The sequence below is a fragment of the Shewanella maritima genome (assembly GCF_043643735.1).
Taxonomy (GTDB): domain Bacteria; phylum Pseudomonadota; class Gammaproteobacteria; order Enterobacterales; family Shewanellaceae; genus Shewanella; species Shewanella maritima_A.
This window is the reverse complement of the sequence record NZ_JBHZSM010000002.1, coordinates 57,672-115,342: the sequence shown is the minus strand read 5'-3', so window position 1 is coordinate 115,342 and position 57,671 is coordinate 57,672. Positions and strand designations below refer to the sequence as shown.

General features: G+C 43.1%; 53 protein-coding genes (2 of these 53 cut by a window edge). 40 read left to right on the top strand and 13 right to left on the bottom strand.

What is annotated here, in order from left to right:
• Together glnG and ACHUGF_RS02675 are read left to right on the top strand one after the other, a co-directional pair.
• On the top strand, positions 1 to 838 hold the 3' portion of the coding sequence (gene glnG, locus ACHUGF_RS02680; RefSeq protein ID WP_394129238.1) for a nitrogen regulation protein NR(I). Its footprint begins 578 nt before the window's first position; 838 of the gene's 1,416 nt are visible here — the last part of the coding sequence; its start codon lies beyond the left edge, outside the window; the stop codon is at positions 836 to 838.
• A gap of 2 nt (positions 839 to 840) precedes the next feature.
• Positions 841 to 1,386 (top strand): gluconokinase, encoded by a 546-nt coding sequence (locus tag ACHUGF_RS02675; protein ID WP_394129237.1) that lies wholly within the window; start codon positions 841 to 843, stop codon positions 1,384 to 1,386.
• Positions 1,387 to 1,484: 98 nt separating this feature from the next.
• Here the strand turns inward: ACHUGF_RS02675 and ACHUGF_RS02670 are convergent, their stop codons facing one another.
• The 3 genes from ACHUGF_RS02670 to plsB all read right to left on the bottom strand — a co-directional run bounded on the left by ACHUGF_RS02670 (position 1,485) and on the right by plsB (position 6,130).
• On the bottom strand, positions 1,485 to 2,264 hold the full coding sequence (locus ACHUGF_RS02670) for a VOC family protein (RefSeq protein ID WP_394129236.1): 780 nt from the start codon (positions 2,262 to 2,264) through the stop codon (positions 1,485 to 1,487).
• A 165-nt stretch (positions 2,265 to 2,429) separates the two neighbouring features.
• On the bottom strand, positions 2,430 to 3,686 hold the full coding sequence (gene mtr / locus ACHUGF_RS02665; protein WP_394129235.1) for a tryptophan permease: 1,257 nt from the start codon (positions 3,684 to 3,686) through the stop codon (positions 2,430 to 2,432).
• Positions 3,687 to 3,691: 5 nt separating this feature from the next.
• On the bottom strand, positions 3,692 to 6,130 hold the full coding sequence (plsB, locus tag ACHUGF_RS02660) for a glycerol-3-phosphate 1-O-acyltransferase PlsB (protein ID WP_394129234.1): 2,439 nt from the start codon (positions 6,128 to 6,130) through the stop codon (positions 3,692 to 3,694).
• A gap of 430 nt (positions 6,131 to 6,560) precedes the next feature.
• Between plsB and lexA the strand changes: the two genes are divergently transcribed.
• From lexA to ACHUGF_RS02630, 6 genes are all read left to right on the top strand, one after another.
• A complete protein-coding gene (gene lexA, locus ACHUGF_RS02655; protein ID WP_394129233.1) occupies positions 6,561 to 7,178 on the top strand; it encodes a transcriptional repressor LexA in 618 nt (205 codons plus the stop codon).
• Positions 7,175 to 7,687, top strand: a complete 513-nt coding sequence (locus ACHUGF_RS02650) for a cell division inhibitor SulA (protein ID WP_394129232.1) — start codon at positions 7,175 to 7,177, stop codon at positions 7,685 to 7,687. Before lexA ends, ACHUGF_RS02650 begins: the two co-directional genes overlap by 4 nt.
• A 393-nt stretch (positions 7,688 to 8,080) precedes the next feature.
• Positions 8,081 to 9,634, top strand: coding sequence for a cytochrome c oxidase subunit II (gene coxB, locus ACHUGF_RS02645; RefSeq protein ID WP_394129231.1), 1,554 nt, complete (start codon positions 8,081 to 8,083; stop codon positions 9,632 to 9,634).
• 12 nt (positions 9,635 to 9,646) lie between these two features.
• Positions 9,647 to 11,245 carry a cytochrome c oxidase subunit I gene (ctaD, locus tag ACHUGF_RS02640; RefSeq protein WP_394129230.1) on the top strand — a complete coding sequence of 533 codons (1,599 nt, stop codon included), beginning with the start codon at positions 9,647 to 9,649 and terminating at the stop codon, positions 11,243 to 11,245.
• Positions 11,246 to 11,809 carry a cytochrome c oxidase assembly protein gene (locus ACHUGF_RS02635; protein ID WP_394129229.1) on the top strand — a complete coding sequence of 188 codons (564 nt, stop codon included), beginning with the start codon at positions 11,246 to 11,248 and terminating at the stop codon, positions 11,807 to 11,809.
• Entirely contained in the window at positions 11,806 to 12,681 is an 876-nt protein-coding gene (locus ACHUGF_RS02630; RefSeq protein ID WP_394129228.1) for a cytochrome c oxidase subunit 3, read from the top strand. Before ACHUGF_RS02635 ends, ACHUGF_RS02630 begins: the two co-directional genes overlap by 4 nt.
• Positions 12,682 to 12,698: 17 nt before the next feature.
• Here ACHUGF_RS02630 and ACHUGF_RS02625 read toward each other — a convergent pair whose 3' ends face one another.
• Positions 12,699 to 12,917, bottom strand: coding sequence for a DUF2909 family protein (locus ACHUGF_RS02625; protein WP_394129227.1), 219 nt, complete (start codon positions 12,915 to 12,917; stop codon positions 12,699 to 12,701).
• Here ACHUGF_RS02625 and ACHUGF_RS02620 point away from each other — a divergent pair.
• The 12 genes from ACHUGF_RS02620 to ACHUGF_RS02565 all read left to right on the top strand — a co-directional run bounded on the left by ACHUGF_RS02620 (position 12,901) and on the right by ACHUGF_RS02565 (position 24,859).
• Positions 12,901 to 13,716: an SURF1 family protein gene (locus ACHUGF_RS02620; protein ID WP_394129226.1), complete on the top strand. Its 816-nt coding sequence runs from the start codon at positions 12,901 to 12,903 to the stop codon at positions 13,714 to 13,716. The two genes, ACHUGF_RS02625 and ACHUGF_RS02620, sit on opposite strands and share 17 nt — an antisense overlap.
• On the top strand, positions 13,713 to 14,264 hold the full coding sequence (locus tag ACHUGF_RS02615) for a hypothetical protein (RefSeq protein ID WP_394129225.1): 552 nt from the start codon (positions 13,713 to 13,715) through the stop codon (positions 14,262 to 14,264). Before ACHUGF_RS02620 ends, ACHUGF_RS02615 begins: the two co-directional genes overlap by 4 nt.
• Positions 14,264 to 15,244, top strand: a complete 981-nt coding sequence (locus ACHUGF_RS02610) for a COX15/CtaA family protein (protein WP_394129224.1) — start codon at positions 14,264 to 14,266, stop codon at positions 15,242 to 15,244. The genes ACHUGF_RS02615 and ACHUGF_RS02610 overlap by 1 nt, the downstream gene beginning before the upstream one ends.
• A gap of 21 nt (positions 15,245 to 15,265) precedes the next feature.
• Positions 15,266 to 16,171, top strand: coding sequence for a heme o synthase (gene cyoE / locus ACHUGF_RS02605; protein WP_394129223.1), 906 nt, complete (start codon positions 15,266 to 15,268; stop codon positions 16,169 to 16,171).
• A 16-nt stretch (positions 16,172 to 16,187) separates the two neighbouring features.
• Complete coding sequence (locus ACHUGF_RS02600) at positions 16,188 to 16,811, top strand: SCO family protein (RefSeq protein ID WP_394129222.1); 624 nt, start codon at positions 16,188 to 16,190, stop codon at positions 16,809 to 16,811.
• Between the two features lie 174 nt (positions 16,812 to 16,985).
• The gene (locus tag ACHUGF_RS02595; protein WP_394129221.1) at positions 16,986 to 17,258 is read left to right on the top strand and encodes an STAS domain-containing protein; all 273 of its coding nucleotides are present in this window, start codon (positions 16,986 to 16,988) and stop codon (positions 17,256 to 17,258) included.
• Positions 17,259 to 17,275: 17 nt separating this feature from the next.
• The gene (locus tag ACHUGF_RS02590; RefSeq protein WP_394129220.1) at positions 17,276 to 17,638 is read left to right on the top strand and encodes a response regulator; all 363 of its coding nucleotides are present in this window, start codon (positions 17,276 to 17,278) and stop codon (positions 17,636 to 17,638) included.
• Between the two features lie 17 nt (positions 17,639 to 17,655).
• The gene (locus tag ACHUGF_RS02585; protein ID WP_394129219.1) at positions 17,656 to 20,037 is read left to right on the top strand and encodes a chemotaxis protein CheA; all 2,382 of its coding nucleotides are present in this window, start codon (positions 17,656 to 17,658) and stop codon (positions 20,035 to 20,037) included.
• A gap of 13 nt (positions 20,038 to 20,050) precedes the next feature.
• The gene (locus ACHUGF_RS02580) at positions 20,051 to 20,602 is read left to right on the top strand and encodes a chemotaxis protein CheW (RefSeq protein WP_394129218.1); all 552 of its coding nucleotides are present in this window, start codon (positions 20,051 to 20,053) and stop codon (positions 20,600 to 20,602) included.
• 30 nt (positions 20,603 to 20,632) lie between these two features.
• On the top strand, positions 20,633 to 22,828 hold the full coding sequence (locus ACHUGF_RS02575; RefSeq protein ID WP_394129217.1) for a methyl-accepting chemotaxis protein: 2,196 nt from the start codon (positions 20,633 to 20,635) through the stop codon (positions 22,826 to 22,828).
• A complete protein-coding gene (locus ACHUGF_RS02570) occupies positions 22,818 to 23,675 on the top strand; it encodes a CheR family methyltransferase (protein WP_394129216.1) in 858 nt (285 codons plus the stop codon). The genes ACHUGF_RS02575 and ACHUGF_RS02570 overlap by 11 nt, the downstream gene beginning before the upstream one ends.
• 137 nt (positions 23,676 to 23,812) lie before the next feature.
• Positions 23,813 to 24,859, top strand: coding sequence for a protein-glutamate methylesterase/protein-glutamine glutaminase (locus tag ACHUGF_RS02565; protein ID WP_394129215.1), 1,047 nt, complete (start codon positions 23,813 to 23,815; stop codon positions 24,857 to 24,859).
• Between the two features lie 37 nt (positions 24,860 to 24,896).
• Here the strand turns inward: ACHUGF_RS02565 and ACHUGF_RS02560 are convergent, their stop codons facing one another.
• Complete coding sequence (locus ACHUGF_RS02560; RefSeq protein WP_394129535.1) at positions 24,897 to 25,955, bottom strand: polysaccharide deacetylase family protein; 1,059 nt, start codon at positions 25,953 to 25,955, stop codon at positions 24,897 to 24,899.
• 13 nt (positions 25,956 to 25,968) lie between these two features.
• On the opposite strand from ACHUGF_RS02560, the gene dinF reads away from it, so the two are divergent.
• The 3 genes from dinF to ACHUGF_RS02545 all read left to right on the top strand — a co-directional run bounded on the left by dinF (position 25,969) and on the right by ACHUGF_RS02545 (position 30,769).
• Positions 25,969 to 27,309, top strand: coding sequence for an MATE family efflux transporter DinF (dinF, locus tag ACHUGF_RS02555; RefSeq protein ID WP_394129214.1), 1,341 nt, complete (start codon positions 25,969 to 25,971; stop codon positions 27,307 to 27,309).
• Between the two features lie 118 nt (positions 27,310 to 27,427).
• Positions 27,428 to 29,362: an alpha/beta hydrolase family protein gene (locus tag ACHUGF_RS02550; protein WP_394129213.1), complete on the top strand. Its 1,935-nt coding sequence runs from the start codon at positions 27,428 to 27,430 to the stop codon at positions 29,360 to 29,362.
• A 291-nt stretch (positions 29,363 to 29,653) separates the two neighbouring features.
• Complete coding sequence (locus ACHUGF_RS02545; protein WP_394129212.1) at positions 29,654 to 30,769, top strand: PepSY-associated TM helix domain-containing protein; 1,116 nt, start codon at positions 29,654 to 29,656, stop codon at positions 30,767 to 30,769.
• Between the two features lie 65 nt (positions 30,770 to 30,834).
• Here ACHUGF_RS02545 and ACHUGF_RS02540 read toward each other — a convergent pair whose 3' ends face one another.
• On the bottom strand, positions 30,835 to 31,401 hold the full coding sequence (locus tag ACHUGF_RS02540) for a prepilin-type N-terminal cleavage/methylation domain-containing protein (protein WP_394129211.1): 567 nt from the start codon (positions 31,399 to 31,401) through the stop codon (positions 30,835 to 30,837).
• 134 nt (positions 31,402 to 31,535) lie between these two features.
• Positions 31,536 to 32,111 (bottom strand): Fe-S biogenesis protein NfuA, encoded by a 576-nt coding sequence (nfuA, locus tag ACHUGF_RS02535; RefSeq protein ID WP_394129210.1) that lies wholly within the window; start codon positions 32,109 to 32,111, stop codon positions 31,536 to 31,538.
• A gap of 198 nt (positions 32,112 to 32,309) precedes the next feature.
• Here nfuA and ACHUGF_RS02530 point away from each other — a divergent pair, with 198 nt between their 5' ends.
• Complete coding sequence (locus ACHUGF_RS02530) at positions 32,310 to 34,883, top strand: M14 family metallopeptidase (protein WP_394129209.1); 2,574 nt, start codon at positions 32,310 to 32,312, stop codon at positions 34,881 to 34,883.
• Between the two features lie 17 nt (positions 34,884 to 34,900).
• On the opposite strand, the gene ACHUGF_RS02525 is transcribed toward ACHUGF_RS02530, so the two are convergent.
• Positions 34,901 to 35,722 (bottom strand): ComF family protein, encoded by an 822-nt coding sequence (locus ACHUGF_RS02525; protein ID WP_394129208.1) that lies wholly within the window; start codon positions 35,720 to 35,722, stop codon positions 34,901 to 34,903.
• A gap of 29 nt (positions 35,723 to 35,751) precedes the next feature.
• Here ACHUGF_RS02525 and bioH point away from each other — a divergent pair, with 29 nt between their 5' ends.
• Both bioH and ACHUGF_RS02515 read left to right on the top strand, forming a co-directional pair.
• Positions 35,752 to 36,537: a pimeloyl-ACP methyl ester esterase BioH gene (gene bioH, locus ACHUGF_RS02520; protein WP_394129207.1), complete on the top strand. Its 786-nt coding sequence runs from the start codon at positions 35,752 to 35,754 to the stop codon at positions 36,535 to 36,537.
• A 58-nt stretch (positions 36,538 to 36,595) separates the two neighbouring features.
• A complete protein-coding gene (locus tag ACHUGF_RS02515; protein ID WP_394129206.1) occupies positions 36,596 to 37,105 on the top strand; it encodes a hypothetical protein in 510 nt (169 codons plus the stop codon).
• Positions 37,106 to 37,276: 171 nt separating this feature from the next.
• Here ACHUGF_RS02515 and ACHUGF_RS02510 read toward each other — a convergent pair whose 3' ends face one another.
• Positions 37,277 to 38,479, bottom strand: a complete 1,203-nt coding sequence (locus ACHUGF_RS02510) for an HD-GYP domain-containing protein (protein WP_394129205.1) — start codon at positions 38,477 to 38,479, stop codon at positions 37,277 to 37,279.
• Positions 38,480 to 38,853: 374 nt separating this feature from the next.
• Between ACHUGF_RS02510 and ACHUGF_RS02505 the strand changes: the two genes are divergently transcribed.
• The 3 genes from ACHUGF_RS02505 (at position 38,854) to ACHUGF_RS02495 (ending at position 41,766) form a co-directional block, all read left to right on the top strand.
• On the top strand, positions 38,854 to 40,212 hold the full coding sequence (locus tag ACHUGF_RS02505; protein ID WP_394129204.1) for an isochorismate synthase: 1,359 nt from the start codon (positions 38,854 to 38,856) through the stop codon (positions 40,210 to 40,212).
• Between the two features lie 291 nt (positions 40,213 to 40,503).
• Entirely contained in the window at positions 40,504 to 41,166 is a 663-nt protein-coding gene (locus ACHUGF_RS02500; protein WP_394129203.1) for a 7-cyano-7-deazaguanine/7-aminomethyl-7-deazaguanine transporter, read from the top strand.
• Positions 41,167 to 41,307: 141 nt separating this feature from the next.
• Positions 41,308 to 41,766 carry a GNAT family N-acetyltransferase gene (locus ACHUGF_RS02495; protein ID WP_394129202.1) on the top strand — a complete coding sequence of 153 codons (459 nt, stop codon included), beginning with the start codon at positions 41,308 to 41,310 and terminating at the stop codon, positions 41,764 to 41,766.
• Between the two features lie 544 nt (positions 41,767 to 42,310).
• Here the strand turns inward: ACHUGF_RS02495 and ACHUGF_RS02490 are convergent.
• Both ACHUGF_RS02490 and ACHUGF_RS02485 read right to left on the bottom strand, forming a co-directional pair.
• On the bottom strand, positions 42,311 to 44,461 hold the full coding sequence (locus ACHUGF_RS02490) for a sensor histidine kinase (protein ID WP_394129201.1): 2,151 nt from the start codon (positions 44,459 to 44,461) through the stop codon (positions 42,311 to 42,313).
• A 2-nt stretch (positions 44,462 to 44,463) separates the two neighbouring features.
• Positions 44,464 to 45,837, bottom strand: a complete 1,374-nt coding sequence (locus ACHUGF_RS02485; RefSeq protein ID WP_394129200.1) for a sigma-54-dependent transcriptional regulator — start codon at positions 45,835 to 45,837, stop codon at positions 44,464 to 44,466.
• 302 nt (positions 45,838 to 46,139) lie between these two features.
• On the opposite strand from ACHUGF_RS02485, the gene ACHUGF_RS02480 reads away from it, so the two are divergent.
• The 8 genes from ACHUGF_RS02480 (at position 46,140) to mutM (ending at position 53,301) form a co-directional block, all read left to right on the top strand.
• Positions 46,140 to 46,964 (top strand): ABC transporter substrate-binding protein, encoded by an 825-nt coding sequence (locus tag ACHUGF_RS02480; protein WP_394129199.1) that lies wholly within the window; start codon positions 46,140 to 46,142, stop codon positions 46,962 to 46,964.
• Positions 46,961 to 47,668, top strand: a complete 708-nt coding sequence (locus ACHUGF_RS02475; protein WP_394129198.1) for an ABC transporter permease — start codon at positions 46,961 to 46,963, stop codon at positions 47,666 to 47,668. Before ACHUGF_RS02480 ends, ACHUGF_RS02475 begins: the two co-directional genes overlap by 4 nt.
• Positions 47,669 to 48,409 (top strand): ATP-binding cassette domain-containing protein, encoded by a 741-nt coding sequence (locus ACHUGF_RS02470; RefSeq protein WP_394129197.1) that lies wholly within the window; start codon positions 47,669 to 47,671, stop codon positions 48,407 to 48,409.
• Positions 48,393 to 48,983 carry a molybdenum cofactor guanylyltransferase MobA gene (mobA, locus tag ACHUGF_RS02465; RefSeq protein ID WP_394129196.1) on the top strand — a complete coding sequence of 197 codons (591 nt, stop codon included), beginning with the start codon at positions 48,393 to 48,395 and terminating at the stop codon, positions 48,981 to 48,983. The genes ACHUGF_RS02470 and mobA overlap by 17 nt, the downstream gene beginning before the upstream one ends.
• 16 nt (positions 48,984 to 48,999) lie before the next feature.
• On the top strand, positions 49,000 to 50,811 hold the full coding sequence (locus ACHUGF_RS02460; RefSeq protein WP_394129195.1) for a bifunctional molybdopterin-guanine dinucleotide biosynthesis adaptor protein MobB/molybdopterin molybdotransferase MoeA: 1,812 nt from the start codon (positions 49,000 to 49,002) through the stop codon (positions 50,809 to 50,811).
• Between the two features lie 8 nt (positions 50,812 to 50,819).
• Complete coding sequence (gene moaA, locus ACHUGF_RS02455; RefSeq protein ID WP_394129194.1) at positions 50,820 to 51,806, top strand: GTP 3',8-cyclase MoaA; 987 nt, start codon at positions 50,820 to 50,822, stop codon at positions 51,804 to 51,806.
• A 158-nt stretch (positions 51,807 to 51,964) separates the two neighbouring features.
• Positions 51,965 to 52,444, top strand: a complete 480-nt coding sequence (locus ACHUGF_RS02450) for a hypothetical protein (RefSeq protein WP_394129193.1) — start codon at positions 51,965 to 51,967, stop codon at positions 52,442 to 52,444.
• Between the two features lie 38 nt (positions 52,445 to 52,482).
• Positions 52,483 to 53,301: a bifunctional DNA-formamidopyrimidine glycosylase/DNA-(apurinic or apyrimidinic site) lyase gene (gene mutM / locus ACHUGF_RS02445; RefSeq protein WP_394129192.1), complete on the top strand. Its 819-nt coding sequence runs from the start codon at positions 52,483 to 52,485 to the stop codon at positions 53,299 to 53,301.
• Positions 53,302 to 53,400: 99 nt separating this feature from the next.
• On the opposite strand, the gene coaD is transcribed toward mutM, so the two are convergent.
• Positions 53,401 to 53,871, bottom strand: coding sequence for a pantetheine-phosphate adenylyltransferase (coaD, locus tag ACHUGF_RS02440; RefSeq protein ID WP_394129191.1), 471 nt, complete (start codon positions 53,869 to 53,871; stop codon positions 53,401 to 53,403).
• A 31-nt stretch (positions 53,872 to 53,902) separates the two neighbouring features.
• The gene (gene hldE, locus ACHUGF_RS02435) at positions 53,903 to 55,333 is read right to left on the bottom strand and encodes a bifunctional D-glycero-beta-D-manno-heptose-7-phosphate kinase/D-glycero-beta-D-manno-heptose 1-phosphate adenylyltransferase HldE (protein WP_394129190.1); all 1,431 of its coding nucleotides are present in this window, start codon (positions 55,331 to 55,333) and stop codon (positions 53,903 to 53,905) included.
• A 310-nt stretch (positions 55,334 to 55,643) separates the two neighbouring features.
• Here hldE and rfaD point away from each other — a divergent pair, with 310 nt between their 5' ends.
• The 3 genes from rfaD to ACHUGF_RS02420 all read left to right on the top strand — a co-directional run.
• Positions 55,644 to 56,597 (top strand): ADP-glyceromanno-heptose 6-epimerase, encoded by a 954-nt coding sequence (gene rfaD / locus ACHUGF_RS02430; protein ID WP_394129189.1) that lies wholly within the window; start codon positions 55,644 to 55,646, stop codon positions 56,595 to 56,597.
• Between the two features lie 181 nt (positions 56,598 to 56,778).
• Positions 56,779 to 57,198 (top strand): FAD synthase family protein, encoded by a 420-nt coding sequence (locus ACHUGF_RS02425; RefSeq protein WP_394129188.1) that lies wholly within the window; start codon positions 56,779 to 56,781, stop codon positions 57,196 to 57,198.
• Positions 57,199 to 57,210: 12 nt separating this feature from the next.
• Positions 57,211 to 57,671, top strand: partial view of an iron-containing alcohol dehydrogenase gene (locus tag ACHUGF_RS02420; protein WP_394129187.1) — the 5' portion only. The gene runs 598 nt beyond the window's last position; 461 of the gene's 1,059 nt are visible here — the first part of the coding sequence; it begins with the start codon at positions 57,211 to 57,213; its stop codon lies off the right edge, out of view.

Below are 57,671 nucleotides of genomic sequence, written 5' to 3'. Positions count from 1 at the left end.
TTTTATCGCCTTAAATATGGCAGCAATTCCAAAGGATTTGATCGAGTCAGAGTTATTTGGTCACGAAAAAGGCGCTTTTACGGGCGCTGCGAACGTTCGACAAGGTCGTTTTGAACAAGCTAATGGAGGCACATTATTTCTTGATGAAATTGGTGATATGCCACTAGATGTACAAACACGTTTACTGCGCGTATTGGCTGACGGACAATTTTATCGTGTCGGTGGTCATCAGGCTGTGCAAGTTGATGTGCGAATTATTGCAGCGACTCATCAAAACCTCGAAACCTTAGTAAAGCAAGGCGACTTTCGTGAAGACTTATTTCACCGTTTGAATGTAATTCGGGTGCATTTACCCCCCCTTTCACAACGCCGTGAAGATATCCCTCAATTAGCTAGTCACTTCCTCAACTCTGCCGCCCAAGAAATAGGGGTTGAACCGAAGACGCTGACAAAAGAAACCGCGAAGAAACTGTCACAATTAACTTGGCCTGGTAATGTAAGGCAACTAGAAAATACCTGCCGCTGGTTAACTGTGATGGCTTCTGGGCAAGAAATCTTACCGCAAGATTTACCACCAGAATTAACTCAGGCTCCTAGTGCATCACAAACGGGTCAACCAGAGTTGAAAGATTGGCAAAGTGCGTTAGGTGCGTTGGTTGATGAGAAACTAACTGCAGGTGAAAGCGATTTACTGACTGAAATCCAACCGGAATTTGAGCGTATCTTGCTTGAAACTGCATTAAAGCATACCCAAGGCCACAAACAGGAAGCGGCTAAGCGTTTAGGCTGGGGACGAAATACACTAACCAGAAAACTGAAAGAATTGGCGATGGACTAAGCATGCAATCAACAACATCAATAGCCCCAGCGAGCCCTAATGACACAAGCAGCATTATTGTCATGGGAGTTAGTGCTAGTGGTAAATCAACTTTCGCTTGGCAACTGGCCAAGCAACTACAGGCAAAGTTTATTGATGGCGATGATTTACATCCAAGGGCCAATATCGACAAAATGGCCAGTGGCCAACCACTCAATGATGATGATCGTGCTCCTTGGCTAACTCGAATCAATGATGCGGTTTATAGCTTACATAGCAAACAAGAGCGCGGTGTTATCGCCTGCTCAGCCTTAAAAAAGCAATATCGAGATGCGATTAGAGTAAACAACGCTAATGTGACAGTGATATATCTACATGCCTCTAAAGAGGTTTTGCTTGCCAGATTAACCCAACGTCAAGGGCACTTTATGAAAGCAAAAATGATTGAAAGCCAGCTAGCTACGCTAGAAGCGCCACATGATGAACCAAATACACTTATCATCGATGCTGAGCAACCAGTTGACATCATGGTTGCTCAAATATGCCAGCAATTGACACCACAAAATTAAACTACTTTACCGTTAAACACATAGGCTTGGTTTTAGTCACCATGTTTGATATCACATTGCTCGGTTCGCCAATGAAATGCTGAAAGGTTAGCGCTAAACTAAGCTCTTTTTAAAAGCGTAATTAAAGAAAACACCGCACCTTGCGGATCATTCACCACGGCAAAACGCCCTACTTCTGGAATATCCGTCGGAGGCACACATATTTTTCCTCCTAAGTGCTCAACTTGCTTCGACATTTGATCACAATCATCCACATCAAAGTAGCTCATCCAATGGGTTGGGATATCCCCCCACTGCTCATCCATCGCTAACATACCACCGATAGGCTGACCATCAGCATGCCACTCTATATACTCAAAATCTTGCATGGGTGTCACTTTAGTGGTTAATCCGAGTGCCTTGCCATAAAATTCAGCTAACGACTGCGTATCACGGCAAGCAAGTTCCACCCAACAAAGTGTATTGGCAATCAATTTCTGTTTAATCCCGCTGTGTTGACCCGCTTGCCACACCGCAAAATTAGCGCCTTCAGGATCCATAAACGCGGCCATTCGCCCGGCATCACCTACATCATGAGGCCCTATCACCAATTGTCCGCCTGCAGCTTTAACCCGCTGCACCGTGATATCAACATCATCCACGGCAAAATAAATTCCCCAGTGACTAGGTGCATCTTTCGCCATTTCAGCCGACATTTGATACATGGCAGCAACTTCATCACCATTGATTTGAAGCGTAGTGTAATGGCCATCTGGCGTTTCCATATCGACAGCATCCCAACCAAATAGTTGTTGGTAAAAGACTTTGCCAGCTTGCCAGTCATGGGTTGCTAACTCTACCCAGCAAGGCTGTCCTTGATTGTACTTTTCAACTTTCATTGTGTTCTCCTAGCGAACTATTGCACACTCTTATTCACAACAATACACGCTTAGCTAATGTGAATATAAGTTAAGCTACTCATGAATTAAAAAGCAAAAAATCCATCTAGTAAAAACAAAAAAAGCCTTCAGATGAAGGCTTTTTGATGACGTTGAAATTATAGCTTAACGATAGATAGGTAATATCTCTGCCATCGCCAGCAGGTGACATGCCGCGGTTAATACACCGAAACCAATCACAATAAATATCAGACCATTACCACCTGGCACTTTGTAGCCATCTGAGTTGGGGTATTTTGCTCTCACTTTATAAGCTAGCAATCCAGGTACAATCACAGCCCAAATGGTTGCCGCTAAAGCCGCAAAGCCAATCGCCATTAAAAAGCCATTAGGAAATAATAGCCCTAGCACTGTCGGTGGAACAAAGGTCACTAATGCGGTTTTTAAGCGCCCTTGACGCGAGTCATCAAAACCGAATAAATCGGCTAGATAATCAAATAACCCAAGTGTCACCCCCAAAAAAGATGACGCAACAGCCAAGTTAGCAAATAGGGTCAACATATTGTTTAGCCATTTACTCTCAATTACGTCAGACAATGCACTCACTAATACGCCCATATTTCCGCCTTGAGCGATAATATCGGTAAACATGCTACGAGGGATATTACCCATGGTCGCCACTAACCAACAGACGTAGATAACTAGCGCAACCGAGGTACCGACAAATATCGCTTTGGTGATGGTTTTAGCGTCTTTACCATAGTACTTCACCAAACTAGGCACGTTGCCCTGATAACCAAAACTGGTTAAACCAAATGGAATTGCAGCCAGCATAAACGGCAAGTAGCTCGGCATGCCATCTGGCTCAGTTAATGTCGAAACATCAATTTCAATTAAGAGGTTGCCAATCGCGAGGAAAAAAGTAATCACCATGCCACCGAGCATGATGGTAGTGATTCTATCTACAGCCTTGGTACTGATCAGTACCACCGTTGATAATACAACTGCAAACACTAACCCCGCGACGCTTTGAGGTAAGCTAATACCTAAATTCGCTAAGCTGTGATTTACAATCGAGCTACCGCCACTTATGTACGCATAAGTTAAGATATACAGTACAAAAGCAATCGAGACACCATTCACGACTCGCCAAAACTGGCCTAAGGTATCTTTGGTGATCGTGTCGAAGCTCGCACCCGGTTTAAAGTGTAAGTTCGCCTCTAACAGAAACAAACCTGAAACCAACATACAAAACCAAACCGCGGCTAACATTGCTACAGAGTAGCCAAACCACATTCCAGCCCCCACAACTGGCAGAGAAAACATCCCTGCTCCAACTGTGGTGCCAGCAATGATCATTGCGCCACCTAATAATGATTTAGTTTGTGAGCGATGCTTCGCTCCATCCATATGGTTTGCCATGGTGTTTAACCGTGCTCCGCAGCCACGCTGTCTACTATTGTTGTTCTCACTGATGAGCGCTGTAAACGATTCACATGCTCTCTAATTCTGATTACATCTTGCTGCTTCTGTTCACTGGCACACAGGTAATTGAGATCTTTTAACTTCACACTTAAGGTGTTGTACAGTTTTTTATCGTAAAACTCTGGTGCTGTAATACCATGCAATTTACCCAACCTTTGCGCCAGTAAATGACTATCACGTTCAAGCTCAGAACGTTCGATTTCAGGCTTAATCGCAAGCAGGTTAAAGATGATGGCGTACCGCTGCATAGTTTCGCTAACAGTTTCTGCGAGTAACATTAACTGTGTGACATATGCCTCATTAACCGTTAGAACATCCGTTCCATCTATTAAACCTTCTGACTGCATTAACGACAAAATGTTATCGATGTAAGCAGGAAGATCTTCAATACCCATAAACAGTTCAGCTTTCATAAGTGGGTATAAGTCGTGAACAATATCGTGAATTTGTTGACGTTCACAGCCTTTAATACGGACTAAACAGCTTGCGATTAATGACGGCAATACCATTAAATGAATAATGTTGTTGCGATAGTAGCTCATGGTTATCGCCACTTTTTCATCAATGGAAATAATTTCGCCAATCGCATCCTTGTTTGACACCATTTTGTTCAATGACAAACATTGATCAACGATAGAAGCACCCGTGCCTTCAACGACCGAAGTAAAGTCGGTATAAGGTACTGCGTTAAGTAGTTTCAAATATAAATCTAATTGCTTCTCAAGCTGAGTACGTTCAAGTGCATTTTGCTCAGATGCAAGGAGTACCAAACTACCTAATGTCACAGATGACACCGCTGCAGCACCGTTAATATTGGTCATCACTGTCGTGGCAAGTTTATTCACAGCAGGCGTTAACCAAGTTGGCTTTTGCTCAGGATCTTGGCTCAACTCTTCACGCCAATCTGCAGATTGTTCAGTTAGAAAGTGTTGCAGATTAATTGGCTCACCAAAATTGACATAACCTTGACCGAAGTTACCTAACTTTCTAATTGCACCAAAGACCTGCCAAACAGACTCTTTTTTCTTTTCCTTACCACGCAATTCTTTATGGTATGTGGCGACTTCCATTACATGGTCATAGCCCAAATAAACAGGGACTAAGGTGACGGGGCGATTAATGCCTCTAAGCACACTGTTCACTGTCATGGCTAACATGCCTGTTTTAGGTGGCAGTAGTCGACCAGTACGTGAGCGACCTCCTTCAGTGAAATATTCTACTGAGTAGCCTTTAGCAAAGAGTTGATCTAAGTACTCACGGAAAACGGCGGTATACAATTTGTTTCCATTAAAGCTACGGCGAATGAAGAACGCACCGCCACGGCGGAAAAGTGGACCAGCAGGCCAGAAATTAAGGTTAATCCCTGCAGCGATATGCGGCGGTACCATACCTTGATAATACAGGATGTACGAAAGTAACAAGTAATCCATATGGCTGCGATGGCAAGGCACATATACGATTTCATGACCATCATGATGTAATTGTCTAATTTGCTCTGCACCACGAATTTTGATGCCGCTGTATAGTTTGTTCCACAACCAAGTTAAGAAGCGCTCAGCGATTCTTACTAAGCTATCAGAATAATCTGCAGCGACTTCATCGATATATTCAACTGCTTTTTCTTTGGCTTTGTCACGGCTAATATTCTTGTTTGCAGCTTCTTCGTCGATGGCCTTTTGAATGGACTCAGATTTTAGAAGAGAAGCAATAAGGGTTTGACGATTAGGTAACTGAGGCCCTGTCATCACTTTGCGTTGGCGATTAAAGTGCACTCGGGCGACACGCGCTAATTTCTGTGCAATTTTTTTATCTGAGCCGTGTTGATCCGCCATATATCTCAACGAAACGGCATTTGAAAACTGTACAAAGTTGTGACGACCTAAAAACAAAATCATCAACCATTTTCGCAACCACGTTGGATTTTGACGCTCTAAGACTGCCGCCTTCATAGTGTCTTCTTCTTTACCTGGGACACGTCCCCAATAAAGGCTAACAGGCACAAGTTGCACATCTAAGCCATCTTGCTGACGGTGTACAGTGAGGATATTTGTAAAATAATCTAAGTATTTATCGCCACTCAAGCGCTCACCAAATAAGGGCTTTCTACCTTCAAGGCAAACGACTCTCGGTACTTTAACGCCTGAGAGCTCTAGGGACTCATAAGGACTAGGCAAGCCATAGTCACTAGTGATTTCACTTAGCGCAGCGGTATCGCTAATGGACTCTGTCTTCATCACATAGATGACAGGCTTGTTAGGGTCTAAGTTCAAGTCATCGATAGGATTATGTGGCACGACTACTGTGTGTACCATCCACTGTTGTATCCAACGAAAAGCTCTTAGCAAGATTGAATCTGGTTTTGACGAATCTGACGTTGACATAAGGCGAATTCAAAATTAGTTGTCATTTATAGTGCCGCATAGGATACCAGAATATGGTCGGCATACACTATTAGTTAAATGAAACCACATAATCACCGTTTGGCTTGCTTATCCAGAATACATGTAACGTTCACACTTTTACTGACTTATTGCAGTAGTAACTGACAATGAAAGAAGAAAACCACTGTATGGGTTATACAGTAGTTATTTATTAAGCCTCAAAAATAGAAAATCTAACAAATAATCGAACTAATATTGATAAGTCCCAAACCTGCCTTTAACTCATATACAGCAAGGCTTTAATGCATATCCGCATCAAGAACATTTTGCTGAAAAAACATAAAATATACAGATTATCAATGGTTAATACTTGCGCAACCCAAAACACTGTATATAATAACAGTCACTGTATAAAAAAACAGGATTCAACATGAGACCATTAACACCACGCCAAGCTGAGATTTTAGAATTAATCAAAAGCAATATTGCTGAAACAGGCATGCCGCCGACACGTGCTGAGATTGCCAAACGTTTAGGCTTTAAAAGTGCTAATGCCGCTGAAGAGCACTTAAAAGCACTGGCGCGTAAAGGGTGTATTGAGATCATGCCTGGTACTTCTCGCGGTATTCGCTTACCGCAAGAAGAAACTCAACCAGATTTAGGCTTGCCATTGATTGGTCAAGTTGCCGCTGGTGAACCAATCCTCGCTCAGGAACATGTTGAACAACATTATCAAGTCGACCCAAGCATGTTTAAACCTGCTGCTGATTTTTTACTGCGTGTTCGTGGCGACAGTATGAAAGATATAGGCATATTAGAGGGTGACTTGCTTGCCGTGCATAAGATGCAACAAGCGCGAAATGGACAAGTTGTCGTAGCCCGTGTTGAAGATGAAGTCACTGTTAAGCGTTTTGAAAAAACAGGCAATACAGTCTTGCTTCACGCTGAGAATGAAGAGTATTCACCCATTAAAGTCGACCTCACATGTGAGAGTTTATCAATTGAAGGCTTAGCTGTAGGTGTGATCAGAAATGGAGATTGGCAATGAACAAATTACTAGGGACTGCCCCAAAACACCCGGGCTTATGGCGTGATGAACACTTCAATTCTGCAGAGGTTGCTGCGCCAACGAGCATCAATACTGTTCGCTCAACTTCTCATGGACAAGATGAACTATCTGCACTAGCACCGCAATTAGCCACGCTGAGTAAGCAAGGACGTTGGATTGTTTTAATCAACCCACCTCATATTCATTATAAACAAATGCTGGCCAATGCTGGGGTTCAAATGGATAAAGTATTGCTAGTGCACAGTAAAGATGAAGTAGAAACCTTATGGGCCACTGAAAAAGCCCTTACTAATGGTACTTCTAGTGCAGTTGTCACTTGGATAAACGACTTAGATCAACGAGATAATCGTCGTTTACAACTCGTGGCCAAAAGTGCTCGTGCACTCGGTCTTGTGATTCAGGCACAAGCAGAGACCTCGACCAATCCCACCAGTTTTGCTGTTTCAAATATGGTTTCACCAGCAACAAATTTCACTTCTTTTCATTAGTGTAAATTTAAATAAATACCAAGCCCTGCCACAGTTGCAGGGCTTTTTCTTATCTTTTTTCAAGAAATTAACCACAAAAGTGATCTTGATCAATGTTTGAACACCAAGTAGTGTTGTTAACAAGGGTGAAACATTTAGCCCTCGAAATAAAAGCACTTAGCCAAAATATATTGGCATACAGTGTGAATTTTATTGATAAGTTCAGTCGTAGGTATCCATCGCGGTTTTTTAAATAAGTTGTCGTGCAGTAAATATTAATCATTTACCAACCGCTCTCGATACTTTGAAGTCATCAAGCTTTTTTTTGGGAACCGAAGAGTTTGCATAGAGCAGAGACTTACTGTGTGACTCTTCTTTGTAGTTGCTATTCGCAATTGGCAGAGGAGAAGTCTTGTGAAGCAATGGTTGTATTGTTTACTGGCGGTACTTGTTGTACCTCCTTTCGGGGCAAGCGCAATGCCCCTCAACATGACAAAGGGTGTAACAGATATTAGTGGCCGTGTGTATGACTTACACATGATCATTTTATATATTTGCTGTGCTATTGGTCTGGTGGTTTTTGGAATCATGATTTACTCCATGATTTACCACCGCAAATCTAGAGGCGTCAAACCAGCTAGTTTTCACGAAAGTACGAAAGTGGAAATAGCATGGACTGTGGTGCCATTCATAATCCTTATTGGCATGGCTATCCCTGCAACCAAAACATTGATTGCAATGGAAGATCCATCGAATGCTGACCTGACAATTAAGGTCACAGGCTCTCAGTGGAAGTGGCATTACAGCTATTTCAATGAAGGAGTTGAATTCTTTAGCGTTCTTTCAACGCCAATGGATCAAATTACCGGTGACGGCACCAAAACAGAAACTTATCTACTGGAAGTTGATAAGCCGTTAGTGATTCCGACTAATCGTAAAGTTAGATTCTTGATGACATCAGATGATGTTATCCACTCATGGTGGGTACCAGACTTTGCTGTGAAGAAAGATGCTAACCCAGGGTTTATTAATGAAGCTTGGACGAAAGTTGACAAACCTGGTACTTACCGCGGTCAGTGTGCTGAACTTTGTGGTAAAGACCATGGCTTCATGCCCGTGGTTGTGGAAGTGCTACCTGAAGCAGAGTATGACGCATGGTTGCTCGCACAAAAGCAAGCAGCCAAAGATGCGCAAGCTGCTGCACAAGCTTCACTTTCTGAAACGCTAAGCATGGAAGAGCTAATGACACGTGGCGAACAAGTCTATATGTCAACCTGTGCAGCATGTCACCAACCAAATGGTGCAGGCTTACCCGGTGTTTTCCCATCCCTTATTGGTAGCCCATTAATTAAAGGCGATATCAATGATCATATTGATATTGTAGTTAATGGTATGCCAGGTACAGCTATGCAGTCATTTTCAAAACAGTTATCTGCTAAAGATATCGCAGCAGTGGTGACATACGAGCGAAATGCATGGGGTAATGACTCTGGCGATACCGTTCAAGCAATTGATGTCAATAATCTCTCAGCTGGTGAGGGTGCTTCAGCTGCAGCCGAAACGGCTGAGCAAGTGGCAACAGACATCGCTGATGAAGTGAAGCAGATAGCTGAACAAGTCCCTGAAGTGGCAACTGCTGAAGTTGATTTATCTGAAGCGACGCACGAGCAACTGATGGCAGAAGGTGAACAAGTGTATATGACCAGTTGTATGGCATGTCACCAAGCTAATGGTGCTGGCCTGCCAGGCGCTTTCCCTTCTCTTATTAAGAGTCCAATTATCACGGGTGAAATTGCTGGCCATATCGATATGGTTAAAAACGGTAAACCTGGCACAGCGATGCAAGGCTTTGCTGCCGTATTGTCACCTAGGCAAATGGCTGCAGTTATTACATACGAGCGAAATGCTTGGGGTAATGACTCTGGCGATACAGTTCAAGCCTTAGATGTTGATAGTCACGGACAGTAGGAGAGTGGAAACATGAGCACAGCAACACACGAACAAACTGTCGAGCATGATCACCATGATGAGCATCATGGTGCGCCTAAAGGGATCATGCGTTGGCTATTATCCACAAACCATAAAGATATTGGTTCATTATATTTATGGTTTAGTTTCATTATGTTTTTAACTGGCGGCGCCATGGCAATGGTTATCCGCGCAGAGCTATTTCAACCGGGCTTGCAATTAGTCGAGCCTAATTTCTTTAATCAAATGACCACTGTACATGGTCTCATCATGGTATTTGGTGCAGTAATGCCGGCCTTTACGGGGCTAGCAAACTGGCTGATCCCTATGATGATTGGTGCACCAGACATGGCATTGCCAAGGATGAATAACTGGAGCTTTTGGATCCTACCTTTTGCCTTTTCAATGTTAATTGGGTCACTTTTTATGGAAGGTGGGGGGCCCAACTTTGGTTGGACATTCTACGCACCACTTTCAACCACTTACAGTCCTGACACAACCGCACTATTTGTATTCTCAGTGCACATTATGGGGATAAGCTCCATCATGGGTGCTATTAACGTGATTGTGACTATTGTTAACATGCGCGCACCTGGCATGACTTGGATGAAGCTGCCTTTATTTGTATGGACTTGGTTAATTACTGCATTCTTGCTCATTGCGGTAATGCCGGTACTAGCAGGCGTGGTAACCATGGTTTTAACCGACAAATACTTTGGTACTAGCTTTTTTGATGCTGCTGGCGGTGGCGATCCAGTGATGTTTCAACACATCTTTTGGTTCTTTGGACACCCTGAAGTTTACATCATGATTTTACCGTCATTCGGTATCATTTCAGCCATTGTACCTGCCTTTAGCCGTAAAAGACTGTTTGGTTATTCCTCAATGGTGTATGCAACGGCGAGTATTGCGGTGCTGTCCTTCCTTGTATGGGCACACCACATGTTCACCACAGGCATGCCAGTATTTGCAGAATTGTTTTTCATGTATTGCACCATGTTGATTGCTGTTCCTACAGGGGTAAAAGTATTCAACTGGGTAGCCACTATGTGGCGCGGTTCAATGACATTTGAAACACCTATGCTGTTTTCACTGGCATTTATTATCCTGTTCACTATTGGTGGATTTTCTGGACTTATGTTGGCCATTACACCCGCAGATTTCCAATACCATGACACCTATTTTGTCGTTGCACACTTCCACTATGTACTGGTTTCAGGGGCCATTTTCTCCATCATGGCTGCTGCGTATTACTGGCTCCCAAAATGGACTGGCTATATGTATGACGAAACCTTAGGGCGCTGGCACTTCTGGTGTTCGGTGATTTCAGTAAACGTGTTGTTCTTCCCAATGCACTTCCTTGGTTTAGCAGGAATGCCACGCCGGATCCCAGACTATGCTATTCAGTTCGCTGATGTGAACCAAATCGTGTCAATTGGTGGATTTGCCTTTGGTTTATCACAGTTAATTTTCTTAGCTGTAGTAATCAAATGTATTCGCGGTGGTGAAAAAGCACCGGCTAAACCATGGGAAGGTGCGGAAGGGTTAGAGTGGACAATTCCAAGCCCTGCACCTTATCACTCATTTACTACACCACCAGAGGTGAAATAGATGAGTCAGCAACCAAAATCAAACCGTAAATTACTGACCTTACTCGTATTAGGTTGCGTCGGCATGTTCGGCTTTGGTTTTGCGTTGGTGCCACTTTACGACGTACTGTGCGATGCATTAGGCATTAATGGCAAAACGAGTAGCACTGCCAGCACTTACGAAGCTGTGGTTGTAGATAAGAATCGACTAATTACTGTTGAGTTTATTGCCCATGTGCAATCGGGAATGGCTTGGGAGTTTACTCCTCAAGTCAACCGAATCGAAGTCCACCCAGGTGAACTCACTCACGCTAAGTTTCTAGCGCATAACTTATCGACAAAAGATACCGTAGGCCAAGCTATTCCTTCAGTTTCACCTGGGCAAGGCGCGGCATATTTTAATAAAACGGAATGCTTTTGCTTTAATCAACAACCACTGGCGGCATCAGCCACTGCTGAACTTCCTCTCATTTTTTATGTGGATCCTGATTTACCTGAATCCATCAATACACTGACTCTCTCTTATACCCTCTTCGACATCACCGACAAGGTTGGTGGCTCGGCTGAGCAAGGAGCAGCAAAATGACAACGAAACATGAAAATTACTATGTGCCAGCTCAGAGCATCTGGCCAATTACCGGCGCGATAGGCTTATTTTTAATCGCCTTTGGTGCAGGTAGCTATATTCAACAATTATCGACTACTGATAGCTCAGGTGGTTACATTCTCATCGCCGGCATAGCCGTCATAATATTCATGATATTTGGCTGGTTTAAAAATGTGATCGATGAATCGATGTCAGGCCTATATTCGGCACAGATGGATCGCTCATTCCGCCAAGGGATGAGTTGGTTTATCTTCTCTGAGGTCATGTTCTTCGGCGCGTTTTTTGGTGCGCTGTTCTATGCCCGCATGTTTTCAGTGCCTTGGCTAGGAGGTTCATCAAATAACTTGATGACCCATGAGGTACTATGGCCTACTTTTGAAGCCATGTGGCCTTTAATAAAAACGCCAGATGGCACCACCACTGAAGCTATGCCTTGGACTGGCTTACCGTTAATTAACACCATCTTACTGGTGACATCGTCAGTAACACTCCATTTTGCCCACACTAGCCTAGAGAAATCTAAGCGTACGCCACTAAAAATTTGGCTCGCGATTACGATTTTATTAGGTGTTGCCTTCTTGTATTTGCAAGTTATGGAGTATACCCATGCTTACCATGAGATGGGACTAACACTGGAGTCAGGGATCTACGGTAACACGTTCTTCTTATTGACTGGGTTTCACGGAATGCACGTTACCTTAGGAACTGTATTCTTAATCGTGTTGTTTTTCAGAGTGTTAAAAGGTCACTTTACCCCTGAAAAGCAATTCGCGTTTGAGTCAGGTAGTTGGTATTGGCATTTTGTTGATGTGGTGTGGTTATGTCTATTCGTTTTCGTATACGTAATCTAGTCACATCATTTGTGTCACTAATATGGTCGTGGATTAGGCGTAACTAAGCCTAATCCCATGACCAGCAATAATAGCAGTATCACAATTGCAGAGAACAACACCCGTTTACCTAAAAACGGACTCATCGATTGACTGCTATCCCCTTTAACAAGAATAAACAAGGCTTTAGCTAAGTTAAACAAGATGAATATAAGCAGTAGCACTAAGACTAACTTAACGATGAATGAGGTTGTCACTGGCAGTCCTTTGAAGCGTTATAGCTTGTCAATTGTGTTTTTTATCATCATTACTGTGGCGGTATTTAGTATTTTGGTCAAGTTAGGGTTATGGCAACTCGATCGCGCCCAAAAGAAAAATCAATGGCAGCAAACCCTGTCTGAAAGGCAGCAACGAAGTCAGCTGAGTTTTGCACAATTACAATCACTCATCACCGAACAATCCCACTTGAATAATGAATTTGCTAGTCTCACTGGTTATCAAGTGAAACTCAGTGCGACTCCCGTTGCGCAAACAGTCATTCTGCTGGATAACCAAGTCTATCAAGGGCAAGTAGGGTACCTAGCATTACAGGCGTTTAGTGTTGAGGTTGGCCAGCCTTGGATACTGGTTGAGCTAGGGTTTACCCCAGCCAGTAAAGACCGTCGTGAGTTACCGAAAATACAACCGCTCTCTCAGCTGCCAATCACGATTGAAGGTCGTATTTATCAGAAACAACTTAATGTCGTCAGCCACCAGCTCATGGCGGAATTAAGTCAACCAATGCGTATTCAAAACCTCAACATTGGTGAGTTAGAACATGTACTAAAACACCCGATTTTACCGACTGTATTACAACCTAATGCTTTACCTGAGATATCGCTGCCACACCCTTGGCAACCTATCCCACTTTCCGCACAAAAACACCAAGGGTATGCCTTGCAATGGTTCACCATGGCTGGCGTATTTTTATGCTTAATGCTGTGGATTGCTGCCAAGTTTACCCGCAGACAACGCCCTATCGTCACTCAACAACATGCAAAAGAGGAGAGAGTATGAACTCCCAAGTTAAACGAAGCCGTAAGTCACTATTATTATTGTTAGCCGTTTTTATATTACCTATCGCGGCCGCTAAATTAGTGTTGAGCTTTGACTTGTATCAAGGCGGCGCAACCAATAAAGGTCAACTGTTTGATAATAATATGTCTTATCAAAGCTTGAATATGGAAAACCCTTCACCACAACATTGGCAAGTCGTGTTTTTAATGCCTCAGCGGTGTACAGAACAATGCCAAGAGCGACTGTATATTCTCAACCAAAGTTATATCGCACTTGGCAAAGGGCGTGACAGAGTGACACCGGTGATTGCCACAACGGCTAGCAGTGACACCGGAGCATTATCTGAGCTCAATATTGACTTCGCCACGGTTAAGGCATCACCTGAGTTTGCCCAATTACTCACTCAGCAAAATATGATCATTATTGACCCGTTAGGCTCGCTTGTAATGGATTATCCTGCTGTGCAAGGTCAGCAGCAGAACATTGCATTAGGTAAATCAATGATTGCTGATCTTCGCAAAATGCTGAAATTGTCTAGGGTGGGCTAATGAATATTAACACGTTAATTAAACTCACCTTAGTGTTCACCCTAATGGTGATATTGATGGGCGCCTATACGCGTTTATCAGATGCAGGCCTAGGCTGCCCAGATTGGCCGGGGTGCTACGGTCAAATTATCGTGCCTAGTGATTCAGATGAAATTTCACAAGCTCAAAATCAATTTCCTGAGAGAAAGTTAGAGCAAGATAAAGCTTGGCTTGAAATGATCCATCGCTATATTGCCGGTGCGCTTGGGTTAATGGTATTGGCCATTTTAATCATGTGCTTACGCAATAAAGAGGCACCAAAAAAGCTGCCAATGTTTATTTCTGCGTTAATCATCTTTCAAGCTGCATTAGGCATGTGGACTGTGACAATGAAGCTCATGCCCATTGTGGTGATGTCTCATTTAATTGGCGGTTTTTCGCTTTTCTCTCTAATGCTATTGCTCTATTTACGCAACAAAAAGATTCGTATTCCTGGCGGCGATAGCTACGCAAGACAATTTGCCCCGCTGGCTATGGCGGGATTATTAGTGCTCGTCGTGCAAATTATGCTGGGAGGCTGGACATCATCAAACTATGCGGCCTTATCATGTACAACCTTGCCTATCTGTGAGGGCGATTGGCTAGGTAACCTGCAATTTGCTAAGGCATTCTCGCCTTTTCAAGGTGATCACCCAAGCTTTGAGTTTGGTGTACTCGATTACCCTGCACGCATGACTATCCACGTTAGCCACCGCATCTGGGGCATAGTCACGGCGATTGTATTACTCATGTTGGCGATAAAGTTAGTCAAGTCACACTCTTCTATCATGCGCAATAGTGCTTATGTCTTGCTATTGCTTCTAACCGTTCAAATTGGACTGGGGATCAGTAATATTGTGATGCACTTACCGTTAGGGATTGCTGTATCTCACAATGGTGGAGCCGCATTGTTATTACTGAATATGGTATTTATAAATTACGTTATTTTGCGCAAAGCATAATGGCAAATTGAGGGAATAATTATGTCTAAACCCATTAGCTTGACTCAACCAACAACAATATCTTTGCAATGGCGCGCATATTTTGAAATGACCAAACCCAAGGTTGTAGCACTCATGCTACTTACCGTTTTAGTCGGTATGTGCTTAGCCTTGCCACATACCGTGCCATTACAACCTTTAGTATTTGGCTTGCTTGGCATAGGTTTGATGTCGGGGTCCGCAGCCGCTTTTAACCATTTAATTGACCGAAGAATAGATGGCTTAATGGCACGAACCTACAACCGCCCTTTACCTAAGGGAAAAATATCAACGGTTAAAGCGAGCACTTTTGCAGTCTCGATTGGCTTACTGGGATTTGTTTTACTCTATGCATTAGTCAACCCACTCACTGCTTGGTTAACGTTTGCCAGCCTGATTGGCTACGCGGTGATTTATACCGCTTATCTCAAACGAGCGACACCGCAAAATATCGTTATTGGTGGGTTAGCAGGTGCAATGCCACCTTTATTAGGTTGGACCGCTGTCACCAATGAGCTTCATGGTAATGCACTGTTATTGGTTATTATTATTTTTACTTGGACACCGCCCCACTTTTGGGCGCTTGCGATTCATCGTCAAAAAGAATATGCAAAAGTCGACATTCCGATGCTGCCAGTGACTCATGGTATTGAGTTTACCAAAACCTGTATTTTGCTATATACCCTATTACTCGCCATCGCTTGCTTATTACCTGTATTGGTCGGCATGTCAGGTCCCCTATATCTGATTGGTTCAACACTGCTCAGTTGTGGCTTTATTGTCAAAGCATGGCAATTAAAATATCGTGACAAGCCTGGGTTTGCGATGAATGTGTTTAAGTTTTCCATTTATCACTTAATGATTTTGTTTATTGTATTGTTAGTCGATCATTACCTATGGGTAAACTAATCAGAAAGGTGTCTACATGAAAAAATGGATTGTACTTGCCATTGTGATGCTCACTCTGGGCGCTTGGTTTGCATCTGCATCAAGGAATGCTACCCCAGAACTAAGTAGCAGTTATATTTTTGATAACCCAAGACCCTTGGCTCAATTTAATTTGCATGACCAGTATGGTAATGCTTTCACTAATGCGGATTTGCAAGGTAAATGGACACTGTTTTTTATTGGATTTACTTCTTGCCCAGATGTTTGCCCGACCACTTTGAATAAATTAACTGCAGCCTATCCTCAACTGCAGGCAATAGATGAGTCTATTCAAGTGGTGTTTGTATCTGCCGATCCAGCTAGGGACTCTCAAGCTAAACTCCTAGATTATATTAACTTTTTCAATAAAGATTTTAAGGCTGTCACTGCAGATCACAGTGTACTATTTCCTTTCAGCCGCGACTTAGGGTTTAGCTATGCTATGGTTGGCGATGACGACAACTACCAAGTCGATCATAGTGCTTCGTATGTTTTAGTATCACCTGCTGGTATTAAAACAGCTGTGTTCAAAACACAAATACAACCAGGCGAAGCACCACAAATCAAAAACAAAGACTTAATCGAAGATTTCAAACAGATTGTCTCTTCATCACCTTCATAGTTAATGTAGTAAGTCATGTCAGAAACAGCTTGTCACGACTTACTACAACTTTCGGTTTACATTCCAAGCATGCCTGAGTAAATTTAATGGAATAAATTTGTTATTTTTCAATAAATCGCCGCAAAATGTGTCTATATTTATTGAGAAGACCTTAACCGAGAAGTCGGAATTATCATGGCAGATATCGAGATTGATTTAGGCAAGGAAATAACCATTCGTAATATCCAACCCCTTTATCATTCAATGTTGAATCAGCTTGATGCGAATGATGACATAACACTCAATGCCCACCAGCTTGAAAGGCTTGATACAGCCGGAGCTCAGTGCCTATACCTGTTCCAGCAAAGCTGCGAAAAAAGAGGGGTAAAGCTAAGTTGGTTGCATGCCGATAATGAGTTAGTCAGTCAGCTATCGCAATTTGGCATACACATTCTGGAAGAAACCTAATAAAAGGACTGTTCTACATGAAAAAGATCCTTGCCGTAGATGACTCAACATCTATGCGACAAATGGTCAGCTTTACGCTAAAAACGGCCGGATATGATGTCACTGAAGCTGCTGACGGAGAGCAAGCATTATCACTCGCGCAGCAAACTGAGTTCGATTTGGTTATATCCGACATCAATATGCCCGTCATGGACGGGATAACGCTTATTAAGCATCTTCGCGCCTTGCAAACATATAAGTTTACTCCCCTACTTATGCTGACAACGGAATCCAGCCCAGAGAAAAAGCAAGAAGGCAGAGCCGCTGGTGCAACTGGCTGGATAGTAAAACCCTTCAACCCTGAGCAACTGCTTGCCACTGCAAAGAAAGTATTGCGCTAACGAAGGAATGTCAGATTGTGAATATTGATCTTAGTCAGTTTAGCCAAATCTTTTTTGAAGAGTGCCTAGAGGGCTTGGCTGCAATGGAGACAGAGCTTCTGGCCATCGATATCAAGTCTTTCGATGATGAAGCGATCAATACTATATTCAGAGCAGCGCACTCCATCAAGGGCGGCAGTGCGACCTTTGGCTTTACCCAAGTTGCCGACTTCACTCATTTACTTGAAACCTTACTCGATGAAATTCGTGAAGGTGAACGAGCGCTAACACTTGAACACATTGACATGCTGCTTAAGTCAGTGGATATGCTACGAGAAATGATTGACGCACTAATGCAAGAGCAGGACTTTGCTAACCCAGAATTTGCCCCCCTTAAGCAACGATTTCAACAAGCGCTCATCGACAGCCCACAAAGTGCAAGCCAACAGACTACAGATAATTCAGAGCAAGTCTTTGAAGCAACAGCAGATACAGATAAACAAACCTGGTGGCGTATCGATTTTATTCCCGGTCCAGATATCCTGCGTTGTGGTAATGATCCGGTTTACATGTTTACTGAATTAAGTGAACTCGGCACTTTGCAAGTAACATTAAATGCTGTGCCCTATCCTGATTTTACCGAGTTTGACCCCGAAGTCTGTCATTTACAATGGCAGCTAGATTTACTTACGGATAGCCCACAAGCGAGGCTGGCAGAAGTATTTGAGTGGGTTGAAGATGAATGTGACATTATCTACACCCAGCAAAGCCGTGATGCAAGTTTAGAAGCTTCCCTATTTAAGCAAACTCAGGCATTAACGACTGATGATGTTCTCAACAACCAAGTTGACGTAACAGCAAATGAGCCAACCACGACAATCGATGACTCAGTCAATAACGACTTTGACTTTAACCAAGCCGTTGCGAGTGCTTTTGACTCTTTGGCAACTGCCGCTGGCAATGAGCAATTAGCTACGACTGAACTCAGTAATGCCAAAGCTGAGAGTAACAATAATTTTAGCTCTATTTTAAGCGAGTTAGATCAACTCGATACGGCTGAACCAGCAGCACCTTCGGCTATTGAACAACAAAGCTCGTCCCTAAAAACAGAAACAGAGTCAGCACCTCACATTCAGCAAGCTGGCGAAAATAACCCCATCACAGCATCCACACCTGCGGAAGTTACTAGTCCACAAAAAACGAAAACGAGTGCTATTGCAGAAGCAGCCAGTTCAGTACGCGTCAGCACCGAAAAAATTGATCAGCTGATCAATATGGTGGGCGAGCTGGTGATCACCCAAGCTATGTTAGGACAAATGGGGCAACAAGATGAGTTAAACAAGGATACGATGATTGATCTGCGCCTTGGGTTGGAGCAATTAGCCACTCACACTCGAGAGCTACAAGAAAGCGTCATGCAAATCCGTATGATGCCGATTTCTTTCGCCTTCAATCGCTTTCCAAGGCTAGTGCACGACATTAGCCAGCAATTGAATAAGCAAGTGGATTTGAACCTCAGCGGAGAAGACACCGAAATAGATAAAACTGTCATGGAAAAAATTGTCGACCCGTTAGTCCACCTCGTGCGCAATGCCATGGACCACGGTATTGAAAGTCCAGCAACAAGACAGCAGCAAGGCAAATCACCTCAAGGCACAATTAACTTAAATGCCTTTCATCGAGGCGGCAATATTATCATTGAAATTCATGATGATGGTGCTGGGATCAACACTGATAAAGTGCTGAAACTGGCACAACAAAAAGGCCTTGTGGAAAACAACTGCGAACTCACACAAGACGACATTCACCAGCTTATTTTTGCGCCTGGGTTTTCTACTGCTGAAAAGGTATCTGATATTTCTGGGCGTGGTGTCGGTTTGGATGTGGTCAAGCGTAATATCACTGAGCTTAACGGTACGATTAATATCCAGTCGGTGCCGGGAAAAGGCAGTATTATTAGTATTAGCCTGCCGCTCACGTTAGCGATTTTAGATGGCCAATTAATTCGTATTGGTGAACACATTTATGTCGTGCCATTAGTAGCAATACATGAGTCTTTGCAAGTGAAACCGAGTCAGGTTAACCACCTAGGTAACAATCAAGAGGTGGTGCATCTGCGGGAGGAATTTATTCCTATCATTAAAGCTTATCAGCAATTTAATCATACGCCTCAATCAACCAAAACCCATGAAGGCTTAGTCATGATTGTTGATAACAACAATAAAAAAGTGGGCTTATTGGTAGATGAGCTTCTCTCACAGCAGCAAGTTGTTATAAAAAGCTTAGAAGAAAATTACACCAAAACCCCTGGCGTATCTGGGGCCACCATCTTAGGTGACGGCAAGGTCGCACTGATTATTGATGTACCGACCTTGGCACAAATGGCCGGTATTGGGACCAACAAGGAAAATGCGGCTTAGGAGGCCAAGGATAATGGAGATCACCCACCAGCAATCTCAAGCCTCGCAAGGCAATGTGGATCAACAATACCTTACTTTCATTATGGGAGAGGAAGAATATGGTATCGAGATCCTCTCAGTACAAGAAATTCGCGGCTGGCAAAACACGACTGTGTTGCCTAATGCCCCAGCTCATATTAAAGGGGTCATCAATTTACGGGGCACCATAGTACCTATCATCGATTTACGACAACGCTTTGGTATTACTGAGTTAACTTATGGGCCGAAAACAGTAGTTATTGTAGTAAAAATTGAATTAGAACAAAGCCATAAAGTGATTGGTATTGTTGTCGATGCAGTATCAGATGTGATCATTGTCGATGATGAAAATCTCAGACCCACACCCGACTTTGGTTTAGAAACTGATATACGTTTTATCAAAGGTTTATCCAGTATCAACGATGCCATGGTGATTCTACTCGACGTGCATTTATTACTAGGCAATGAAATGCTGCCTAGTGCGTCTCAATTATCAAGCATCATCAATCAGCTGGAAATTGAGCCAGAATCAACCGAATCCATTTAATTAAAACATCATTCACAGAGGATGAGTTATATGCAATCAACACAGACAACGCCACAAGGGAAAGCCCCTTTAGTTGCGATTGGCGCTATCATCACAGTAATCATTGCCTTATTACTGGCGATTTCTTCCACGTCTGCATTATTCATCGCGGCCTTTATTTGCTTAACACTTGTGTTGCTGTTGGTGCATGTCATTCAGCTGAAACAACAATTACAGCTGCAAGCGAGCATCATTAGCGATATCACTGCCGCTTATGATGCCAAGCAGGCGCCAGAGCTTTCAAGCTTAGACACACCACAATGGCAAGGCGTTGCACAGCACGTGAATGCATGGTGGCAAGACACACAGAGCAGCCGTTTTTATAAGCAAGCGCTAGATGCCTGCCAAGGCAATGTGATGGTGGCAGATACTGAATATAATATCGTTTACCACAATCCGTCTCTGTATGAGATGTTTAAAGCCAACGAAGCCAAGCTGAAAAAGAGCCTTACACGATTATCTGTCGACGATATGGTTGGCAGTAACATGGATATGTTCCACCGCCACCCTGAGCACCAAAGAAAATTGATGGATGAAATGACCAGTGTCTATCGCACCGTATTCACAGTAGAAGGTCTCACATTCAGACTCACAGCAACACCAATCTTCAATGATAATGAGCGCATTGCCACGGTAGTTGAATGGTTAGATATGACAAAAGCTGTGGCACAAGAAGCCAAAGAACAACAGCTAGCCAACGAGAATACCCGTATTAAACAAGCACTAGATTGTGTCAGTGCAAATACCATGGTTGCCGACAATAACAATAACATTATTTATACTAACCAAGCGCTGCAAGCCATGTTTGAAGAAGCACAAGAAGATGTACGTGAAGGCTTACCTCACTTTGATGCTAAACATATGATTGGTAAAAACATTGATGTATTCCATAAGAACCCAGTGCACCAGCATAATATTCTAAAAGCCCTTGAAACCACACATAATGCTCAGTTCCAAGTAGGTAAACGCTTCTTTAAATTTACCGCTAATCCCATTAAAGATGATAATGGTGAACGTATCGGGACTGTGGTTGAGTGGGAAGATCGCACTTCAGAGGTACGTATTGAGCATGAAGTTAATCAATTGATTGCCGGCGCTAACCAAGGCGACTTTAGTCAGCGACTTACGCTCGAAGATAAAGACGGGTTCTTCTTATCACTCTCAGAAGGGTTGAATAACTTGCTCACCATCTCAGATGCCATTATGTCTGATGTGATGGAGTTATTTGATGGATTAGCTAAAGGCGACTTAAATTGCAGTTTACAGGGCGAATACTCAGGGCAGTTTAGTAAGTTACAAACTGACGCCAATGCCACGGTTAAACGACTTACTGAAATTCTCAGCGAAATTCGCGAATCTGCTAATACGGTAACCTCAAGTTCAGAAGAAATCACACAAGGGAATATTGATTTAAGTCAGCGCACAGAAGAGCAAGCAGCATCTCTTGAGGAAACATCTTCTAGCATGGAACAAATGACCATGACGGTTAAGCAAAGCGAAAGCAACGCCATGTTAGCTAACAAGCTCGCTCAAGAAGCCAGCCAAAAAGCCAGCTTGGGCGGCGATGTCGTCAAACAAGCCGTGACAGCCATGGATGCCATTACTGAGTCGAGTAAACGCATTGCCGATATCATCACCGTGATCGATGAAATCGCTTTCCAAACCAACTTACTTGCCCTCAACGCCGCAGTAGAAGCGGCACGAGCGGGTGAGCAAGGCCGTGGCTTTGCCGTTGTGGCTGGTGAAGTGAGAAACTTAGCTCAACGCAGTGCTGGTGCAGCCAAAGAAATCAAAGATTTGATCCGCGACAGCGTCAATAAAGTCACTGATGGCACGACATTAGTTAACCAATCAGGCGAGACCTTAAAAGATATTACTGAGTCAGTCACTGAAGTCGCTCAAATGATTTCCAGTATTAGCATCGCCGCTGAACAGCAGTCAGTGGGGATCCTTGAAGTCAATAAATCCATTACTCAGATGGATCAGATGACCCAGCAAAACGCCGCATTAGTAGAACAAATTGCTGCTGCAGGTGACACCATGACAGAACAAGCCAGAAACATGCGCCATAAACTCAGTTTCTTCAACACTGGCCAAGAGTTCGTGCAAGCGCAACCAAAAACCTTTGATAACCTCTCTCGACCACTATCGATTAATGTCAGTAAAGAAGAGTGGCATGAGTTCTGATTTATCAGATATCTATGGACTAGAAAAAGAATTCCCTATGTTGTCAGCCGATTTTGAAATGATTCAAAATATGGCTCACCAACATAGTGGAATTGTACTGCCCGATCGGAAAAGACAAATGGTGTACTCGCGCTTATCGAGACGCATCAGACAATTAGGCATTGCCAGCTTTAGTGAATACCTTGCCCTAGTGAACCAATCCGACGAAGAATTTGCTAGCTTTATCAATGCTCTCACCACCAATCTCACATCATTTTTTAGAGAAAAGCATCATTTTGACTTTTTAAAAAATACCATCACGCCGATGTGGTTAGCCCGCAAGCAAAGACGCTTACGAGTTTGGTCGGCGGCATGTTCTACTGGCGAAGAGGCGTACAGCATTGCCATGACACTCGCCAAGCCTTTTGCTTCACCGGAATGGGACTTTAAAATTTTAGCCACAGATCTAGACACTAATGTGCTAAATACTGCTAAGCAAGGACAATATAGCCGAGATGCAATGGCCAATATTCCCCCAGATTTAGCCGATAGCTATATCAAATCACACACAAGTAAGCAGCATATTTTCATCAGTGAACGCATTAAACGCTTAATCCATTTTAAGCAATTGAATCTACTTGAGCACTGGCCAATGAAGGGGCCTTTCGATGTTATTTTTTGCCGTAACGTGTTTATTTATTTTGACCATGAAACCAAAGTAAACATCATCAAACGTTTCAGAAGGCTGCTGGCTGATGATGGCGTACTTATCATTGGTCACTCAGAAAATCTAATGCAGGTTTCAGATGAGTTCACTTTTTCAGGTCAAACCATTTACCGACCAAAACTGAGGCAAAATAAGCCATAATCAATGAGAAGTTGTATATGAAACAACTCAATTTAAACGATCAAAGCTTTCAGACTAATTACCTATAGCCGACCGTTTAAATACAACAACCTACCAGCGAACAGTATGCGAACGCTGCAGTGAGGTGAGGACAAATAATGATAAAAGTACTGGTCATCGATGATTCTGCTTTCATGCGCCAAGTATTATCCCATTTGCTGGAAGCCAGCGATAACATCCAAGTAGTCGGCACGGCAAAAGATCCTTATGAAGCCAGAGTATTGCTCAAAACTCTCAAGCCTGATGTGATCACACTTGATGTCGAAATGCCTAAAATGGATGGTTTAGCCTTTTTACGGAACTTAATGCGTCTAAGACCTATGCCAGTTGTGATGGTGTCTTCACTCACTCAAAAAGGTGCTGATGTTACCTTGGAAGCCATCGACTTGGGAGCTGTCGATTTTATTGCTAAACCCAGAGATAACACCCAAGCCAGTTTATCAATGTTTCAACAACAGCTAGTCGACAAAGTCACAGGTGCTGCCGAAATAAATATTGCTGAATACCTCACCACGCTTTCCACGCCATCAGCGACAAAATCTCCTCACTCAACATCAAGGCAACAACCCCCTTCAAAACCTGAGCAGTTAATTGCGATAGGGGCATCCACTGGCGGCATTGAAGCCATTCAATACATTTTGCAAACCATGCCATTAAATTGTCCTCCTATCGTCATTGCGCAACATATTCCCCCTGTATTTAGTCGGTCATTTGCAAACCGACTAAACAACAACTGCGACATTAATGTCATTGAAGCTAAAGGTGGAGAGTTATTATCACTAGGAACAGCGTATATCGCACCTGGAGATCAGCATTTACAGATAGAGTGTGTCGCTGGGCAGTTAAAAACTAAGCTCAATGATGCACCAGCCGTGAATCGACATAAGCCTTCTGTGGACGTACTGTTTGATAGCATAGCAGAGCATGCTGCAACAAAAGCCATTGGCGTGATACTAACTGGAATGGGCCATGATGGTGGCCAAGGTTTACTTAATATGAAGTTGGCAGGCGCCCACACCATCGCGCAAAATAAAGCGTCATCTATCGTGTGGGGCATGCCGGGTACTGCTGTATCGATGGGAGCGGCCAAAGAGCAGCAACCTTTAGATACTATTCCGTCAAAATTACTGCAATTAATGGCGTAGCTTTAAACAGACCTTAACCTTCTTAGGCAAGATATAATTATTCGTGTACCCAAACGCCGTCATCCCTTGGACGAACCCAAGATTGTGAAAACCAGTAATAACCTGATTTTGTTTTACTTGGTGCTGTACAGTTATAGCGCGAGCGTCCTGCGGGTAAATCTAAATCAGCCTGTACAGTAAATTGATCCTCACCTGACCAAATGGGCGTTTTAGCACCTTGCCCTTGGACAAAGCACATTAACTGATGCGGATAAATATCGGTAATATCTAGGGTTATTGTTAATTTAGGGCGCCATTGCCCCATTGGTAATTGCGGATCTGTCACGCTTTGCTCAAGCACAGGCATATTTAAACTGGCAAACTTGACTTTTAGTTCATTCATATCGGCATAAGCATCGGCCATCGGGAAGCGTGGTAATGCCGTTAGACTAGAATATGGTCCTGCTGCACCAGAATGTTGTCCTAAACCAATGAAGTCGTGCTTAGTTAACATTGCTTCTAATTCAGTATTATATTCGCCATAAGGGTATGCGAGCATTTTGACACTTTGTCCAGTATGCTTTTCAATCGCGGCTTCAGTATCAAGTAGGTTTTTTTCAACGCGTTGATACCACTGAGTATCAGTTTCACCTTCCAAGCGGCGAATAAGGTGTTCATGCCCCCAAGAGTGATTTGCAATCGTCGCGCCTTGCTGCACCAATTGATTAATTTGCTGCCAGTTCATCATGCCACGATATTGATTATCAACGGGTTCGACTGCCACAAATACCGTGTATGGAAATTGATGCTTAGCTAATATTGGCGCAGCATTGTTGATGATACTGTCGTATCCATCATCAAAGGTAATCACAATGGTTTTCGCATCTAGGTGGCGTTTGGCTTTAATGGCATCAACAGCTTGCTGCAAACTAATCACGGTAAAATCATTGTCAGCAAGGTAGGCCATTTGTTGTGTAAACTGCTCTGGTGTAACACTGGTACTTTTAGGTGTACTGTCAGACACATGGTGATATTGTAATATCACAACAGCCTGTACCGGCAGACTCAATAGCACACTAAACAAGCCGCACATTATTAATCGCATATTTTTGAGCATCATTAATTATCCTATGTCTACAACTGCGTTACTGCTAAACCGCCAGAAAAATAAACAGCTTATCGCGTTAGCTACGCCGATGATCTTATCTAATATTACCATTCCATTGCTGGGTTTGGTGGACACCGCAGTTATCGGCCATTTAGATCATGCCTATTACCTCGGTGGTGTCGCATTGGGTAGTACCCTTATTACATTAATAGTCTGGTTGCTGGGCTTTTTAAGAATGTCGACCACTGGTTTAGTGGCGCAAGCTTATGGCGCAAATGACGACCATTATCAGCAACAACTCCTCGTACAAGGTTCACTTTTGGCACTTGTTCTTGGGTTAATGGCAGTTATTTTACAGCAACCTTTGCTGGATCTGGCATTAAATCTCACTCAAGCCAGTGAAGCGGTGCAAATCTACTGCCGTCAGTATGTTGAAATCCGAATTTGGTCCATCCCATTTGCCCTGCTTAACTTAGTATTATTAGGCTGGCTGTTAGGCCGACAACAACCTAAAGCCGCCATGTGGCAATTAATCATAGCCAATACTGTCAATATTGGCTTAGATGTTCTGTTTGTTATTGGCTTCGATTGGCAAGTGAAAGGCGCGGCATTAGCGTCTGTGATAGCTGATATCTGCGCCTTCGCTGTCGCGGCATTCATGGTGAGTAAACAGTTGCACCTTGATAAACATTTTAGCTGGGGCAAACTAGCTCAGCATTGTCGCTTCAATGGTATTTCAAAACTGCTAAAACTGAATCGAGATATCTTTATTCGTAGCCTTTGCTTGCAAGCCGCGTTTAGCTTTATGACTTTTTACGGTGCGGGACTAGGTGACAATACCATTGCCGCAAACGCCGTATTACTCAACTTATTAATGCTCATCTCCTACGGGCTCGATGGCGTGGCCTATTATGCTGAAGCAGAAGTAGGCAAAGCTTATGGGGCAAAAGATAACCGCCTAATGCGCGATTCAGTCACCTTAGCTTTTTTCTGGTCAGCCATTATTGCCCTACTTTGTTGTGTCAGTTTTTATCTAGGCGGCCAAGCGTTTATTCAATTACTCACCAGCATAGAGCAAGTGCAAATCACGGCTCTGCAATTTTTACCTTGGTTGATATTAATGCCATTGTGGGCATTTAATTGTTATCTGTTTGATGGCGTATATATTGGTGCAGCCAAAGGCGATGTGATGCGTAATTCGATGATAGTGTCGACCTTCGTTGTCTATTTCCCACTATGGTACCTATTGCAAGATTGGGGTAACCACAGTCTTTGGTTAGCCTTGTCCGTATTTATGCTAACCCGCAGCCTAACATTGGGCTGGCATTACTTAGCGATATTGAGGCATCAACAATTCACTTAAAGCCAAATGCGCAACAGTTAACAATTGCATAACAATGAGTTGAGCCGCTATACAGTTTATGTAGAATAGATACTCGAAAGAATTTAAATAAAAAAGGTTTTATTAAAAGGACTTATGCATGAAATGGATTTTATCAGCACTTTGCTGTTTGGCAGTGATGTCTTCGGCAAATGCAGACACATCTCAACAGTTACCCACAGAAGCGTTTGCCAGTATCCCAGATGTCAGCCATGTTAACCTCTCACCCAACGGCAAGCTCATTGCCTCTGTTATTAGATTAGAAACAGAAAAAAGCAGTGGGACGGCTGTCAGTATCTTAGAAGTTGCCACTGGAAAACAGTTTTATCCCTTAAGATCAGATAATGACAAGTTCACTATCGTTGGCTTAGATTGGGCAAATGACAATATCTTATTAGTCTCAGCAAAGTTTCCAGCGGTGAGATTCGGTGTGCCGACCACGGAAACGCGTCTATTTAAATACAATCTAGCCGACAATAAAACCAGCAGTATTTTGTCAAAATCACTGCTAAAACGCTTTCAATGGTTACCCCAATTTCAAAATAACATTATCGATATGCTGCCCGAAGATGAAGAGCACGTTTTAATGCAATTTAGGGGGATGGGGAATCATCCACAATATGCTTCCGTCATGAAAATTAGTTTATCTGGCGGGCGTTCGCATACCGTCCAACCGACTAAGCGCTACATAACAGACTGGATTACTGATCGTCAGCATAATGTGCGTATTGGTATTTATCGCGACGATGTCACTTACCGTATTTACGAACAAGAAGAAGCTAAAGGCGATTTGCGCGTCTTATGGGAATTTGATGCGTTTGAAGAAAATGCCATTTGGCCAATGGGATTTGCTGATGACCCTAATATCTTATATGTTCGCGCGTACCATCAGGACAAAAAAGCCATTTTTAAGGTGAACCTTAAAGATAAAAACCTGAAGAAAGAGCTGGTTTACAGCAATCCACATTATGATGCTCTAGGCTCATTGGTTTACTCATATGCCAAGAAACAAGTGGTCGGTTTAACCAGTGGTGACGACAGTGAGTATACGTTCTGGGATGAGGATTACAACAGACTGTTGCGAGGCTTAAACAAAGCCTTACCCGACTCAGAAAACTATATTTATGACTTCAGTGACAATGAACGCCGCTATATTTTGTATTCCACCAGCGCAGTTGAGTCAGGCACCTTCTTTTATGGCGATCGTGACGCAAAAGAAATGCTACCTTTTGCCTATCGATACGGGCAGCTGACGCCAGAGCTGATGGCAACGACAGAAGTACGTACTTATAAGGCAAGAGATGGGTTAGAAATTGAAGCTTTTGTAACGCTACCAAAAACAAAGCAAAGTAATTTACCCACTATCGTTTTCCCTCACGGTGGCCCAATTAGTCATGACTCAAATAGGTTCGATTATTGGACCCAATTCTTTGCCCACCGCGGTTACGCAGTGCTTAGAATGAACTTTCGTGGTTCCAGTGGTTACGGCTATGACTTTATGAAAGCTGGCTTACAAAACTGGGGCTTAGACATGCAAAATGATGTCGAAGACGGTACACGCTGGATGATTGAACAAGGCATTGCGGATCCCAAGCGCATATGTGTTGTCGGCGCAAGCTATGGAGGTTATGCAGCCTTAATGGAGGTGGCGACTAACCGAGATTTATACCAATGTGCAGTCAGTGTTGCTGGTGTGACTGATGTTGAATACTTGGTCAAATCTCATCGTTCTTACACTGGCTATGAAATTGTCAAAAAGCAAATTGGTGACGATTATGATGCGCTATATGAACGTTCACCTGTCAGTCGAGCAAAAGACATCAATGTACCAGTATTACTAATCCATGGCGAAAAAGATCGCGTTGTTCGCCTGTCACACAGTGAGGACATGTTTGACGAACTGGAAGACCATGATAAGCAGGTTGAGTTTATTGAACTTGAAGGTGGCGATCACTATTTGAGTGATAATAAAGACAGATTACAAACCTTTAAAGCCATTGAACGCTTCTTGGCAGATAACCTTCACATTCTCTAGTAAAGGTCGACAAATAAAGTTGAGAGCCAACATTATCGTCGGCTCTCAACCTGTACCATCCAAGCATTATTTTTTTCAATTAACTTAAATCTGCTTCATAGAATAATTTACTCAAGCCAACCCAAAAAACCTTTACGTTTGTATCGAATTTGTCAAGCCTTGATGGTTTTTTCTTGAGTTAAGTCAAGTTATTACACTCTCATTGCAATCTTTACACTTCTTTAATTGAACAGGCAAATGATATTAATTACCATTCGCAAATTGATATTCATGACACAAGATAGGTTGAAAATGAAAGTCGTTCCTGCGTTAAAATGGTTCCATAATTGGGTTGGTTTTGCCATCAGCCTTACCATGTTGATCGTGTTATCAACCGGTGTTTATCTAGGTGCGATGGATATTCTCAAACGCATTGATGATAAAGGACAGCAATATGCGCCTTTAACCATTGAACAAAAAGCAGATATCACCCAAACCCTTTTCGAAAAGCACCCAGAAATGGGCACAGTGCGTTTCCCAACGGAACATTCACCATTTATCGAAGTCGCTAAACGCGGTGAATCAATCGCATACGATACAGATTTAAATCAGTTATCGACTTATAAAATGTCAGAAGTCCCTATGTACGGCACTATTTTCTGGCTACACCGTAACTTCCTGCTGGGTGACGTGGGTAAGTATGTGAATGCTTGGGCATCACTGGTTGGCGGGTTAATTACGCTAGTCGGGATCTACTTATGGTGGCGTGTAAGAAAAGGCTTCCGCTTAAAACAAAGTATTCCAACAAATACTCGCTCTAGCAGTCTATTAAAAAGCCACATTCAGCTTGGCTTGTTTATTTCAATTCCATTATTTGTTCTGTGTATTACCGGCTTTTTAATTACTTACAAAGGATTATGGACAGGTGCATTAAAGCAACCTACAAACCTAGAACAGGTTCAGTACCCTGTCTCTCAAGCGCAAGATTGGCACAGTCAACTCAAAACGGCACAGCTAATTTGGCCAGATTCACAGCTTGTAGGTGTAAGTAAAGCTCGCCAAAGACAAGCTCAAGGTGAAGCTACCGCACCACAGAAAAAACAGGATTTACAATACTCAGTCCGTTTTGATGAGCACAGTGATGTTTGGTTACGTAACGCCGATAGCATTGGTTTTAATTATCATACAGGTCAAATAACCTCGGTAGTTAAACACAGTGAGCGTCCGCTTTCAGGACAAGTGGCGAGCTTTGTTCGCCCATTACATGATGCGTTAAACATGCCACTAAAATACGTTATCTTCATTACTCTGATTGCAGTAGTAGGCACGGCTATATTGGTGTTTAGCACCGTTACCTTCTACCGAAGAATATTTTCCAAGCCGAAAAAATCTAACGTGTCGCCTAAAGCAGCTGCCCAAGCGTCATAAACTGATTTTTCCGTCATAAAAAATAGCGCCAGTTGGCGCTATTTTTATTCTTATGCAACTGAAACCTATTGAAAAACTGGCTTTGCAGTCCCGGCTATTGAGTCATAAACGATACTGATTTCAGCCCTACGACGCCCTGACTCATCGCCTAAGGTTCGTAAAACATAAGTACATTGAGATTGAACACCTGCAATCTCGCCAACATGGCGAAATGATTGAAAGTCACTGCCATTATCAACTGAGTTGAGTGACACACTTGGCGGGCCTTCTAACAAACTGTTCCATAAATCAACACACCCTTGTCCCCCTTGGCCAATATTTCTTGGGTTGCCCATAGGGTTACCTTTATCTACGCCAAGAGGATAGCCTTCAGCATTCATATCCAGATCATCATTAGCAAAGCCAGGGAGATCGTTCATCGGGCCGCTGTTACCGACAATGAGCCAGCGTGTGTGAGCAAAAGTGAGTGATTGTTGATATGAAGCCGCAACGGCCTTAACACGATTAATTTCAGCATCGCGACGAAAATCGAGCAGCTTACTGGCAGCCACCACAGCAATAATCGCCAATATTATGATGACGACAACGAGTTCAATTATGGTAAATCCCAAGTGACGATAACGACCTAGCAATGTCTTAATCCTTCATGACTTTTTATATAACTTTAGACTGATAGCTAACCAATTGAAACCTCTAGAGAGGCAGGAATCTCGAGCCACGCCCATAAAAAAACCGCCATCAGGCGGTTTAAAAACAAGCATTAAGCTTAAGCGTATGAGTGAGAACCATGTTGGTGCTCTGTCACATCGCGTACACCTTTTAACTCGTTAGGGAAACGCTCAAGTAGCTGCTTCTCAATACCATCTTTTAAGGTAATGTCTACTTGTGAACAACCATTACAACCACCGCCAAACTGTAGTGTTGCAATACCTTCTTCAATGTTAACCAACATAATGTTACCACCATGACTAGCAAGCTGAGGGTTAATTTCAGACTGAATGATGTATTCGATACGTTCAGCTAAAGGGGCGTCATCAGACACTTTACGCATTTTGGCATTTGGCGCTTTTAACGTCAGTTGAGAGCCTAACTGATCAGTAACATAATCAATGGTAGCTTCTTCTAAAAACGGGGCGCTTTTCTCATCAACCATGGCATTAAAACCATTGAACTCTAGTTCAGTGTCATCGGCTTCAACGGCATCTGGTGGACAGTAAGATACACCACACTCAGCTTGAGCAGTACCAGGACTGATAACAAACACACGGATATGTGTGCCTTCAGCTTGATCTGCCAATAGTTTTACAAAATGCGCCTGAGCTGCTTCGGAAATGCTGATCATATAAACCTGCTCCGTCAGGGGATACCTGAGTAAATTAGTAAGAATTACCGCTATGATACTCCTTGTTTCATTTGCTTTGTAGCCCTGAAACACATTTATGCCTCAAAAAATATGACTCATAGCACGGTTTTTATTGGCGATTTAACCTCGTTAGCATTATGGTTATGCAACCTAGTTTTATTAATGACTTCATAAATAATGGCTTTTATTCGACCCCTTTACCTACTCGTTATTGGATTACTGTTTTTCACCTGCCACAGTTTTGCCCAAAATAGTGAGTCTCGTATTGAGCAATATCTCTCCCAGGCCAAAATAGATGAAACCATTACCACTCCAGCCAAATATTTAGGTTACCCGCTTGGTGAATGGCACCTACGTCATGACCAAATAAACCATTACTTGCAGCAACTTGCTGAGCAAAGTGACCGCGTTAGCCTTGATTCTGCAGGAAAGAGCTATCAACAGCGGGATCAACTTACAGCGGTGATCACCTCAAATAACAACCAGAAAAACCTCACTCGCATTCTTGCATCGCGCGCAGATGCAAAGACTGGTCGGCAGCAAACAGGGCCATTAATCATCTGGCTGGCCTACTCTATTCACGGTGATGAAGCCAGTGGTGCCCACGCAGCAATGGCATTGAGCCACTACTTATCAGCAAGCCAAGATAAATGGGTCAAGCAGTTACTCAACAACGCTGTTGTGCTTATCACCCCAGTACAAAACCCTGATGGATTTGATCGTTTCTCTACTTGGGCTAATAACCATAAAGGGCAGAATATCGTTGTCGACCCACAACATAGAGAGCATGTGCAAGACTGGCCGGGGGGAAGAGGCAATCATTTCTTTGCCGACATGAATCGCGACTGGTTGTTTTTACGTCATGATGCATCTAAAGGTCGCGTCGCATTTTTCCATAAATGGCAACCGCATATGGTGGGCGATTTTCATGAAATGTGGCATAACCAAAGTTATTTCTTCCAGCCAGGGGTGCCAGAAAGAGTTCACCCGTTAACACCTGAATCAAACCAAGCGCTCACCAACAAATTGGCAGAGTTTCATCGCAAAGCATTAGATGATGTAAAACAGGTATATTTTTCAGAGCAAACATTTGACGATTTCTTCTATGGCAAAGGCTCGACCTACCCAGATATCAATGGTGCCATTGGCGTATTATTCGAACAGGCCAGTGCACGAGGCCAAGCTCAGCAATCTGATAACGGCGTGGTGTATTTTACAACAGCCATAGATAATCAATTCACGACATCAATTTCTAGCCTACAAGGCTCGCTGGCTCTTAAGGATGAACTGATACAGTATCAACAAGACTTTTATACACCCAAAAAGGCCAGCAAACCTAAGGTGAAGCCAAGAGGTAGATTGATTAACACCCAAGGCGATTATCAACGCAGAGATCAATTAGCCAGCATCTTACAGCAGCATCAAATTAGTTTTTTCTATTTAAATAAGTCAATGCATCATGCAGGGCAAACCTATTCACCCCAAGACAGTTTGTTTATCCCTAATCAACAGTCACAACAAGCGTTGTTAGAGGCATTATTTGATAAGCGTACTGATTTTAAAGATGCCACATTCTACGACATTTCTACTTGGGATTTCGCCTCAGCATTTGCCCTTAGCGTGGTTAACAATGCATCAGTGGAAGAAAGCTGGATTCTAGAAAAGCCACAAAACTGGCATCAAGGCAGTATTGCACCTAAGCATTGGCCCTATAATAGCGTAGCTTTACTCATTGATTGGTCACAAACCAATGCTGCTGTTGCATTAGCACAGCTACAAGCTAAAGGCGTGCAAGTTAAGTTTTCCAGCAAGCCTTTTAGCATTAATAAAGCCAATAGCAATGACAGCATCAACTTAAATGCTGGCAGCTTGCAAATTCCCCTGTCACAAGACGGCAAAACGCCGCAACAAGTAATGAATTTAGTGGGAGAAATAACCTATCCACTCGCTTTACCAGTGACACCTGTTTCGACAGCTCACGCCATTACTGGAATCGATTTAGGTAGTGACGATTTTATTACCATTAAGCCGGTTACCCCCTTGGTTATTACAGGCTCTGGCATCAATGCCTCAGAGGCTGGTGAACTTTGGTATTACCTTGACCGCACGCTCGGACTCAGCACGTCGATGATCAATTTAGAACGACTTTCTAGAGTCAATTTGTCTGCATATAGTCATATCTTATTAGCCGATGGTAATTATCGATTATTAAGCAGCGAGACAGCCAAAAAGTTACAGGAATTTGTGGAGCAAGGTGGTGTCATTGTTGCCCAAAAAGGTGCTTTACACGCTTTAAAAGAACACAGCTTGCTACAAGCCAGTCTGCAGAGTAAATCTTTTTACCAAAAACTGTTTAACACAGACGGGTTGCAATTTAGTCAAAAAAGTGAACTACGTGCCAAACAATCCATAGGCGGCGCAATTGTCGGTTTAAAGTTCGATGAATCACACCCTCTTGGGTTTGGTTTAGCCAACCCCTTGCCAGTAATGAAAAACAAGGCTATCGCGTTTAACCGCACTCATCAGCCGTTTTCAATGGTGGCGCAATATCAAGATCAACCATTGATAAGTGGCTACTTAGCAAGAGAATATCAACGTGCTTTTGCTAATCAAGCTGCCATTGCAGTTGAAACCCAAGGAAAAGGCGCTGTGGTTGCGCTGAGTGATAACCTGCTGTTTAGAAATATCTGGTTAGGCTCAGAAAAACTCTATGCCAATGCCCTGTATTTTTTCCCGGCAGCGGTAAATTAAATATCCCTTCAAATGCCTCACCTTAGATTAGGTGCTTCAGCTCTGGCTAAGCACCAAACTTGGCAATGTACGCCATGCTGAGCATATAACTGCACTATGCTGTCGGTGGTCGAGCCGGTAGTTAATACATCATCAATAATAGCAACACGCTGAACACTGGGATTGTCTGTTAAGGTAAACGCATTTTGATTATGTTTACGTCTCGCTTTACCATCAAGGCCTGCTTGTGGTGGCGTATCAATCACTTTAATTAAAGCTTTATCGAGTACCGGAATGGATAACATCTGACTTAAGCTCATCGCCACTAATAATGCTTGGTTATAACCACGTTGTCGTAATCGATTCGGGTGTAAGGGAACAGGCACTAATGCTTGCGGTAAACGTAATAGACCATGCTGCTCTAATCCCTTAATTCTCATCGCCAATGCAACAACAAGAGCATCTAAGGGGGCTAATTGCTGGTGATATTTTATTGCGGTAATCAAAGGGGCTGCGCCTTGGTGGTAACTACACGGTGTTATCACTAAAGTCGGCTCAGTGACTTGGCATTGGCCACAATACTGCTGAAATACCTGCATGGGTTTAGCGCAACCTAAGCACACTTCCTGCTGATAAAGGCTGGATATCATGCATGTCTGACACACGCCTGTTAGCGTCATTTGAGGCAGATGATATTGAGCGAGTACACCTTGATAGCCTGTCTGGTCAATCAATTGCTGACACAACATACATCGGTTAGGTAAACTGCTAGCAATTAACTGCAAGATACGCGTGACTAATCGCTTAGTCAGTGCCAGCAACGCGCTAAGCAGAGTTTTGATGTCATCCTGACGTTTCATTCTATTCAATCCATTAAATAGGTTTTTCTATGGGCAAGGCTTTATTGCATATTAATAGCTTCGGTCAAGGGCAAGATTTGGTGTTACTCCACGGTTGGGGAGTCAACAGTGAGGTGTTTGCACCTTTGCTACCTTCATTGGCTGAGTATAGAGTGCATTTGGTTGATTTACCCGGTTTTGGTGACAGTCCTGAATTAAATGATGACATAGAATCTTGGATTACGGCACTGGCACAGCAGTTACCAAAGCAAGCTATCTGGCTAGGTTGGTCACTAGGGGGCTTAATTGCCAGCCTTGTTGCTATACATCATCCGCAATCGGTCAAAGCCTTAGTTACGATAGCTTCATCTCCATGTTTTATGGCAAAAGAACAAGTAGGCCAAGCGCCCTGGCCGGGGATGTCAGCAAAAGTGCTGCAGCAATTTGCTAAGCAGTTGAACAATAATCTAGCCAAAACGGTCGAACAATTCCTAGCTATTCAAGCCATGGGAAGTCCCCACGCAAAAGCAGATATCAAAACACTCAAGCAACTTGTGCTATCTAAACCACTTCCCTCTGAGGCAACCTTAGCATTAGGATTACACTTTTTAGAGCAATTAGACATACGCCAACAACTGCCGCAAATTAAGCAACCTTGGCTGCGTATATGGGGTCGCTTAGATAGTTTAGTCCCTAAAACCGTCATGAATAACATGCCGCAGCAAGCAAATATGCAAGATATTATGCTGACAAAAGCCTCGCATGCGCCATTTATCTCTCACCAACAAGCGTTTTTAGAAGAGCTACAGCCTTGGCTTAAACAACAGGCATTGTAGAAACCACTTAATAAATTGGTTATAATTTGATCACCAAGTTCATGTGATTTAACTATTTATGCTGATTAATACCAATTATCCTCAAGTTCCCATTGCGACGAGTAATGTCGCAACGGATCTTGCGCGTGCGGATAATCAGCAAAAACCACCGATCATCCCACCTCAACAACTCACCAAACCTCATGAAGAGCGCGCGTTCAATCCACAAAATGAACGAGTGCCAGCTTATGCAGTAAAAGAAAAACAACAACAGCAACAATCAGCTCAACAGCAATCGGCGCAGCAACAAGCCAATCAACAGATGCCTCAGCAGGCACAAAAAGCGGCAATGCAAACGCTGATCAGACCGCAAATCAAAAGCGCGGCTCTATCTCGACGTGATCTTCATAACCAGGCTTCAGGTCAAGCAAGAGAAAGAAGCAGTGCTCCTGCGCCAAGGCAAATAAACATGCAGCGTTTACGCCAGCAATCACCTGAGGTAATTGCCCAGTTTAAGGAGCAAATATCTAGCTTTTACCATCAACAAACAACGCCGAATATACCGCAAGCGTTCTCCACTCAGGTATAAGGTTTTAGATAGTATCCTTTTTAGCTATATTACGGTTTGGAGTCATTGCAGCTTGGCATAACTCAAACGAGAAAATACTTTCCCCATTCACTGCAACGCTATTTATCTCTTGCCAATAAAAAAGCCACCTCAGAAGGTGGCTGATTGATCACAATAAAAACCAAAATTGGGTTAATAAAACGGGCTCGGGTCTACATCTAACGAACTGGGTGACACGCCACGCTCAATATTTAACTCTGACTTTTTCAAATCCACCATGGCAACTTCTGTGTATCGCTTATGCTTTAGCGAATAAAAACACTTAACAATTGGATGCAAAGCATCTCGGTCTTTTGAATCCCACACAATGCCGACTCGTTCATCAGATAATTGCACCAATGAACCCACTGGATATACACCGACACAACGAATAAATTCGTACACTAAAGCTTGGTCTAAGTGAAAAGGCGTCAGACTAATTAATATCTTAAACGCCGCGGCTGGGCTCATGGCTTCTTTATAACAACGGGTAGCCGTTAGTGCATCATAAATATCAACAATACAGCTCATACGGCCATGTAATGGTATTTCATCACCTTTCAATCCTTTAGGGTAACCTTTACCATCGAGTTTTTCATGATGCATTAGGCAAACATCTTTACTCACCTGCGATAAGCCTTGTGTTTCGGCCATAATGTCAACAGCATACACCTGATGCATTTTCATCAGTTCAAACTCTTCTGGTGTTAAGCGGGCAGGTTTATGCAAGATTTTATTATCGACTTTGACTTTGCCGATGTCATGTAAAATACCACCAACAGCCATCTCTCTGATTAACTGGATGTCTAACTTAAGGTATCGGCCAAAGGTCACCAACAAGAAGGCAACATTAATTGAATGCTCTAACAAATAAGCGTCTTTGGTTCGCAGCGCCGAAATACAACGGAAAGCGTCAGCATCATCCATCACTGACTCAATCATTTTATCGGCTACTTCTTCAAATGGTCCCACTTCAACGGCTTTACCTTCAAAGGTTTCCGCCATCACTTTTTTGATTAAATCTTTCGCTTCAGACAATATCACTTTGGCTTTAGTCTGTTGTCCATCTCGGGTTTTCACTGCCTTTTTAGCTAATGGTTTGCCAGATTGAATTGATAATTTTTCAGGCTTAACGGGTTTTAGACCACAACTTTCATCCGAGCGCTCAACATCAACCCAGACAAACTTAATATTGTTCTTGGCTAAGCGAGTGATTGCTTCTTTGCTTTTGACTTGACCTGCATGGGCAATTGCCACTTGGCTATTTGCACGGTCAATAGCAGTGACAAACATACCCACTTTGAGTTTAACAACAGGAATCTTAATCAAATTAGTTGATGAGACAGAACTGCCCATTCAAATGTTACTCCTAGTAAAGAGGGGGGGGCTATTATTGTAATTTTAGATTTAATTTTCAGATAATTTTAAGCTTTACCTTCACCGATTACCAAACTATTTGCGCTATTTTTTTACAAACATCACTTAGCAGGTTACGATTTATTAGATGAAAGCAAAAGCGTATCTTTTCTATTAATCACTTAACACCTGCACTTTCAATTTGTTAGCTTTGAAAGCAACCAATATAAATTCGTCACTACGTGATAATTGATATTCGGCTTTTCTGTTTTGTGCTGGTATATTAGCGGCTGATTTAACTCAGCAGCCAAAGAATTGGGTGCTGGATTCACTAAAAAGTGTCAATTTATTTATCATTACAACAGGAGCTCACGTTGTCTGGCCATGTTTTTTCCCAACAATTTAACGAGTTAATCAACAAGTTAAATAGCATCAAAACCATGCCAGCTGTCGATCCGATCATTCAACTGTCCGTTGAAGCGAGCTCCGTACCCGTACTTTCTTGGTTAAGTGCACAGACTTTGTACCCGCGTATATATTGGCATGGTCGTGACAAAGTAGAAGAAGTTGCGGCCATTGGTGCCTGTAAAGACTTCTTCTATGAAGAGCAAATTGATGATGAGCGTTTAGCCAATGTGTACCACTCACAGCGTGGCAAAGCGAACAATCAGGATATCCGCTATTATGGTGGCCTAGCATTTGACCGAACTGTCGAGTGTTGGCAAGATTTTGGCCGTGCGAGGTTTGTATTACCTCGTATTGAAATACGTCGAAATGGTAACAAAATCCGTATATTGGTGAATCTCAATTTTGATGATAATGACCAAGTGGCCGAATGTAATGCTGCCATTGCTGACATTCAGCAAGTTCAAAAGCCCAAGCCGTTAATGCCGCCCAATAAATTATCATTGATGGGGCGCAGTGATTTACCCAACTATCCACGCTGGAAAGAGCTAGTTGAGCAAGTCACTCAAAATAACTTTAATCAAACCACGCCAAAGGTTGTACTTTCAAGACAAACCCAGCTTGAAGTAAACTCATCCATCGACCCCTGGACTGTGCTGGCATGCTGGCAAGGCAGAAATCCTAACAGTTTTCAATTTGGCTTCCAGTTCTCGCCAAACCGTGCATTTATTTCCTGTTCGCCGGAGCGGCTTTATTTGCGTCGCCAACAAGAGCTGTACACAGAAGCATTAGCTGGCACAACAGTACGCGGTTTAAGCCAAGAAGAAGATGAACAGCTAGCAAACCAATTGCTCGAAGACAGTAAAAATAGTCATGAGAACCAGTTGGTTCGAGAGCATATTGTTGATTCATTAGAACCGCTTAGTCAGTATGTAGGTGCTGAAGAAATGCCTAAAATCTTCAAGTTGACTCATATTCAGCACTTACACCGCGCTATTCGCGCCCAGCTGAAGCCTGGGATTGATGATTTTGATTTATTAAGAGCATTACACCCTACTCCAGCTGTCGGTGGCTTACCTCGAAATTCAGCCTTAAGCTTTATTCGCCAACGAGAAGGTTACGCTCGAGGTTGGTATGCGGGTGCATGTGGTTACTTAAACAGTTATGAAACTGAATTTTCAGTGGCCATTCGCAGTGCTCTGATTGAACCTCGACGTATTAACCTTTTTGCAGGAGCCGGTATCGTAGCGGGCTCAGATCCTGATGCTGAATGGCAAGAGCTTGAAAATAAACTAGCCACAATACTTGCAATACTAATTGATTTTTAATCAAATACTTCCACAAAAACAATCGCGACTACAATTGCTCCACCCTACTATATTTGCTGAAAACAGATTGACTGTTCAGACAACGGTGGTAATATCTCGCCCCCAATTTATCAACGATACTTGATAAATACGTCATAAATGAAGCTCAATACACTATCTGTATTTAGTCTATCTTTATTGGACGAACACAATAATAAACACCAAACTCTGTACAGATGCTGTGTAACCACAGGGTCTTAAACATTTACATACGGGTTCCCTCACCCCGTTAACATTTAAAAAGGTCACAATATGTTAGCTTTATCTTCGTCGCAGGCGCGTCGAGCACTGACGTTTTTAGTCAGCTTTCACATCGTTATTATTTGCGCGAGTAACTACCTCGTTCAACTCCCATTTCAGCTTTTTGGCTTCCATACCACCTGGGGCGCATTTAGCTTCCCTTTCGTGTACTTGGCTACAGATTTAACCGTGAGAATTTTTGGCCAACAAGCCGCTAGAAGTATCATTTTTAAAGCCATGTTACCGGCCATTGCTGTTTCCTATTTAATTGGTGTTCTGTTCAGCCAAGGTCAATTTCAAGGTACGAACTCACTCGCTGAGTTTAATAGCTTTGTCTTCAGAATAGCCTTCGCTAGCTTCGTGGCTTATTTGGTGGGGCAATTAATGGATATCGCTGTTTTTGCCAAACTACGTCAACTGAAGCAATGGTGGGTTGCGCCAGCCTCATCTACTGTGGTGGGCAACCTAGTCGATACGCTTGTGTTCTTCAGTGTGGCTTTTTATGCCTCTACAGACCCATTTATGGCCGCTAACTGGCCTGAAATCGCCACGGTTGATTACGTGTTTAAATTGATAGTCAGTTTAGGCTTATTTCTACCTGCTTACGGCGTACTGCTCAGGATATTACAAGACAAACTGCTCATCACAACGCCAACGAAAGGCTTATCAACGTAAGCTAAAGCGCGATTTAAAAATCATCATTGAGCGAACTTGATCACAGTTCATGTTCGCTCAATGCCTTAACCCGCATCGACACCAACTGGCCTGACCTGTTACAATGACGCACAATTAGTCGTCATTTTTAGGAGAGTGTAGATGTACTCCACAGAGATTAAAGCGTTTGAAGCATTAGATGCTGACGTGCTTACCGAACTTTGCCAATTAACTGAGCAAATCACCGAGCTCGATCGACCACAGACAATGGCTGACATCGAAGCGCGCGTAATGGACAACCCTTGCTTAGTGCTTATCGCTTACGTTGAAGGTGAATTAGCAGGCTTTAAAATTGGTTATCAAAAAAGCCCTGAACAGTTCTATAGTTGGTTAGGCGGGGTTCACCCAGATTTCAGACAACTTGGCTTAGCCGCGTCAATGCTAGAGTATCAAGAGAAGTGGGCTGCTAAACAAGGCTACCAATCTATTGCTGTTAAAACTCGCAACAAGTTCAATGCAATGCTTAATATGCTCGTCAGTCGCCACTATCACATTATCGGTATGGCTGAATCATCTCAAAATGTTGCCATGCATAAATTACATTTAGAAAAGCAGCTTTAACTGGAAGCTGAAAAGAAACAGTATGTGAAAATAAAAAATATTTGGATTACTGCTTGCAAACGCAAATGATAATGATTACTATTAACTTGCGTTCCAAAACTCAAGTAGTTAACAACTCATCAGGTTAACTATGCCTCTGAGTTTTACATTAGCACGACATTGCTCACATTCTGTGGCCGGGTTCATCACCCGGCTTTTTTTTGTCTGAAATCCAATTATATCAGCAGTTGGTTGAATATACTCAGAGTAATAAGTCATCATATTACGATGCAAAAAATCACCAGTACCTATGCAAAAAAAGCATAAAATATTACGTACTTGTTATTAAAAAGTTAGTTCCACTATTGACACCTTAATGATAACTGTTATCATTAAGGTGCGTTCCAAGCAAGGGTAAACAAAGTCTCATCATCTTAAGTTACCTCCCTGCGATTTATTATAGTAACACCTAAAAAGCCGGCTTCATCACCCGGCTTTTTTTATGTCTAAAATTTGCTATCAGCGATTCTATTAGTCCAGAAAAATTGATTACAGTGGGCTTGTACTACGATTTTCTAAACTTCGATCGCCCACCAAAATGTATACCTGAATATGGCTGGGAGCTCGATTCGTCTTTGGCTTTATGGAATAACCCAATAGTGAACAACGTGCCTTTACCAAGTGTTGACTCAACTTCAATCGTCCCGCCAATGCGCTTAATAATGCCGTAGCTTAATGATAACCCCAAACCGGTACCATCTTTACGTGTGGTATAAAATGGGTCAAAAATACGACTAAGCTGCTCTTCAGAGATTCCGACGCCTTCATCTTCAATTTCAATTTTAACGCCTTGCAGCTGGCCATTGTCATCCAACCAATCATAACTCCTGATGAAAATGCGCCCTTGATCGCAACTGGCATGTGCAGCATTAACCACAAGATTAATCATCACTTGTAAAATCTGAGGCTGATTAACTTCTACCTCACAGGTTGCCTGTAAATCTTTGATCAACTCGACTTGCTGTTTATTAATAGAATGGCGGACTAGCACCAGCATTTCTTCAACAATTGGCGTGATAGGGTGCATAGCTATAGGTGCATTAAACTCCCCCGGACGGGAGTACTGTAACAAACTGCGGATAATGGTACTTATTCTGCCAACCTGTTGAATAACAATATCAATTTCTTCTTCTACATCTTGAGCTTTGTTACCTAATTCATACTTCAGCAACTCCATATTACCAAGGATCACCGCTGTTGGATTATTGATCTCATGGGCAATACCTGCAGTAAGCTCACCCAATGCAGTCAGCTTTTCATTGGTCACCAGTTGCTGTCGTGTCTCATTCAGCAGGGCCACGTTTTTTTGCAACTCTTCCGTTTTCGTTTTTAGGCTATGGGTGCGCTGCTCGACTTTGACTTCTAACTGTTCAGCCGCTGCTTGAATTTGGCTATTGCGTTGCTGCAATAAGTCGAGCATTCGGTCAAACTGCTCCGCTAAATCATACAGCTCATTTTCACTTTCTAAACCTAACTCCCCAATCCTGACATTACGACCAGATTGAACGGCTTTTACTACATGATGAATTTGTTCTATCGGCTGTAACAAGCTATAAGCTCCCCGATACACTAACAAGCCAGAAATCAATAACACCAACATCAAGATCGTGCCGAGCTCGATGATGTTAAGTAAATAGTTATGGATAAAGGGCGACTCTGAAAAGCCGGTGTAAATCATACCAACCCTTTGGCCGCGAATATCTTCAATAGGCGAGTAGGCAGATATAAACCAATCATTGAGTACAAACGCTCTATCAATCCAATTCTCACCATCTATCAATACTTTTTTGCGTACCTCATCAGATACCAAGGTTCCGACTGCACGTTCAAACTCATCACCACTCTTACCGATTTCATTGAGAGGGACGTTGGTACTGATCCTTGCATCATCCAAAAATATCGTCACGGTACCAATAGAACGCTCAGGTAAAGTGCCGTCAGCGTAGACTAAGTCACGGATATAATCGACTATTTCAGTATTGTGATTAATTAAAATACCACTGTCTAAGTACCACACGACGTTACCGTTAACATCCATTATCGGTAATACTGTTCGGCTGACTAAACCACGACTTTCAACTTTTTTGATTGGAGATTGTGCTCGCATTGTTGCCGTTAAAGGCACTACCGCTCGCTCAGCTAGTTCAACATCAATCCGTGCCAGCTTCTGTGCAGATAGTGTAATAATCGCTGAATAAGGTTGTCCCCCTTGAACATTGGGTAACATCAAGCGTAAATCAGGATCGGCCGCTGCTTCGGTAATGTTCAATATTCTGAGAAAATCTAAGTTATATTGCTCAGCTTGGCTATCTAACAGTTGGTTCATCAAGGTTTGAGTTTGAGTTTGCTGTTGCCGGTTACTATTACTTAGCTGGGTAAACGAGGTATGAAAGTCCCAAGAATGGCTAATATTGATCAATTGCTGCTTTTGCCCTTCTTGCACCTGCATCAGGGTATTATTAGCGACAGCAAGGTCAGCCTTTACCTTCATAAACAGCTGCTGACCTGTGTAACTAATATTCCAGTAGATAGTGATAAACACTAGGCTGACTAGCGTCATCAAAATGGGCAAAAGTGTCAAAACCAATAGGCGGTAGCGTACTTTGGCTCGCATTTGTTGCCATGTGATCCCGAAAAGGCTTTGAAACAACGACATAGTTACACTTCCTTGTCTTCATCAGGGCTGCTAATTTCAGCCCATTCCTTATATTTGCGGTCTAACGTCTTTCGTGAAACCCCCAAGTCTCTGGCTGCTGCTGACTTATTGCCTCCATGAGCATCAACAACTTGCATAACATGATGCTTCTCCACTGACTTTAATGGCCATTCAAGTGGATACCCCATGGATTCAGGCTCTGGCTCAGCGACATCAACTTTCCAGTATTCTGCAGGTGGTTTGCCTAACAAAATACAGCGTTCAATCATATTGCGTAACTCGCGAATGTTGCCTGGCCATTGATGCTGCTGCAACACTTGCAAATCATCATGACTCCAAATGATTTCTTTTATGCCCATTTCTCGTGAAATCTGCATAGTAAAGTAGTGAGTTAACTCAACAATGTCTTCCGCTCTTGCACGCAGAGGTGGGATAAGAATATTCAATACATTGAGACGGTAAAATAAGTCTCGTCTAAAGTGTCCAGCTTCAACTTCATCCTCAAGCGTTCGGTTGGTAGCTGCCACAATACGTACATCAATGGCGACCTCTTTTTCACTACCCACTGGACGAATAGCACGCTGCTCCAACACCCTAAGTAATGCTGTTTGCATGTTCATTGGCATTTCACCAATTTCATCAAGGAAAATTGTTCCGCCTGATGCGAAACTAAATAAGCCTTCACGGCTGCCTTTTGCACCGGTAAATGAGCCTGCTGTGTGACCAAATAATTCACTGCCTAATAACTCAGGGGCAATAGCACCACAGTTGACAGGTACAAAGGGGCCCGTTCGCTCACTGAGTTGGTGTAATTGACGTGCCACTAGCTCTTTACCTGTACCGGATTCACCTTCAATAAGTACAACCGCATTCGTTGGGGCAACTCGCTCTATGACTTGTTTCACTTCCATCATGGATTCACTACGACCAATAATCGTAGATGCTTTGCCGTGCGAAAGTTCTCGGCGTAGCATGAAGTTCTCACGCTTTAGCAAGCGTCGCTCAATACAACGGTCAACCGCTGTCATCATTTGTTCAAGGTGAAACGGCTTCATGATGAAATCAGATGCACCAGCCCTTAACGCTTTAATCGCTACATCCATATCGGCATAACCCGTCATGAAAATAATATCTGACTGCCTGTCAGGATCATCCAATGCCTCGTGCCATTCAATCCCTGAGCGGTCTGGCAATCGGATGTCTACAATCAATAAATCAAAGTGCCCCTGACTGCGAATTTGCTCAGCCTGAGTAATGGTGGATGCTGTTTCAACTAGGGCAAACTTCTTTGAAAGCGCTTTATTCAAAAAGCTACGCATACCGGGTTCATCATCAACAATGAGAACTGACATACCTGTAGGGAACGAATTATTCATTTACACTCTCTCTTGATTGCTAGAAGGACAAATTGTCTCTCTTTTCACAATTTTTCGGTGATTTTCTGATGCATTTGGTCAGGATGTCCAATTGTATCTTGAGCTGAGACAATTTGTCCGGCTAAATTTACAATTACGTGAGATCAAGTTCACAAATTCATTTTTGACCGTGATACTAAACTTTTAAATATAAAGATGGCATCACAATTGCTTGTACGGTGTGTTCATTTAAATAGAAACGACTTATATGGCAAGTTTGCCACTTTTTCATTCAAATATGTTCTCATCATCATGGAGCGACAATGTTAAAAATAAAATCACGTGTAGCAGTAGTCATGGCAGCCTCTTTAGTAACAAGTTTGGCAATGAGTTCGGCAGCTATGGCAGAGCAAGTGGTTAAATTAGCGACCACGACAAGTACTGAAAACTCAGGATTATTGAAAGCGATATTGCCAACGTTCGAGAAAAATTCTGGCTACAGTGTACAAGTCATCGCGACGGGTACAGGTAAAGCACTGAAGCTTGCTAAGCAAGGTGACGTTGATGTGGTTATGACTCACGCTCCTGCTGCTGAGGCGAAATTTGTAGCCGAAGGCTATGGTATTGAGCCTCGCGGTATAATGGAAAACGATTTTGTGATCTTAGGCCCTAAATCAGATCCTGCAAATGCTAAGTCAAGCGAGAATGTTAATCAAGCATTTGCTAACATAGCATCTAAGCCAAGTATTTTCATCTCTCGTGGTGATAACTCTGGTACGAATATGAAAGAGTTAGCTATTTGGAAAGAAGCAAACGTAGCAACTGACTTTAAGGGCTACACATCGGTAGGCCAAGGTATGGGCAAAACATTGCTAATGACAGATGAACTGCAAGGTTACACCCTAACTGACCGCGGTACCTATGTTGCTTTCAAGGCTAACTTAGATTTAGCGATTGCATTTGAAGGTGGTGAGGCGCTAGCTAATCCATATCAAATTGTACTTATTAACCCAAAAAAATACCCTGAGTTAAACCATAAGGGTGCGCGCGCATTAAGTGATTGGCTAATTAGCCCTGAAGCGCAGACTATGATTAACAACTTTAAAGTTCAGGGAGAACAATTGTTTAAGGCTACTTATAAAGAATGAGTGAAGGCTGGTTAGTTCTACTGCAGCAAGCGATAAGCTTGCTGCTTTCATTTGACCCAGACGTTTGGTCAATCATTAATGTCTCTTTTACTGTCTCGTTTGCAGCACTATTGATCACCTTAATTCCATCAATGATGCTAGGCTTTATTTTAGCTTTCACTAATTTCCCAGGCCGTTGGATTGTCACCAATCTAGTACAAACATTACAATCAATTCCAACCGTTGTAATTGGCTTACTGGTTTATTTGTTATTAACTCGCAATGGTTTTATGGGCGATTTACGCTGGCTATTCACTCAAAAGGGCATGATTTTTGGTCAAATGCTAATTTGTGCTCCAGTATTAATTGCGTTATCGCAAGCCGCTTTTGCCAGTGTTGATCGCCGAGCATGGGAAACCTCTCGTACCTTAGGCGCCTCATGGTTTCGAGCAGTGTGGACATTATGCCGAGAATTAAGAGGGCCTTTACTGCTGGCAATCATTGCCGCATTTAGTCGTATTTTGACCGAAGTAGGCTGTTCGATGATGGTGGGGGGTAACATTATGCATATGACCCGTAACATCCCTACTGCCATCGCTTTAGAAACCAGTAAAGGCGATTTTGCTCAAGCTATCGCTCTGGGGTTGGTGTTGTTAATCCTAGCATTAATACTCAATTTCACTATCGGTACTTTACGTGGAAAAGCCATGCCGAGGAGCCATTAAATGAAATCAGAACAACCGATTACAGCCCAAATTACGGCAACTGATATCAGTATGAGCTTTGAAGAGAAGTTACTATTTACTGTGCCGAAGTTACGCTTCGCCCAGGGTGATGTAATTTACCTTCAAGGCGATAATGGCACAGGCAAGTCAACACTCATGAAGCTGCTCGCAGGCTTCATGAAACCCAGCTCTGGCACTATATCATCCCAAGGTTTTACAAAAGATGCTTGGTGGAAAAAAGCGAGTTTATTGGGTAAGGCAGTTTATCTGCACCAGCACCCATATTTATTTGATGGTTCAGTAAAATATAATCTTGAATATGCCGCATCAAGCTGCACATTGCCCCAAGAAGAGCTTCAACAAAGAATTACCAAAGCTATCGATATGGCACAACTTGGCCATTTACTAAAAAGTAATGCCAGTGACCTTTCCGGCGGCGAGCGTCAACGTTTAGCCGTGGCGCGTGTATGGATTACCCGCCCTAAACTGTTGATGTTAGATGAACCCATTTCCAATATGGACAAACAATCTCAAAAGCTAGTATTGGCAATGATCAATCAATTAAAACAAGAAGGCACAGGCCTACTCATCAGCAGTCACCAAACCTGTGGTTTAACAGCCTTATGCCAGCAACATTGGCACATCAGTCATAACCGCATTCAACTAAGCGATCACGTGCCTCATTCTAGTCATCGCCAACAGCCAATTCATTCGGAGTTGCAATATGTCAGCGCAAATTGAAGCCGTTATATTAGCGGGAGGAATGGCTCGTCGTATGGGCGGCCAAGATAAAGGTCTGGTAGAACTTAATGCTAAACCTATGATCCAACACACCATAGACCGTCTGCAACCTAGCGTGGCAAATATCATTATTAATGCCAATCGCAATCAAGACATATATGCCAAGCTCGGTTTTGAGGTGGTAAGCGATCAAGATAGTGGCTATTTAGGCCCATTAGCAGGCATGATTACCGCATTGAGCCAAACCCAAGCAGACTATTTACTTGTAGTGCCATGTGATTGCCCATTACTGCCAACAGATTTAGCTCCAAGAATGTTAGCTTGCCTTGAAGACAATCAAGCCGATTTAGTCGTAGCCAGTGACGGCAAGCGCGAACAACCCGTGGTATTACTGCTTAAGCCGCATCTACATGACTCGATGAAAGCATTTTTAGATGCTGGTGAGCGTAAAATTGATTTTTGGTACGCTCAGCACAAGTGTGCAGTGGCAGAGTTTAGCGATCAACCTAATGCCTTTGTCAACGTTAATACCCCTGAACAGAAACAACAACTTGCTGCAGAAATTGCGCAGTAATTAGTAGAGGTTAAATATGAGTGTTCCGTTTTCTAACCCACTTCCAGTACCTGTTTTAGGTTTTTGTGCATATAGCGGCACAGGGAAAACGACCCTATTAAAACAACTGATCCCCGAATTAAATCGTCGTGGCCTTCGCCTTGCGGTGATCAAGCATGCTCATCACAATTTTGATGTCGATATTCCTGGCAAAGACAGCTATGAAATGCGTAAAGCTGGCGCGAGACAAATGCTGGTGGCTTCACATGTGCGCTGGGCATTAATGACGGAAGACCCTGTTGGCCATGATCCAAAACTGGATCATCTTTTACGCCAGATTGAAGCAGACAAAGTTGATATTGTATTAGTGGAAGGTTTTAAGAAGCTCACGCTACCGAAAATAGAGCTTCACCGCGCCTCGCATGGTAAGCCATTAATCCACACCCATGATGAAAACATCGTGGCGATTGCATGTTGTGATGACACTCAAACACCCGATGAACTAACCCGTTTAGATTTAAACAATGTCTCGCAAATTGCAGACTTTGTTGTGCAGTATCAACAAGACTGGCAACAACCCACGGCTCAGCTGCCAATCTCAGTTCCCGCAGTGTTGGACAGCAACGAAGAATATCAGCAAGGCTTGAGCGTATCGCAAGGTGTGACTTATGTATTAGATCAAATCAACGCTAGCCTAGACACAGAGTTATGCCAGCTTGATGGTTTAGATAACCGCGTTTTAGCGCAAGATGTTATTTCACCGGTGAATGTACCACAGCAAACTAATTCAGCGATGGATGGTGTGGCTTTTGCTCACGCAAGCGTCGATGGCAGTGACCTCACTATTGTGGGTGAAGTACTTGCAGGCCATGAATATGGCAAGACATTACAAGCAGGTGAAGCCGTCCGCATCATGACAGGCGCACCAGTACCTCAAGGCGCTGATACTATCCAACCTCGTGAACTGACCCAAGAGCAAGATGGCAAAATCACGCTAATGGAAACTGACAGCATTCAGACTGGACAACATGTTCGTCTGGCTGGTGAAGATATCGCTAAAGATGCTGTGGCACTCAAAGCTGGCACTCGCATGTCAGCAGCACATGTTGGCTTAATGGCTTCGCTAGGGTTAACCCATGCCCAAGTCGTGAAAGCACCGACTATTGCCGTATTCTCTACAGGTGATGAAGTTAGTCAACCGGGTGAGCCATTGCAAGCAAACTGCATCTATGACTCAAACCGCTACACCATTAAAGCCATGGCGAAGAAGCTCGGCTGCCATGTGATAGATTTGGGCATCATTGAAGATAGCGAAGATGCGCTAATGGCCACGCTTACTCAAGCCAGTGAACAAGCGGATATTGTCATCAGCTCTGGTGGCGTATCGGTTGGCAATGCTGATTACATCAAAACAGCATTAGCGAAACTCGGCGCGATTAACTTCTGGCGTATTAATATGCGCCCTGGGCGACCTCTGGCCGTCGGCAAACTCAACAACAGCATGTTCTTTGGTTTACCAGGTAATCCTGTTGCGGTCATGGTGTCATTTATGCAGTTTGTACAACCAGCACTGCGTAAACTGGCTGGTGAGCAACAATGGCAACCAACATTCTTGCCAGCAATTGCTGATGAGAATTTACGCAGCCGACAAGGTCGTACTGAATTTTTACGCGGTATTTATCATGTGGGTAACGACGGAAAGCTGCATGTAAAATCTACCGGAGCACAAGGCTCAGGTATGCTTAACTCTATGGTACAAGGGAACTGTTTAATTGTGATTGGCGAGCAGCCCAACGCTGTACCTGCCGGTGACACGGTTTATATTCAGCCTTTTTCTGACATCCTTTAAGGTTATATATGAGTCAAATCATCGACCAATTTAATCGCAGCGTAGAGTACTTACGCTTGTCGGTCACTGACCGATGCGACTTTCGCTGCGTCTATTGCATGAGTGAAGACCCTGAGTTTTTACCACGAGATCATGTACTGAGCCTGGAAGAGTTATCTTGGATTGCCCAAGCATTCACTGAAATGGGTGTGAAAAAAATCCGCCTAACAGGTGGTGAACCTCTAGTACGCAGCGATTGCGACCATTTAGTCGCTTCTTTAGGCAAGCTACCTGGCTTAGAAGACTTATCCATGACCACTAATGGTTCACGCTTAAGTAAACTAGCCCAGCCATTATTTGACAGTGGGCTTAAGCGTCTCAACATTAGCTTAGACACCTTGAACCCTGAGTTATTTACCCAACTCACACGTAACGGCAAACTCGAGCGAGTTGTTGCTGGCATTGATGCCGCGATTGCAGCAGGCTTTACCAAAATAAAAATCAATGCTGTGATTTTGCGCGGACAAAACGACCATGAAGTGATTGATTTAGTCAATTTCTGCCGTGAACGTAATCTAGATATTGCCTTCATTGAAGAAATGCCACTCGGCGTGATGGACGAGCGCAAACAAAGCCGCCATTGTTCTAGTGCCGAGGTGCGAGAAATTATCGAGCAAGCATATACACTGGTGCCATCCAGCAAGCGCACTGGTGGGCCTGCACGCTATTACCAAATGCCGGACAGCCAAACCCATATTGGTTTCATCTCACCGCACAGCAATAACTTCTGCCACGAGTGTAATCGCGTTCGCGTAACCGTTGAAGGTCGTCTGCTACTGTGTTTAGGCAACGAGAACTCAGTGGACTTAAAGACTATTGTGCGTGAACACCCAGGTGATATCGACAAGTTGAAACAAGCCATTCTCGAAGGGATCAAGCGCAAGCCAAAAGAGCATCATTTTGGTAAAACTGATGAAGTACAAGTATTGCGCTTTATGAATGCCACCGGAGGCTAACGGGTCATCTAGGCCAATGGCTCGCTGACCAATTCGAATTCAACTCAGTTGGTGATACACTGCATTTATTGGTACTGGCCTGTTGTTCTTTGTTGATAAACAGGCCCTAGTTAAATGCTGTGTCAAATTCCGCATCCATAATCGATGCTGGTTAAACCTTGAGTGAGAACACAATGGCTTTGTCGCGAAAAAAATGGAATAGCATTATTATCATCGCTAGTTTATTAATGATTGGTACCCTGTCATTATTAGACAACCAAACCCAATCACTACCTGAAGACGTACTTCCGTTATTTAACGACGACACTCCCCTTGCACAGCTTCAACTTCAGCAAGATAACCGTACACTTTGGTTACGCCAACTTAACGGCCAGTGGCAGTGCGAAACCACTGTATTAAATTGTGATCAATGGGCTTCAGCATGGCAACAAATTAAAGTGTCTTTGCTTGAAAGCGTCGAAGAGATTAATGACCAATCGATAAGTATTACGATTAAAACCACCAATAATAACCAAGCGCTGCAGTGGCAATATTACCCTAAAATGGGTTTATTACAGTCGAGCGCGAATAATTGGTACCACATCCCACCTTCCTTGCGATCTCACTTACTGCCCGTTGTGGATGCCAATATTCAATAAATTTTATTCAGATTTGCCGCAAAAGGACATTTCACTCCATGCCAGAACTACCTGAAGTCGAAGTCACCCGCCAAGGTATTGCACCGCATTTAAGCCAACAAAAAGTCAAAAAGTTAATTGTACGCAATCCCTCTTTACGTTGGCCTGTACCTGATATTTGCCACAATATTGAAGGGCAAGTCATTCGAGCCATTAGGCGAAGAGCAAAGTATTTATTGCTTGATACCGAAGCAGGCGTAACCATTGTGCACCTAGGTATGTCAGGGAGTTTACGAATTTTGGCCAGTGACACGCCGCCAGAAAAACATGACCACATTGACCTCGTTCTCGATAATGGTCAAATGTTGAGATTCAACGACCCTCGACGGTTTGGCGCATGGCTTTGGCACGAACTCCCTGAACTGACACACCCATTACTTAGCAAATTAGGCCCAGAACCATTGAGTGATGATTTTGATGCCGTTCATTTAGTGCAAGCACTCAACAACAAAACCAAAGCCATCAAATTGTGCTTGATGGATAATCATATTGTTGTTGGTGTAGGTAACATTTATGCCAATGAAGCCTTATTCGCAGCCGGCATTCATCCTCAGACGGCTGCTGGTAAATTGAGTCACGAACAACTGCTGCAGCTCGTTGTCCATGTGAAACGCATTTTGGCTAATGCAATTAAACAAGGTGGTACCACCTTAAAAGACTTTACCAATGCCGACGGTAAACCGGGATATTTTGCCCAAAAATTACATGTGTATGGCCGCGGCGGCGAAACTTGTACTCAATGCGGCAATTTATTAAGTGAAATAAAACTGGGTCAGCGGGCAACAGTATTTTGTGGCCTATGCCAAGCTAAGCAATAGACACTTGGTCAACAGCAGGTATGCGCTGTTAATACTGCTAAAGCACAAAAAAACGAGCTTAAAGCTCGTTTTTTTGTTATCTCATTCCCTTGTGGAAAATTATTTATTTAGCGCATCCGCTACCACAGGGTGAACGAATTGACTCACGTCACCGCCGTGTAGAGCAACTTCTTTCACCAAAGATGATGAGATAAACGAGTTTTCTTCAGCAGGCGTGAGAAATACACTCTCAAGATCAGGGCTTAATCTTCTATTCATATTGGCAAGTTGAAATTCATATTCAAAATCGGATACAGCACGTAAACCACGTACAAGCACGCTGGCATCTTGCTCTTTAGCAAAATCAACCAATAGCCCACTGAACCCCACAACCTCAACATTATCTAAGTGCTGAGTAACCGTAGTAAGTAGCGCCACACGTTCATCCAAAGTAAACCTAGGTTTTTTAGATGGGTTAGCGGCAATGGCAACCACCACATGCTTAAACAATTTTGCAGCACGTTCAATTAGATCCACATGACCGTTAGTCACTGGATCAAACGTACCTGGGTAAATAGCTCGTCTATGCATCGCGCAATATTTCCTTTATACCAATACTAGCTTAGTTATTAGCCATGATGTTTTCGATGATTTTAGTGGTTGAGATACCATCTTCAAAACACAGCACTTTAACCACGCCACCAGCAGCAATCACTTCTTTACCACCCGCTATCTCTTCAATTTTGTAGTCACCACCTTTTACCAATAAGTCAGGTAACAACTTAGCAATGACACGTTGCGGTGTATCTTCAGTAAATGGCACCACCCAATCTACAGCGCCTAAACCAGCAAGCACTGCCATACGGCGGTCAACAGGGTTAACTGGGCGGCCCTCGCCTTTTAAGCGTCTAACTGAATCGTCATCATTTACTGCAACAATTAAACGGTCACCCTGCGCACGTGCTTCTTGTAAGTAACTGACGTGACCGGCATGCAAAATATCAAAACAACCATTGGTCATGACTACACGTTCACCGCGTAGTTTTGCTTGTTCAAGTGCATAGACAAGCTGATCTTCAGATACAACACCAAAGCCCATTTCACCTTGGTGTTGTGACAAGGCTTCGCTCAACTCAATACGGCTAACCGTAGATGTACCCAACTTAGCAACCACAATACCTGCAGCAGTGTTCGCAATCGCACAAGCCTCAGCGAGATCACTACCAGCAGCGATAGACGTCGCAAGCGCTGAAATGACAGTATCGCCAGCACCGGTTACATCATGCACTTCACGCGCCACTGTCGGAATATGTAATTCATCTCGATCTGCAGTAATCAAGGTCATGCCCTTTTCACTGCGTGTGACTAGCAAGGCTTCCAGATCAAACTCTTGCAATAACTTATGTGCCTTTTCAACTAAGTCGGCTTCACTGGTTACCTTGCCCGCGACTAATTCAAACTCAAGCATATTTGGCGTTAACAAGGTTGCGCCACGGTAGCGGGAGAAATCACTGCCTTTTGGGTCAACCAACACTTTTACACCGTGCTTTTTCGCATCGGCAATAAAGTCACCACAATCAGACAGTGCACCTTTAGCATAATCAGACAAAATCACCACATCGACATCGGGCAGTAATTTGGTTGCATGGGCAATTAATGCTTGGCTTTCAGCTTCTGGGTAAGGTTCTTCAAAATCCAGACGTATCAATTGTTGATTACGAGACATCACGCGCAATTTAGTGATCGTCGGTTTATCGGCCACCTTATGCCACTGCGGCTCAACGCCTAAGGCTTGAATACCGTTGGTCAGCGCATCTGCATTCTCATCTTCACCCACAATACCCGCTAATGACACTTGGCCACCTAAGGTTGCAATATTCAAAGCAACGTTGGCTGCACCACCAGGGCGGTCTTCATTCTGATTAATACGCACCACAGGTACAGGGGCTTCAGGTGAAATTCGTCCAGTTGGGCCGGTCCAGTATCTGTCTAACATGACATCACCGACAACTAACACTTTGGCTTTTTCAAATGCGGGTAAAGTTACCTTCATAACGCTCTATCTTTTGCTGAAAATGAAACACTAATTGTACCTAATTTTATCGATGGCTGTTACTTTTGACGTAATTTATTAGCACTCAAGACCCCAAAGTTAGCAGAACCCAAACAAGTCGATGCCAAATTCTGCTAGAAAACAACTTCATTTGTGCACTTTTATTCGCTTCCCAGTCTGTTGGTATCAATTTACATCAAAACTTCTTGGCATAGGTTTAGACACTTTGCCTTATGAGTGAGATAATCACTATATTCTGTTTTCAACATGCAATAATCTATTTTTATTGCCACACGATTTGGACAAAAACATGATAGTAGTGACTGGTGCAGCAGGTTTTATCGGAAGTAACCTGGTAAAAAAACTTAATGACATGGGTCGCAATGACATCATTGCTGTAGATGACCTAACAGACGGCACAAAGATGTTTAATCTTGCTGATTGTGAAATTGCTGATTATCTCGATAAAGATCAGTTTTTAGATGCCATTAAAGGTGGTCAATTCGATGGCAAGCTAGACGTTATTTTCCATCAAGGTGCTTGCTCATCTACCACAGAGTGGGATGGTAAGTTCATGATGAGTAATAACTTTGAATACTCCAAAACGCTTTTGCATTTTTGTGAACGTACAAAGTGTCAGTTCATTTACGCCTCTTCTGCTTCAGTGTACGGTGGTAGCGAACAATTTATTGAGCAACGTGAATATGAAAAACCATTAAACGTTTATGCTTATTCAAAGTTCCTTTTTGACCAATATGTACGCCAACAAAACACCAGCTGCCAAGTCGCAGGCCTGCGTTACTTCAACGTGTATGGTCCACGTGAGCAGCACAAAGGTGGCATGGCGAGTGTGGCTTTCCATTTCAATAACCAAATCAAAGACAATCAAATTTGTCGATTGTTCGAAGGCGTTGATGGCTATGAAAACGGCATGCAATTGCGTGATTTCGTGTACGTGGAAGATGTGGTTAAAGTGAATATTTGGCTTTGGCAAAACCCAACTGTTTCAGGTATTTTCAACTGCGGAACAGGTCAAGCACAGAGCTTCAAAGACGTTGCGAATGCCGTGATCAACTACCATGGTGAAGGCACGATTGAATACATTCCTTTCCCAGATAAATTAAAAGGTGCTTATCAAAGCTATACCCAAGCTGATCTCACTCAACTTAAAGCAGCAGGTTATACCGACGCGTTCAAGACTGTTGAACAAGCTGTGCCTGAGTACCTTGGCTGGTTAGCAAAACAGCACTTTATTGGGCAGTAGTCAGCGACTTTATTTACAATGTAAAAGCGCGCGCAACTTCAACAGTGCTCGCGCTTTTAAGTATTTAATGACAATCTAGCTTTAGGTTTTTTCGCCTAAGTTTTACAGACAAGGCCGCAATGCTTTATCAGCAAAAATACGCTAAGATTGTCGCCTTAATTTTCAATGTAATTGGTAAATCATGTCAAAAAAAGTATTAGTAGTCGGTGTATTCGATCTGTTTCATCGTGGTCATGTCGAGTTTTTACAGAAAGCCGCGAAATTTGGTGATGAGTTAATCATTTTAATCAATGGCGATGAGATGACTGAGAAATACAAACGACGCCCTATTTATTCTGAACAAGATCGCGCAGCTATTCTCTCAGCAATGTCTTGCGTAACAAGCGTTGAAGTGACCAATAGTTTTGACGTGAAGCCAATTATTGAAAAATATGATATCAATGTGATTGCTCACGGTGACGATTGGGAACATCAATCATACCTTGAACAAATACGTTGTACTGAAGCGTACCTTGAGAGCCGCGGCATCGAAATGGCATACACTCAATATCACGCACAAGTCAGCACAAGCGATCTTATTAAGAAAATTCAGGGCTTATAATTGCAAAACCTCATGGGCAAGCTTACAACACGTCATTTAGAATTCCCTGCACAGTTGCATGTGTTCCCGGGCGCCGTGTCACAGTCTGATTACCTCAATACACAGGTAGTCCATAAGCGCGTTTTACTTGCTATTGATGATGGTGTGAGACCCTTAGCGGAGCAAATGCTAAGCCACTTAACCTCGCACCAAAACTGCACATTGCATATTGTTGAACTCGCTAACCAGCAAAACGTTAGCATGGCCGATATCATTTGTGCCAAACACCAAATCGAAGTGGTCATTGCATTCGGTGGCGGTAAGGTACTCGATGTGTGTAAGCGATTAGCAACCATGAGAAGCCTTGAGCTAGTAGTTATCCCAACGGCCCTATCCAGTGACTGTATTTCATCTCCGGTGGCCGTGATCACCGATGATAGTGGTTTGAAGCAGAGCCTGCCTGCAGCTATCCCTAACTATATTATTGTTGATAC

Excerpts from the sequence above, each read along its gene's own strand:
- hldE (WP_394129190.1), bottom strand. The coding sequence starts at position 55,333 with ATGAAGGTAACTTTACCCGCATTTGAAAAAGCCAAAGTGTTAGTTGTC.
- ACHUGF_RS02460 (WP_394129195.1), top strand. The coding sequence starts at position 49,000 with ATGAGTGTTCCGTTTTCTAACCCACTTCCAGTACCTGTTTTAGGTTTT.
- ACHUGF_RS02610 (WP_394129224.1), top strand. The coding sequence starts at position 14,264 with ATGAATATTAACACGTTAATTAAACTCACCTTAGTGTTCACCCTAATG.
- mobA (WP_394129196.1), top strand. The coding sequence starts at position 48,393 with ATGTCAGCGCAAATTGAAGCCGTTATATTAGCGGGAGGAATGGCTCGT.
- ACHUGF_RS02565 (WP_394129215.1), top strand. The coding sequence starts at position 23,813 with ATGATAAAAGTACTGGTCATCGATGATTCTGCTTTCATGCGCCAAGTA.
- ACHUGF_RS02650 (WP_394129232.1), top strand. The coding sequence starts at position 7,175 with ATGAACAAATTACTAGGGACTGCCCCAAAACACCCGGGCTTATGGCGT.
- ACHUGF_RS02635 (WP_394129229.1), top strand. The coding sequence starts at position 11,246 with ATGAGTCAGCAACCAAAATCAAACCGTAAATTACTGACCTTACTCGTA.
- mtr (WP_394129235.1), bottom strand. The coding sequence starts at position 3,686 with ATGGCAAACCATATGGATGGAGCGAAGCATCGCTCACAAACTAAATCA.
- ACHUGF_RS02630 (WP_394129228.1), top strand. The coding sequence starts at position 11,806 with ATGACAACGAAACATGAAAATTACTATGTGCCAGCTCAGAGCATCTGG.
- ACHUGF_RS02595 (WP_394129221.1), top strand. The coding sequence starts at position 16,986 with ATGGCAGATATCGAGATTGATTTAGGCAAGGAAATAACCATTCGTAAT.
- ACHUGF_RS02545 (WP_394129212.1), top strand. The coding sequence starts at position 29,654 with ATGAAAGTCGTTCCTGCGTTAAAATGGTTCCATAATTGGGTTGGTTTT.
- ACHUGF_RS02675 (WP_394129237.1), top strand. The coding sequence starts at position 841 with ATGCAATCAACAACATCAATAGCCCCAGCGAGCCCTAATGACACAAGC.
- ACHUGF_RS02530 (WP_394129209.1), top strand. The coding sequence starts at position 32,310 with ATGGCTTTTATTCGACCCCTTTACCTACTCGTTATTGGATTACTGTTT.
- ACHUGF_RS02495 (WP_394129202.1), top strand. The coding sequence starts at position 41,308 with ATGTACTCCACAGAGATTAAAGCGTTTGAAGCATTAGATGCTGACGTG.
- ACHUGF_RS02475 (WP_394129198.1), top strand. The coding sequence starts at position 46,961 with ATGAGTGAAGGCTGGTTAGTTCTACTGCAGCAAGCGATAAGCTTGCTG.
- ACHUGF_RS02525 (WP_394129208.1), bottom strand. The coding sequence starts at position 35,722 with ATGAAACGTCAGGATGACATCAAAACTCTGCTTAGCGCGTTGCTGGCA.
- lexA (WP_394129233.1), top strand. The coding sequence starts at position 6,561 with ATGAGACCATTAACACCACGCCAAGCTGAGATTTTAGAATTAATCAAA.
- nfuA (WP_394129210.1), bottom strand. The coding sequence starts at position 32,111 with ATGATCAGCATTTCCGAAGCAGCTCAGGCGCATTTTGTAAAACTATTG.
- ACHUGF_RS02575 (WP_394129217.1), top strand. The coding sequence starts at position 20,633 with ATGCAATCAACACAGACAACGCCACAAGGGAAAGCCCCTTTAGTTGCG.
- ACHUGF_RS02515 (WP_394129206.1), top strand. The coding sequence starts at position 36,596 with ATGCTGATTAATACCAATTATCCTCAAGTTCCCATTGCGACGAGTAAT.
- ACHUGF_RS02570 (WP_394129216.1), top strand. The coding sequence starts at position 22,818 with ATGAGTTCTGATTTATCAGATATCTATGGACTAGAAAAAGAATTCCCT.
- ACHUGF_RS02480 (WP_394129199.1), top strand. The coding sequence starts at position 46,140 with ATGTTAAAAATAAAATCACGTGTAGCAGTAGTCATGGCAGCCTCTTTA.
- ACHUGF_RS02470 (WP_394129197.1), top strand. The coding sequence starts at position 47,669 with ATGAAATCAGAACAACCGATTACAGCCCAAATTACGGCAACTGATATC.
- ACHUGF_RS02490 (WP_394129201.1), bottom strand. The coding sequence starts at position 44,461 with ATGTCGTTGTTTCAAAGCCTTTTCGGGATCACATGGCAACAAATGCGA.
- bioH (WP_394129207.1), top strand. The coding sequence starts at position 35,752 with ATGGGCAAGGCTTTATTGCATATTAATAGCTTCGGTCAAGGGCAAGAT.
- rfaD (WP_394129189.1), top strand. The coding sequence starts at position 55,644 with ATGATAGTAGTGACTGGTGCAGCAGGTTTTATCGGAAGTAACCTGGTA.
- dinF (WP_394129214.1), top strand. The coding sequence starts at position 25,969 with ATGTCTACAACTGCGTTACTGCTAAACCGCCAGAAAAATAAACAGCTT.
- ctaD (WP_394129230.1), top strand. The coding sequence starts at position 9,647 with ATGAGCACAGCAACACACGAACAAACTGTCGAGCATGATCACCATGAT.
- ACHUGF_RS02670 (WP_394129236.1), bottom strand. The coding sequence starts at position 2,264 with ATGAAAGTTGAAAAGTACAATCAAGGACAGCCTTGCTGGGTAGAGTTA.
- ACHUGF_RS02560 (WP_394129535.1), bottom strand. The coding sequence starts at position 25,955 with ATGCTCAAAAATATGCGATTAATAATGTGCGGCTTGTTTAGTGTGCTA.
- ACHUGF_RS02590 (WP_394129220.1), top strand. The coding sequence starts at position 17,276 with ATGAAAAAGATCCTTGCCGTAGATGACTCAACATCTATGCGACAAATG.
- ACHUGF_RS02485 (WP_394129200.1), bottom strand. The coding sequence starts at position 45,837 with ATGAATAATTCGTTCCCTACAGGTATGTCAGTTCTCATTGTTGATGAT.
- ACHUGF_RS02500 (WP_394129203.1), top strand. The coding sequence starts at position 40,504 with ATGTTAGCTTTATCTTCGTCGCAGGCGCGTCGAGCACTGACGTTTTTA.
- moaA (WP_394129194.1), top strand. The coding sequence starts at position 50,820 with ATGAGTCAAATCATCGACCAATTTAATCGCAGCGTAGAGTACTTACGC.
- ACHUGF_RS02425 (WP_394129188.1), top strand. The coding sequence starts at position 56,779 with ATGTCAAAAAAAGTATTAGTAGTCGGTGTATTCGATCTGTTTCATCGT.
- ACHUGF_RS02600 (WP_394129222.1), top strand. The coding sequence starts at position 16,188 with ATGAAAAAATGGATTGTACTTGCCATTGTGATGCTCACTCTGGGCGCT.
- ACHUGF_RS02580 (WP_394129218.1), top strand. The coding sequence starts at position 20,051 with ATGGAGATCACCCACCAGCAATCTCAAGCCTCGCAAGGCAATGTGGAT.
- cyoE (WP_394129223.1), top strand. The coding sequence starts at position 15,266 with ATGTCTAAACCCATTAGCTTGACTCAACCAACAACAATATCTTTGCAA.
- ACHUGF_RS02615 (WP_394129225.1), top strand. The coding sequence starts at position 13,713 with ATGAACTCCCAAGTTAAACGAAGCCGTAAGTCACTATTATTATTGTTA.
- coaD (WP_394129191.1), bottom strand. The coding sequence starts at position 53,871 with ATGCATAGACGAGCTATTTACCCAGGTACGTTTGATCCAGTGACTAAC.
- plsB (WP_394129234.1), bottom strand. The coding sequence starts at position 6,130 with ATGTCAACGTCAGATTCGTCAAAACCAGATTCAATCTTGCTAAGAGCT.
- ACHUGF_RS02510 (WP_394129205.1), bottom strand. The coding sequence starts at position 38,479 with ATGGGCAGTTCTGTCTCATCAACTAATTTGATTAAGATTCCTGTTGTT.
- ACHUGF_RS02550 (WP_394129213.1), top strand. The coding sequence starts at position 27,428 with ATGAAATGGATTTTATCAGCACTTTGCTGTTTGGCAGTGATGTCTTCG.
- ACHUGF_RS02620 (WP_394129226.1), top strand. The coding sequence starts at position 12,901 with ATGAATGAGGTTGTCACTGGCAGTCCTTTGAAGCGTTATAGCTTGTCA.
- mutM (WP_394129192.1), top strand. The coding sequence starts at position 52,483 with ATGCCAGAACTACCTGAAGTCGAAGTCACCCGCCAAGGTATTGCACCG.